Consider the following 56530-nt stretch of genomic DNA (forward strand, 5'->3'; position numbering starts at 1 on the left):
TTGCTCGAGCGCGCGCGCCGCTATGCCAATCATGTCGAGGTGCTCGGCTATGTCTGATCTCTGGCTCTCGGAACTCGCCGATGCGATTCGCGACACCATCGTCATGGTCGGCGTATCCGCCTTCGTCGCGGCGTTGATCGGTATTCCGCTCGCGCTGGTGCTGGTTACCACCACGCGAGGCGGTATCTTTGAAAAACGTGTGGTGAACAGCACGCTCGGCGCGCTCGTCAATGCGTTTCGCTCCACGCCGTTTATCATTCTGCTGGTTGCGCTGCTGCCGCTCACGCGTTTGCTGATCGGCACGACGATCGGTGTATGGGCCGCGATTGTGCCGCTCAGTATCGCGGCGATTCCTTTTTTTGCACGCGTGGCCGAAGTGAGCTTGCGCGAAGTGGATCGCGGCTTGATCGAAGCCGCGCAGGCAATGGGTGCGCAGCGCCGGCATATCATCTGGCATGTGCTGCTGCCTGAAGCGCTGCCGGGCATTCTCGGCGGCTTTACGATCACGGTGGTCGCCATGATCGGTTCGTCGGCGATGGCGGGCGCGGTGGGCGCCGGCGGCCTGGGGGATCTGGCGATTCGCTACGGCTATCAGCGTTTCGATACTACCGTGATGGTGACAGTGATTGTGCTGCTGATCGTGATTGTGACGGCGGTGCAGTTTGTCGGCGACCGCTTTGTACGGCGGCTTGCACAGCGTGCATGATGGCAGCGTGCAGACTCTCGCGAAGCTGATGGAACGCGAGCCGGCCGCGTGGATAACTCATGCGCCGCTCGCCCAATTTTTTCACGTGGACAACGAATGAACCAACCTCGTCATCCCGAGGCGCTGCATCCCCTGTCAACCGACGCCGCGCCCGTGGTGCGCGATCTCGCCGGCTTGCTCGACGCGTTGCGTGCCAGCGCGGCCCAGCGCGATCGCGACGGCGGTCACGCCGCGCGGGAGAAACAATGGATCGCCGACGCGGGTTTGCTCACGCTCGCCGTGCCGCGTGAGTTCGGTGGTCTCGGCGCGCGCTGGCCGGAGATCTACGAGACGATCCGTCAGATCGCGCGAGTCGACAGTGCGCTCGCGCATCTGCTGGGCTTCACCTGTCTGCAGGTGGTCAGCGTCAATGTCTGGGGCAATGCCGAACAACGGGCCCGCTATCTGAGCGGCACGGTTGAAGGGCGCTGGTGGTGGGGCAATGCTGTCAATCCGCTTGACACGCGACTCGTTGCCAGCCCAACCAGTGGCGGTGGCTATCGTCTCGATGGGCAGAAAGGTTTTTGTTCCGGCACGCGCGGTTCGCACATGATGACGGTTTCCGCGCTCGATCCGGCCACCGGCAAAGCGGTATTCGCCGCGGTCCCAACCACGCGCGAGGGCATTACGGTTCATGAAGACTGGAACCCGATCGGCCAGCGGCAAACCGACAGCGGCAGCGTCTCCTTTGCACAGGTCCTGATCGAGCCGCATGAGGTACTGGAGCGGGCCGACACAGCTTATGCGAGCCTGCGCACGCTGATTTCGCAGCAGGTGCTGACCAATCTGTTCGTCGGCATCGCGCAGGGTGCGCTCGAAGAGGCGCGCGCGTACGTCACGCAATACGGCAAGCCGTGGATCTCGTCCGGCGTTGAGAAAGCCACCGACGATCCTTACCTGATCCAGCGTTTCGGTGAGATGCGTCTGCAGACGGTGAGTGCTGAGGCGCTGGCAACACGTGCCGCCGATGCGCTCGAAGACGCATGGCAGCAGGGTGCGGCTTTGGACGCCGAAACGCGCGCGCACGTGGCGCTCGCCACCTCGGAGGCGAAGATCGTCGCGCACCGCGCCGCACTCGACGTCAGCGAAAAACTGTTCGACGCCTGTGGCGCGCGTGCCACGCACGCACCGCTCGCACTCGACCGTTTCTGGCGCAATGCTCGCGTTCATACGCTGCATGACCCGCTCGACTATCGCCTGCGCGACGTCGGCCGCTATGCGCTCAACGGGACATTGCCGGAGGTTTCTTTGTACACTTGAGGCGGTTCGCGGCGGCTTGCATGAGACGTCGTGCTTTATCCCCTTCAAGAGAGCTCCGGATTGCAGTTCAAATTACCGACCACCGCAACGGCGCCGTTTTGTCCATCCGAGGTGCAAGGCACTGTTGCCGTCTCGCAAGGCGCGCCGTTCTGGAAAAAAATCCTGCAGTTCGCCGGGCCCGGCCTGCTGATTTCGATCGGCTACATGGACCCCGGCAACTGGGCCACCGATATCGAAGCGGGTTCGCGTTACGGTTACAGCCTGCTGTTCGTCGTCATGCTGTCGAGTCTCGCGGCGATGGCGCTGCAATGCCTGAGCATGCGTCTGGGCATCGCCACCGGGCGGGATCTCGCGGAATTGTCGAGACTGCGTTATTCGCCGGGTGCCGCGCGCTTTCAGTGGCTGCTCGCCGAACTCTCGATCGTGGCCTGCGATCTGGCCGAAGTGCTCGGCGGCGCGTTGGCCTTCCATCTGCTCTTCAAATGCTCGCTAACCACGGGCGTGTTGCTGACCGCGTTCGACACGCTGATCGTGCTCGGCCTGAAGGGCAAGAATTTCCGCGATCTCGAAGCGATCATGCTCGGCCTGATTGCAACGATCGGGGTGGGTTACATCATCGAGTTGGCGCTGGTGAAGCCGCATTGGCCGTCGGTCGCGCAAGGACTGATTCCTTCATGGGAGGCGCTCAGCAGCCGTGAGCCGATGTATCTGGCGATCGGTATTCTCGGCGCGACCGTGATGCCGCACAACCTCTACCTGCATTCGTCGATCGTGCAGACGCGCGCCGTGAAGCGTGATCCGGCCAGTATCAGGTCGGCGATCGGCATGTCCCGCATCGATACGATCGCCTCGCTGGTGATCGCCTTGCTGATCAACATGGCGATCCTGATTCTCGCGGCCGCCGCGTTCCATGCCACCGGCCACAACCAGGTCACCGAAATCGAAGACGCGTACAAGCTGCTGGCGCCGATCGTCGGCACCGGTTTCGCAGCCGTGCTGTTCGCGATCACCTTGCTGGCGTCGGGGCAAAGTTCGACCTTCACCGGCACGGTGGCGGGGCAGGTCATCATGGAAGGTTTCCTTAAGCTGAAAATTCCATGCTGGCAACGGCGCTTCATTACGCGCGCGCTCGCCTTGATTCCGGCGCTGATCGGCGTGCAGATGATGGGCAACGGCGCCGTCGGCAAACTACTGGTTGCAAGCCAGGTTGTGTTGAGCCTGCAACTGCCGTTCGCGCTTTATCCGCTGATCCGCATGACTAACGATCGTTCGCTGATGGGTGAATTCGCCAACACACTGCCGACGCGGTTGCTTGCCTGGTCGCTGTTCGTGGTGATCAGTGCGGCGAACCTGTGGCTGGTGGTGCAGACGGTGGGGCTGGTGAGTTGATGCGATAGCGCGGGCGCGGGCAGGGGCGCATCGGGTGTCCCGCGTTCGGCGCCGGGGCGAACGCACGAGAAAAAAGGTCCGCGTGATGGCGGACCTTTTTTCTGGGTGCTTCGGCTCGAATCAGGCTGGACCGGCCCTCGTCGATTCAACCTGATTCAGGCAGCTTGCGCGATCTGCGCTGCTTCGAGCGCTTCCTGGCGAGCGGCAGCGGCCTTCTTGGTCTTGCCGGCACGCGACGGCGGCTGGCAGGCGCCACACACCACGTTGTGTTGCAGATCGTGCTTGTGCGCGACGAACTTGCCGGTGCAACGGCAGCATTTGGTCAACTGCAGGATGTCGGCGTCGAAGAAGCGCACCAGCGTCCACGCACGCGTCAGATCCAGCACCGGCTCGGTTTCGCTGTGCTGACAATGTTCCAGATACAGCCGATATCCTTTGGTCAGCGCATCCAGATGCGAGCAACGCGCTTCGTTCTTCAGGAACAGGTACGTGTTGTAGAACAGCGACGCGTGGATGTTCGCCAGCCACGTCATGTACCAGTCCGCCGAAAACGGCAGCATGCCCTTGGGTGGCGATACGCCTTTGACCTCGCGGTACAGGCGGATCATGCGGTCGCGCGAAAGCGTCAACTCGCTTTCGAGCACCTGCATGCGCGCGCCGAGTTCAATCAGCGCGATGGCGCGGAATACCTCTTGCGCGTCTTCCGTCAGGCTACGCTTGAGCATCGCGGTCACCTCGATTAAGCAAACTGCTCAGCAGGCTGGCCTGCAAGCAGGATCGCCGCGTGAGTCGGTGCAACTGCTGCATGCTTCGTGGTTTGCGTCAACGCCGACAACATGGAGTGGTCGTTGAAGCGGAAGAAGCACAAAAGCTGATCGGAAGCGGCCAGCTTGACGATCTGCGCGAGCGACAGCCCGGCAAGCAAATCAGCCAGTTCCGACGACAGTCCCAGCCGGAACATGCCGACCGGTTTGTCCTCACGCAACATACGTTGCGCGAGCATGATGTAAGACAAGTTGATCTCGCGGATTGAATCCAGCGTCTCGCTGCTACGGTCCATTTTCTGTGTTTCCGAAGCCCCGAATTACTATGTCGGCATTTTCTGCCGTTATGTCTTTTGTGCCTCGCCGGAAACGTTGTCCTCCGGCTACATGTCACCACCTGATACAGACAGCGACTGTTTGATACATCACGTTACATTTCGTAACAGCTTGGGACGAATTGTATGAAGGGCAAAACAAGAAATCAATCCCCTGTCGGAAAAATATCTCAAAAAAATGCATCAAATTTCGGTAACTCTTTCACGGCGCTGTAATAGAGGATGCATAGCAGATTTTTTGCGGCCTGTGAATTTTGTCTGATCCATGGAAACCCTTGTGTGGTGGGCTCCAGGCTTATTCATCTGAGCAATGGCGCGCATCCGGTCGAGAACCGGAAAATCAGGACTGAATCAGAAAGGAAGTAGAAAGCGAGATAAATTAAAAGTAATAAATACCGCTCATTGACACTGCTGTGGGGACAAATCAGAGGTGTAACAGGTTGGTGCGGCCCCAGTTACAAACGAGGCCGCATTTGTAACTTCTAGCAACCGTTTGCGCGAATCCGCTCGACTTCGAGGCCGAACGCCGGGCGCAGACGGGTGCCGAGTACGTTGCCGGCGAAGGCGGCGACCAGCCACAGCCAGCCGTGCAAGCTGCCAGACACGATGCCGCTGAAGTAGGCGCCGATGTTACAACCATAGGCCAGACGGGCCCCATAGCCGAGCATCAGGCCGCCGGCCACCGCCGCGATCAGCGAGCGGGCCGGCACTTTCCAGACCGGCGCGTAACGGCCGGCGAGCGCCGCTGCCGTCATGGCGCCGAGGATGATACCGATGTCCATCACCGTGGTGACGTCATGTGTAACAGGGGCGGCCAATGCACCGGCGTTGGCATGAGCGGCCCAATACGGCCAACTGGCCACGTCGATGCCCAGTGCGGCAAATAGTTTGGCGCCCCACAGCGCGAACGCCGATGTCACACCCCATGGGCGGCCGGACAATGCCAGCGTCGCGAAGTTGAGCAGGACCAGCGCGATTGCGCCGACGAACAACGGCCACGGACCGTGCAACCATGGCGACGCATGTGGTGCGCGCTGCGGCTCGTTGACCAGCTGGCCGTGGCGGCGCCGCTCGACCGCTACGGTGAGCGCCGCGATCACAGCGAAAATGACCAGATTCAGTGCGATGGCCCAGCCCGCACCGAACGAGGTCACCATCGAAAACGGTTTGAGAGACGGCAGCGCGGTCCAGAACGGCATGTGCGCGGTCGCGACAACCGAACCGATGACGAATGCCGCCAGCGTGACGATCATGCGTGTGCTGCCGCCACCGACGGTGTATAGCGTGCCGGACGCGCAACCGCCGCCCAGCTGCATGCCGACCCCGAACATGAAGGCACCGACCAGCACGGACGTGCCTGCCGGCGCCACCAGGCCGACCACGGGCCGGCCGAACAGCGTGCCCGCGGCGAGCACCGGAAAGAACAACAGGACGCCGAGCGCCAGCATCAGCATTTGCGCGCGCAGACCGGCGCCGCGGCCGTCGGCGATGAAGACCCGCCATGCGGAAGTAAAGCCGAACGCCGCGTGATACAGCGACATGCCCAGCAGGGCGCCGACGATGTAGAGCGCGGCCTGACGGCCGCTAACGGTTTGCGCCAGATAGACAGCGCCCAGCGCGATTAGTACGAGCGCGGCGCCTAGCGGTTTCGGATTGATGTCGAAGCGGCGTGGTACGCGCGGAAGTGGAGTGGAGAGATCGGACATGATGTTTGATTGACGGGCGGCAGATGATTGTTGCATGAAGCGTGATTACATGAAGCGCGCCATCAGATCGGCATCGTGAAACACCCCGTTGACGTTCAGCGCATCGATCTCGCAGCCATATTTGCGAAAACCCAGCGACTCATAAAGCTTGCGTGCCGTCTCATTCCGGCTGCCCACCATCAACTGAATTTGCCTTAGACCTTCTACTTGCGCCGCGCGCGCCAGCAACTCATCGAGCAAGGCGCGCCCGACGCCCTGGCCAGCGGCTTCCGGCGCGACATACATGCCGATGACGGCCGCTTTGTGCTGTTCCTTGTCGCGCTGATTGCGCAGCAATCCGACGACGCCGATCAACGGTGCATTGGCAGATGCCGCGTTGGCCGATGCACCGCTGGCAGATGCACCGCCGGCAGACGCATAAGCGCCCAGCAAAAAGTCCCCTTCGGCTGCGCGCGCGCCTTGCAACATCGCGTCATGTTGCGCGGCGCCTTTGGCCAATGCTTCTTCATAGCTTTGACCGAACGACTCCGGATGGGCCTTCAGGCCGCGCAGGCGAAGCTGGAAGTAGGCGTCGCGGTCGGCCGGACCGAGTTGGCGGATCAGCGGGGCGTTGTTGATCAAATGCGTCTCTCCATGTGATTTGAATGGCCTGGTAAGCGATGACAAGCGATAACAAGTGATATCAACGCCGGGTTCGAAGATCCGCCGGTGTTCACGCTCTACGATGCTTTCGCGGCTTCGGCCTTTTCCCCCTCAGTGCGTTGCTTCGCGGCAAACTCGAGCAACGCCGCTGCGGTTTGCTGGTCGGCAGGAAAGAATGCCTCGATGGCAAGTTCCGACAGGGTGACATCTACCGGTGTGCCGAACACCGTGGTCGTGCTGAAGAACGATAGCTCGCCGATCGGGGTGCGCAGTCGCAGTGGCACGGCGACCTGATGATTCGCGGCGTCGTCGTGGTCCGCCACTCCCGCGCCGGGGGGAGCAGGGTAGGCCGCCAGTTCCTCACGCAGCGCGCTCAGCGTCTCGTCACCACTCACGTCGATTTGCCGCTGGAGTCGGGACAGCGCATGCGCGCGCCAGGCATGCCAATTGATGATCGACGCTGCGATACCTTCTGGATGCAAACTCAGCCGCATTGCATTGACCGGCGGTTTCAGCAGTTCCGGGCTCGCGCCTGCAAGCAATGGCGCAAGCGCATTGTTTGCGGCCACGATGGTCCAGTGACGGTCGATCGCGAGTGCCGGATACGGCTCGTGACCTTTGAGCACCAACTCGACTGCCTCGCGCGCAGTGGCCAGTTGCGGGTCCGTTAGAGGACGTTCGCGAAATAGCGGCGCGTAACCCGCCGCGACCAGCAGCGCATTGCGCGCACGAAGCGGCACGTCGAGCCGCTCGGCGAGATGCATGACCATTTCCCGGCTGGGCACCGCCCGGCCTGACTCGACGAAGCTCAGATGCCGCGTGGAAATTTCAGCTTCAGCGGCGAGCAGCAACTGGCTCATTCTTCGCCGCTGCCGCCATTCGCGTAGCAGATCGCCGACCGTGCGGCTTGCCGTCGGACCGTTCGACGGGATGGTTTGCGCAAGAGAGAGTGTGTTCATGCTACCGATGATAGCTAAAGCTGGTTGGCGATCCATTACCTGGCAGGTAATGGAATACCGCGGAATACCGCGGAAAAACGCGAGATACCAGGAACTAGCAGGAATACGCAGGAAAGCCTAGGTGCGCCCACGAACACGCAGCACGTTCAGCGCCTTGCCCGAAGCAGCAATACGGCAAGCGTGCATCAGGCGTGCGCCATACTCACCGGCACGGCGTTGAGCTTGACGCCCAGTGCGCGCAGCAGTTTGAACACTGTATCCATGCGCGGTTTCGAGCCCGGCGCGAGTGTTTTGTAGAGGCTTTCGCGCCCAAGCCCGGCGTCGGCCGCGACTTTTGCGATGCCGCGTGCTTTCGCGATGTCGGCAATCGCGGCGAGCAGGACGTCGGCGTCGCTTTCTTCCAGTGCCGCGTTGAGATATTCAGCGATCATCTCTTCGCTATCGAGGTAGTGCGATGCGTCGAACCGTGCGGTTTTGACTTTGCTCATGACAGTTCCTTTCTGATTGCTGCCCACATTGATTTGGCGTGCTTGATGTCGGCCGGCTGTGTGGACTTATCGCCACCGCAGAGCAGCAGGTACATCATTCGCCCTTCACGCGCGAAGTAGACCCGATAGCCGGGACCCCAATCGACACGCATTTCGGACACACCGTCTTCCAGCAGCTTCACGTCGCCGAAATGACCTCGCTCCGCACGCCGGACTCGCACCAGAATTTTTGCCCTCGCTCTTAAGTCTGCGAGGCTGGCAAGCCAGTTGTCGAATTCTTCGGTGCGGTTGACCGTGTACACAGGCGGTGAACCGATTTGCTGACGAGTGTATCCCGTCGGATACGGCCTTGCAAGCGAAAAAATCATATTAAAAAAAGCGGTTTGTGTCCGCGCCCGTTCAGTTCGTCACATGCCGTGCGTCGATGCTGCGCGGCCCCCAATTGCGCCACGAGGTTAGCGGCTGACGCTGCTTCTGACGATTCGGCCGGATGGCTAATTCAGCGGAAAAAAACGCGGTTTCGCACCTTGGTGCGTCGAGATGCTTACCTCTCACGTAATCGACGCGCCGCGTTCGAGGCGCCAATCTTCACTCCGAGCCCGCCGCATACAACGTGTCTGCCGAGCGTAGTGCTCAGTCATGCCAAGCAAGGAGTCTGAGATGAATGCGCATACCGATCTGATCGACCGTTATTTCGACGTATGGAATGAAACGGATGCAGTGCGCCGCCGTGAGCTGATCGCCGCAACGTGGACGAGCGATGCCGACTATCGTGATCCGCTGCTGGCAGGCGCGGGCCATGACGGCATCGACGCGATGATCCGCGCGGTGCATGAACGCTTCCCGCATCACACGTTTCGTCGCACGACGGAGGTTGACGGCTTCGCGAACCGCCTGCGTTTTTCGTGGGCACTGACCACGCCGGCCGGCGAAGCGATCGTCAAAGGCTCCGACTTCGGCGTGCTCGATGCACATGGCCGTCTGCAGGCGGTGACGGGTTTCCTCGACCAGGTGCCTGCCGCTACCTGATAACGCATAGTTCTTAACGGAGACTATCATGCACGAGTCCGCCGCTACGGTTCCTGGTACGGTCTTTACGTTCGCGCGCCTGTCGGGCGCTGTCGACGCGCTTTCCAGCGCGATCGCCGGCTTCGCGCTGCTGGCCGGTGCGCGCGCGTTCACCTTCACTGCACTGCTGGCCTGGCGCGAGCCAGTGTTGGGCGGCGTGGCTCTCGTGCTGCTCGCACTGGTCGGATGGTTGCGGTGGACGGTGTCGGCAGACGGCCGCACACCGCATTGTGCGGAAAGGCCGATTGACGACGATCCGCCGGTGACGGACCGCGCCGCAAGGTCTTGCTACAATCGAGCGCGACGCGCTACCGGGTACGACGGGGCAACCCGTTCGACCCGGCAAACCACCAGTCAAACCTCAAGGAGACACCGTGCTGAAGAATCTGGACCCGCTGCTGAATGCCGACGTGCTGCATGCGCTACGCTCGATGGGACATGGCGACGAACTGGTCGTTTGCGACGCCAACTTTCCGGGCGCTTCCGTCGCGCAGGAGACGGTGTTGGGCAAGCTGCTGCGTCTCGACGGCGTGAACGCACCGCGTGCGATTCGCGCGATTCTGTCGGTGATGCCGCTGGATACTTTCATCGAACGTCCCGCTTCGCGGATGGAAGTGGTGGGCGAGCCGCACACGATTCCGGCCGTTCAGCGCGAGGCGCAGATCGAGATCAATGCAGCGGAAGGGCGTGAGGTGCCGTTTGCTTCGGTCGAACGTTTCGCATTCTACGAGCGGGCGCGCAAAGCCTATTGCGTGATCGCTACCGGCGAAGAGCGCGGTTACGGCTGCTTCGTTTTCACAAAAGGTGTCTTGCTCGCGCCGGATGCACCGCAGCAATAACGCCTCACCACGGCGGCGAAACTCATGAGCTTCTCGATAGACAGTCTCGATCATCTCGTTCTGAACGTCGCCGACGTGGAAGCCAGCGCGGCCTGGTACGCGCGAATGCTCGGCATGCGTCGCATCGGCTTCGAGTCGCGCACTGGCCCGCGTGTGGCGATGACATACGGCAACCAGAAGATCAATTTGCGGCCGGCCAATGCGGACACGCTCGCCTGGTTCACCGGACGTGAGCCGGTGCCGGGCAGCGCCGATCTGTGCTTTGTCACCACCGCGAGTCCCGCCGAGGTCAAAGCCCACTGGCTCGCTCAGGGTGTCACGATAGAGGCCGGCCCGGTTGAGCGCGACGGCGCGCTCGGCAAGATGACTTCGGTGTATTGCCGCGATCCGGATGGCAATCTGATCGAGGTCGCGACGTATCCTCGTGCATAAGTAAGCACCGCGGCGACACCGGCTGGATCCTTGCAAAATTGGGCGCGTGCCGCGCCCGGACACCTTTTGCCTTCCCTCGAGGCGGCGCGGATTGCGCCGTTCACGCTGTCCCGCGCTTGGAAAAGGCGGGCAATGCACATGTTACCGGATGCAAAATAGGGAACTGCGGCCGCCTGGCCGGGTCTGCTGCTTATTCATTTACAGGAGCCCCTCATGACGCGTCCCGTCGATTCCGGCGTGATCCTCATCGCGCGCATTGCCCTTGCCGTGCTGTTTTTGTGGGGCGGCGTGATGAAACTGCTGGGCTATGCGGGCTTTGTCGGCTATCTGCATTCGAAGGGCGTGCCGTTCGTGCCGGTTGCCGCGGGGATCGCAACCGCGGTCGAGGCGCTCGGCGGCCTGCTGCTGATCGTCGGCTTCAAGGCGCGCCCACTCGCGCTCATCATGGCTGTCTACACCGTGGCCACCGCGGTGCTGGGCCACGATTTCTGGAATGTCACGGATCCCGCATTGCAGCGCGACATGGTGATCCACTTCTGGAAGAACATTGGCATCGCCGGGGGTTTCCTGCTGCTGTTCGTGACCGGGGCTGGCCGTATCAGTATCGATGGGGCGCGCGCGCCTCGCAGGGGGCTGAATCTCTAATCACACGGTTGACGTCGTCTGGGCCGGTCGCGGCTGATTCTGGCTGTAAACAAGGGAGCAAATAATGATTCAAAGTTTTGAGCAAACCATTGGCGGCAAGGTCACGCAGTTGTGCGCAAGTCTCGGCGAAGGGCCCACGCCCCATCGCGTCATCATCAGCCTTGCCGATTCAGCGAAAACCTTGGTGGTTCTGGACGCATCGGGTTTCATCAGCACGATCAAAGCCGAAATAGAACAGCCGGAGAAGCTGATTGCCGATGCGATCGCCAAGGCGCAAAACGAAGGGCTGATCGAGCGCGCGATCGACACCGGCACGATTCAGGAAGCGCCGCTGTAAGTCACGCTATCAGTCAGGCTCCGGTCAGCGCGATTCAGAAGCGTGGCCGGAGGCGGTCTTATGGGGCTTGCTCGTCGACGCGTGCGGCTCTGGATGAACAAGGCAGCCCATTACGCCGCCCACCACCAGCAGGCCGACCGAGATGGCCGTCGCGGCTTGCATCCCCGTGACGATCTGCGTGGCGGCAGCGCCGCTCGCCAGCGCGCCGAAGGCGGCGACACCCACCGCGCCGCCCGCTTGCCGGGCAGTGTTGAGCACGGCCGACGCAGTGCCCGCGCGGCTCGCTTCTGCGGAGGCCAGCACGGCGGTGGTCATTGCCGGGACCGCGAGGCCCATCCCCGATGGAATCAGCAGGAACGGCAGCAGCAGGCCGACGAGCGGCGTGGACGCTTCGACGAAATGCAGCAGGCCATAGCCGAGCCCCGCAGTGATCGCGCCGGCGATCATCGGCACGCGTACGCCAAACCGCCCGACTACCCAACCGCTCGCCACGTTCGAGATCAGAAAGCCGCCGGTCAACGGCAGGAACGCGAGGCCCGCCTGCAGCGGGGTGTAGCCGCGCACGCGCTGCAAATACAGGCTCAGTACGAACACCATGCCGTAGTACGTCAGATTCACGCAGATGCCGAACAGCACCGCGGCATTGAAGGTGCGCTTGCTGAATAGCGAGAGCGGCAGCATCGGTGCCGCGACGCGCGATTCCACGGCGATGAAGGCCCCCGTGGCGATGAGCGCAAGCATGAAACCACCGGCCACCAACGGATGGCTCAACCCCAGTGGCCGCCATTCGATCACTGCGGCGACGAAGGCGGTGAGCGCGACAATCGCGAGGGCCTGGCCGCTCAGATCGATACCGCGGGGAGCAGCCGCGTTTGTCGTGCCGTCCTCGGGCGCCGCGCAGGCCGTAGCTGGCGCAGCAGCGTGAGCCGCAGCCGTCTGCGGCGTGCCGTTTTGCGCGGACTCGGGCCGGGGCACCCAGCGCAAAGTCGCCAGCCAACCGGCGGCGCAAATCGGCAGATTGACGAGAAAGATGCTGCGCCAGCCGAATGCCGCAATCAGCAGACCGCCGACCACAGGCCCGGCCGCGATCGCAATCGCGCCCGCTGCGGTCCACAGCCCGACGGCGCGCGCGCGCAGTTTCGGATCGTGGCCATATGAGCGGTTGAGCAGCGCCAGCGAGTTCGGCAGCATGGCAGCCGCGCCGATGCCTTGCACCGCGCGGGCGGCCACCAGCATGGTGGCATCGAGCGCCAACCCGCAGGCGAGCGACGCGAGCGCAAACAGCACGATGCCGGCCGCATACATGCGCCGGATGCCGAGCCGGTCGCCGAGTGCGCCCGCCGAGAGCATCAGTACGGCGAACGCGAGCGTGTACGCGTCGACGACCCACTGCAGCCCCGCGACATTCGCATGCAGGTCCGCACCGATCTTCGGCAGTGCGATGTTGACGATGGTCACGTCGAGTTGCGTGACGACGAAGCCGACGCTGACCGTCGCAAGAATGCGGCCGAGAGCGGGCGAGACGGGTGATGGGGATGAGTTCATGACACACATCGTAGGCCGATGCAGCGCACGATGTTTCCGCCCGGCGTGAAGTGTGGATGTCGCCGAAACTGCGAAAGTGCCCGGGAGGCGCGGCGGGGAGCCGATGGAACAACGGCGCACCACGCGGTGCGCCGTTACGCAAAAACGCTGCTTAGCGCGTTTGCGGCGCGTCTTTGATAAACAGCGTCGTCAAAGCCCCGAGAATACAGATTGCGCCGACGTAGAGCGGCGCGGCCATCGGATTCGACTTCATCATCAGCGAAACCGCGATCGGTGTCAGACCGCCGAACACCGCGTAGGCGACGTTATACGAGAACGAGATGCCCGAGAATCGCACGACGGGCGGGAACGCCTTGACCAGCACGAACGGAATCGCGCCAATCACGCCGACAAAAAGACCGGCTACGGCGTACAGCGGCACCAGGGCCGAAGTATCGACGGCGAGTTGCTGGAACATCACGTAGTACGTCACCGCCAGCGCGAGGCCGCCGATGAAAATCGTGCGCCCCGCGCCGATCCGCCCGGCGATCGAGCCTGCCATTACGCAACCGATCGTCAGGCACAAGGTCGCCACGCAGTTCGCCAGCAGCGCGGTGGCCGGCGCGATATGGAACTGCTTTTGCAGCAGCGTCGGCGTCATCAGAATGACCACGACGATCGCGGCCGAGAGCATCCACGTGAGCAGCATCGACACGATCACGGCGCGGCCGTGGTCGCGCAGGACGGCCTTGAGCGGCACTTCCGCGGCGATCGCCTTGCGTTGCTTGAGTTCGGCGAACACCGGCGTCTCATGCAGCCAGCGGCGCAGATAAACCGAGAACATGCCGAACACGCCGCCCACGAGGAACGGAATGCGCCATGCGTAAGCGGCAATTTCCGCCGGCGCGAAGTGGCGGTTTACCGCCGAAGCGATCAGCGAGCCGAGCAGGATGCCTGCCGTTAGGCCGGCCGTCAGCGTGCCGCATGCATAGCCGACGTGCCGCTGCGGCACGTGCTCGGAGACGAACACCCAGGCGCCCGGCACTTCGCCGCCGACCGCCGCGCCTTGCATCACGCGGAACAGCAGCAGCAAGACCGGCGCCAGCACGCCGATGCTGGCGTAGGTGGGCAGCAGGCCCATCATCAGCGTCGGCACCGACATCAACAGGACGCTCAGCGTGAACATGCGCTTGCGGCCGAACAGGTCGCCGAAGTGCGCCATGATGATGCCGCCAAGCGGCCGTGCCAGATAGCCTGCCGCGAAGATGCCGAAGGTCTGCACCTGGCGCAGCCAGTCCGGCATCGCGGCGGGGAAGAACAACTGGCCGATTGCCGGCGCAAAGAATACGAAGATGATGAAGTCGTAAAACTCCAGCGCCCCGCCGAGCGCGGCGAGGCCGAGCGTCTTGTAATCGCTTCGCCCAAGAGGGCGTGGGGTGACAGCCTGCGCTCCACCCAGATTTGTCGCTTGCATTGCTTGTGTCTTGTCTTGAATTGGGAGCCACACGTAGCGCGTGGAAATACGGCGGTCGTCGGGCGAGAAGTGTGACAAGCGCTGGGTAGAGCACGGGACACCGGCGCGCCGGCCCGGGTAGGGCCAGCGTGATGACGACTGGGACCAGGGCGGGGATTTTACAGGACGAAAGCTGTTCGCTTCGGGAAGTACTTAATTAGACTGGAAAAGGTTCCCCAAAACCTGCCTTCTCGGCAGTTTGCTGTGCCAAGAGGGCGGTGTGCCGTGCGAGCTCTCGCTTTCCGCGTAGGAACGCGGCACGCACCTGTCGGAACCGGGCGATTGATGCGCAAATTAGGAATGCTCCTATGGGATGACCTGGGCGTCCCTCTGAGAATCGCGTCCGAGCTATCAGTTGAGAGTCATCCCATGCGCATTGCCATCCTTCAGCGTGACCCCGTCCTGCGTCAATCGATCGAAAAAGTCCTCATGAGCGCCGGCCATACCTGTATGGCTTACGACGACGGTCTGAGCATGTCGAAAGCGCTCGCCCGTTCCACCGTGGATTTGCTGGTGCTTGACTGGCAAGGCGGCCGCCTGTCGGGCGCCGAGGTGCTGCGCTCGGTGCGCGCGGTCGGCGGCGACCGGCTGCCGGTCCTGTTCGCCTCGGCGGAGACATCCGAGGACAGCGCGGTGCGTGCCTTTGTCAGCGGGGCAGACGACTATGTCGTGCTGCCGTTGCGGCCGGGCGAGTTTCGCGAGCGCGTCAAGGCGTTACTGCGGCGCGCCTATCCGGAGCGTTTCAGCGCCGCGAGCTTCGACGTCGGTCCCTACCATTTCGACACGCATCGCCAGCTCGTCATGCTGCGCGGCCAGCCGGTGCCGTTGTCGGGTACGCAATACCGGCTGGCGTCGCTGTTCTTTTCCAATATTGGCCGTGTGCTGTCGCGCGACCATATCTTCGCGATGGTGTGGGGCCGCGAGTTTCGCGAATTCACCCGCACCATCGACAGCCACGTGTCGCGCCTGCGTTTGCTGCTCGAGATCGAGCCGCAGAACGATTTCCGGCTGCAGCCCGTTTACAAGAGCGGCTATCGGCTGCTGCACCTGCGGCAAGACGAAGCGGGGGAGCAGAAGCAGGCGGCCTGAGCCTGCCGCAACTCAAACCTGCGGCAGCACCGGCCGGGTCTCGATCGCCCGGCGGATCAACGCTTCAACGGCCTTGCGTTCATCGCCGGCCAAGGGCAGGCGCGGCGGCCGGACCGGCTCCGTGCCAAGCCCGACGATCGTCTCGGCCAGCTTGATGTTTTGCACCAGCTTCGCCGAGACGTCGAGCGCGAGCAGGGGCGCGAACCAGCGATAGATCGCGCGCGCTTCTTCAAGACGGCCCGCCTTCAGCAACCTGTAAATCACGACCGTCTCGCGCGGAAACGCGCATACCAGACCGGCTACCCAGCCATGCGCGCCCATCAATATGGCTTCCATCGCGAGATTGTCGACTCCGCACAGAATCGCGAAGCGATCACCGACCACATTGATCAGATCGGTTACGCGGCGCACGTCGCCGCATGATTCCTTGATCGCGACGATCTTCTTTTCGTCGGCGATTTCCGCGAACATCTCGGGCGTCATGTCGACGCCATAGGCCAGCGGATTGTTGTAGATCATCAGGGGCAGCGCACTCGCGTCGGCGACGCTGCGAAAGTGATGCAGCGTTTCACGCCGGTCCGACAGATAACGCAGCCCGGGCAGCACCATGAAACCCGCCGCGCCATGTCCGCTACCGGCTTCGGCCTGGCGGCAGGCGTCGAGCGTGCTGTTCTCGGCGATCGTCAGCAATACCGGGACGCGTCCGCGTGAGGCTTCGACCGCGACGTCGAGCACTTCCAGCTTCTCGTCCAGCGAAAGGGTCGACGCTTCGCCGAGCGATCCACACACGATGATGCCGTCAACTCCAGCGTCGATCTGCGCGTCGATATTCTTCGCGGTCCATTGGCGATCTATGCTGAAATCCGCGTGAAATTTGGTGGTTACCGCAGGCCATACGCCTTCCCAGATATGCGCCACGATTGCTCTCCCGAGTGAGTTGAATTGAAGCGCAGTGTAAGCAGGGAAAATGCCGCCGTCTTGCGTGATTCATGCGTGGCTGATGACGATTTCAGCATAGTGCTCGCGCGTGTGGGCCCAGCAAGATGAACCAGTTCAGCTATTTCAGGACAGTGCGCGAAATGCGTCGAGATCTTATGGGCGGGGCCTTGCGTGCGTTCTCGAATCCGTTCGGAAGGTGCTGTTCAGATACGGGATGTGTCCAGTTTTCAAAGAGTGGGCGGTGCGGGTGCGAGCGCAGTGATTATGCTGAAATCGTCACAATCCGCGATTAAGCACACCAAGACTGCGACGCCCGGCATTCCTACCATGTGCATCATGAAAACCCTCGATATCATCGACTCGCACACCGGCGGTGAACCGACCCGCCTGGTGGTGTCGGGTGGCCCGGCGCTTGGCGGCGGCACGCTGGCGCAGCGTCTGGACGTGTTTCGCACGCATTTCGACGACTGGCGCGCGGGCGTCGTCACGGAACCGCGCGGCTCGGACGTGGTGGTCGGTGCGCTGCTCTGCGAGCCGGACGACCCGGCATGCGCGGCCGGCGTGATCTTTTTCAACAACGTGGGCTATCTCGGCATGTGCGGACACGGCACGATCGGCCTCGTGGTCTCGCTCGCGCACATGGGGCGGATCGGGCCGGGGCGTCATCGGATCGAGACGCCGGTCGGCCTCGTCGAGGCGACGCTCAACGAGGACGGCAGCGTGGCCGTGCGCAACGTGCCGGCTTATCGCTACCGGCAAGGCGTTCAGGTGGACGTGCCGGGCTACGGCAAATTGACCGGCGACATCGGCTGGGGCGGCAATTGGTTCTTTCTCGTCGCCGACCACCGGCACGCGCTGGAGGCGGCCCGGATCGCCGAGCTGAGCGCATTCAGCGCGGCAATCCGCGATGCGCTGATCGCGCAGCGTATTACCGGTGCAGACGGCGCCCTGATCGATCACGTCGAACTTTTTGGACCCGGTTCGCGCGACGGCATCGACAGCCGCAGTTTCGTTCTCTGTCCCGGCAACGCATACGATCGCTCACCGTGCGGTACCGGCACGAGCGCGAAAATCGCCTGCCTGGCGGCGGACGGCAAGCTCGCTGAAGGCGCGGTGTGGCGGCAGGAGAGCATTATCGGCAGCGTATTCGAGGCGAGCTATCGTCACGCGGGCGATGGCGTCTCGGTGATTCCGACCATCACCGGCCACGCGCACATCATGGCCGAAGGGCGTTTGTGTTTCGACGAGCGTGATCCGTTCGCCTGGGGCATCCGCACGGCATGACGGCGGACGCGTTGATTGTCGGGGCCGGCATTGTCGGCGCGGCTTGCGCGGCTGAGCTGGCCGCGCTCGGCATGCAGGTCGAGGTACTCGACGCACAGGGCATCGGCGGCGGCGCGACGGCGGCGGGCATGGGCCATATCGTCGTGATGAACGACTCGCCCGCGGAATTCGCGTTGAGCCGCTATTCGCGCGACTTGTGGCTGGCGCTCGCGCCACAATTGCGCGCGCGCGACGGGTTCGCGCGCTGCGGCACGCTATGGGTCGCAGCCGACGACGAGGAGTGGCAAGCCGCCCGCACCATGCACGCCGCGTTCGAAGCACAGGGCGTGTCGGCACAGATGCTCGACGCTTCCGAGTTGCGAGCGTGCGAGCCGGCGCTGGCGCAGTCGATGGCCGGCGGCCTGCGGATCGAACACGACAGCATTGTGTATGCGCCCACCGTCGCCGAATGGCTGCTGACGCAATCCTCAGGAGTCGAGAATATCCAGGTGCGGCTCGGCGCGCGGGTTGCCGCCATCAGTAACAGCGGCGTGACGCTGGCCGACGGCGAGCGCATCGGCGCCGCCCATGTGATCGTGGCCAATGGCCTGGGCGCGCAGCAATTGCTGCGCTCGCTGCCGTTGCAGCCCAAGAAAGGTCACCTGCTGATCACCGACCGTTATCCCGAACTCATTCGTCATCAACTGCTCGAACTCGGCTACATCAAGAGCGCGCATCATGCAGCCGGCACCTCGGTGGCATTCAATGCGCAGCCGCGGCCTACCGGCCAGTTGCTGATCGGCTCGTCGCGCCAGTTCGATACAAGCGATCCCGCCGTCGACCTGCCGGTGCTCGCCCAGATGCTACAGCGCGCCGCGCACTACCTGCCGGTTCTGCCGACGCTCAATGGCATCCGCGCGTGGACCGGCTTTCGAGCGGCGTCGCCTGACGGATTGCCCTTGATCGGCCCGGCCGGCGACTTTGCACCCGGCGTGTGGCTCGCGGTAGGACACGAAGGTCTAGGCGTGACGACCTCGCTCGCGAGCGCAAAGTTGCTGGCCGCGCAAATCGTGGGGAACGTCGCGCCGATTCCCGTCGAACCCTACTTGCCGGGCCGTTTTGCGCAAGAGATGGCGACCCATGACTAACGCCAATGCAATTCACCTCCACCTGACGATCGACGGTAGGCGCGTCGCGGTCGAAGCGGGTACGACTGTGGCCGCGGCGCTTGTGATTGCGGGCGCGAGCGGCACGCGGACATCGGTTGGCGGCGAGGCGCGCGCGGCACTGTGCGGCATGGGTGTGTGCGAGGAGTGCCGCGTCACGATCGACGGCCGGGCGCACGCGGTGGCGTGCCAGACGCTTTGCCGTGACGGGCAAGTGGTTTGCACGACGGTCGAGACAAACGGCGAGGGCAACACGATCACAACTATCCACGCCACTGCCGCCGAGGGCACGGACACCGTCACAGGCTCACGATGAAGCAACACTTCGATGTCGTCGTGGTCGGCGCCGGGCCGGCCGGCTTGAACGCCGCGCAAGCCGCGGCACGCGCGGGCGCCACAGTTGCGTTGCTCGACGACAATCCGCGCGCCGGTGGTCAAATCTGGCGGCAGGGTCCTGGCCATCTGCCGCAAGCGCCGCTGCAAGACCTGCTCGCCAGCTTGAAGATGCAGACCAACGTCACCCTTTTGCCGTCGACTCGCGTGATCGCGCCTCTGGGCTCGCGCGGTTTGCTGCTCGAGTCCGCTGAGCATGGCGGCGTGTCCATCAGCTACGACCGGCTGATTCTCGCGACCGGCGCGCGTGAGCGGCTCCTGCCATTCGCGGGCTGGACGCTGCCGGGTGTGACCGGTGCGGGCGCGCTGCAGGCACTCATCAAGGGCGGCATGCCGGTGCGCGGCGAACGGATCGTGATTGCCGGCAGCGGGCCGCTGCTGATCGCCGCGCTCGCCACCGCGCGTGCTGCCGGGGCGCAGGTGGTGGCGGTGGTGGAGCAGGCGCCGGCGTTCGCGGTCGCCCGCTTCGGAGTCTCTTTGTTGGGCGAGCCGGCGAAGTTGCGGCAAGCCCTGACCATGACGCGTGGCTTCGCTGGCGTGCGCTACTGGACCGGCAGCGTCGTCAGGCAAGCGCTGGGTGACGGTCGGGTCGAGCGCGTGACGATTCAGCGCGGCTCGCGCCAACTCACACTGGATTGCGACCGCATCGCGTGCGGCTATGGACTCGTGCCGAATATCACGCTCGCGCAGGCGCTCGGCTGTGAGATCAACGAAGCGGGTGAGATCGTCGTCGACAGCGAGCAGCGGACGTCAGCGGATGGCGTGCTGGCGGCGGGTGAATGCACGGGCGTTGGCGGCGCGGAACTGGCGGGTGTGGAAGGCGAGATCGCCGGGCTTTCCGCGAGCGGCGCCCTGTCGGGGCAGCCCCCGGCAAACCGCGCCGCGCTGCATGCGCAACGAGCCCGATGGCGGCGTTTCGCCAGCCGTATCGAAGCGGCCTTTGCCTTGCAGAGCGCCGCACGCACCCCACCCGACGACGCCACGCTGCTTTGCCGTTGCGAAGACGTCAGCCTCGGCGCCGTGCGCGCCTATCCGGATTGGCGCGAGGCGAAGCTGCATACGCGCTGCGGAATGGGCGCATGCCAGGGACGAATCTGCGGCGCCGCGGCGGGGCTGTATTTCGGCTGGCAAGCCGCGGCGCCGCGCCCGCCGTTCAGTCCGGCGCAAATCGGCACCTTGATGGCGGCGAGCGTTGAGTCGCCGCCGGCCGAGTAAGCCCCGGCGTCCATGCGGCTCCTGGAGATTGTCCCGGCCGCGTGGTCCTATAATCGAGCGCAAGCGCGCGCCGGCAACGCACGGCCCACGCAAAACCGCACCGACCACGGAATCCGCATGATGAACACGCTGGCTCATCCGCTCGAACCGGACGACGCAACGCTGTCCGGCATGCTGTCGCATTTCACGTTGCTCGAACCCGTGTTCGACGCGATGCCGGACGTCGTGTTTTTCGTCAAGGACGCGCACGCGCGCTATGCGCTCGTCAATCGCACGCTGGCTTCGCGCTGTGGCTTCAAGGAAAAGGCCGCGCTGCTCGGCAAGACCGCCGAGGACGTCTTTCCGCGCCGCTTTGGCCGCATCTACACCGCGCAGGACAAAGCGATCATCAATGTCGGCAGCCAGATGATCGATCAGCTGGAATTGCACCTGTACCCCGGCCGCCAGCCGGGTTGGTGCCTGACCTGCAAGCAGCCGCTGCGCGATCCGGCGGGCAGGGTGGTCGGCCTGGCCGGCATCTCCCGTGATCTGAAAGCCGACGAAAGCAGTCACCCCGCTTACAGCCGGCTGGCCGCGGTGGTGCAGTCCATCCAGGAGAATTACGTACAGCCCTTGAATCTGAAGCAGCTCGCTGCCATGGCGGATATGTCGGTGGCGCAACTGGAGCGCTACTTCCACAAGGTGTTTCATCTGACACCGCGCCAGGTGTTGCTGAAAACCCGGCTGGACGCCGCCACCGCGCTGCTGGTTTCGCACGACAAGGTCACCGACGTCGCCGCGCTCTGCGGCTACACCGACCACAGCGCCTTTACGCGCCAATTCAAGGCGACCGTGGGCATCACGCCGACCGAATACCGGATGCTGCTGCACGGAACCTCGCGAAGCTGAACGCCGGCCCCATGGTTCGTCGCAAGCATCATTACTATGTCTACGTCATCGCGCTGGACGATACCGTCTGGAACGAGGCGCGCTTTCGGCGTGCGAATCCGGACTACCGGTTCGACAAGCCTTGCGTGTACGTGGGAATGACGGGACTGGACCCGGATCTGAGATTCGACCGGCACAAAGCCGGTATTCAGGCAAATCGCTATGTGCGCGATTACGGTCTGCGCCTCTTGCCGGAACTGTATGAAGTATTCAATCCGATGCCTTACCGCGGCGCACAGGATATGGAAGTAGAGTTGGCGATTGGACTGCGTGAGGCGGGGTACGGCGTATGGCAGGCCTGAGTGATCGTTTACCTTGAGCTTGCCTTGCCTTATTTCACGCCAAGTCCGCGCAGCACTGCGTTGCCTTCAGGCGTCAGACGGATTTGCGAAGCACCTGCGTCGCCGGCAACCGTTTCGATCAGGCCGGCTTCGTGAAGCTGCGGAATCTCGGGTTTCGCGGATGCGTCGATCGGCGCGTGCAGCAAGAGCAGGAGCGTTGCCAGTTCGTGATGGCTCAGCAGGCGGCGCAGAATAGTAGGCCGCTTTGCTGGTGCCGTTGTCTCGTTCGTGTTGTGATCGGGCTGATTCATGGGGCGCACCTTGTGCGGGATAGTGTCGGGTGGATCATGCGGATGAAGTCTTAAACGATTCTTAAGACACCATTGTGATGTAACACCGTGACACTATCATTGCGTCGGAACAAGTTACCGATCGTTACACTTGCCCGATTCTTACCCTGGCTTACCTTACGGCGCGCAGGTTTTACTCGCCGATTCAATCCACAGATTGTTCACGTGGCGCTTGCCCGCATAGAAGCGATAAGTCGTCGCGCCGTTGTCGCTGCGCACCTTGACGATATTGGAATCGCCGAAGTCGAGCATCTGGCCCTGCGGAATGCCGGTCGATTTGAACGCGGCGTTGTGACTGGTTGCCACTTGCGTCAGGCAGGCGACTACGTCATTGACCGAGCGCTGGGTGGTGGTGTCCGTGACGGGCTCGCCGGCATCCGGATTCTTCTGGAAGTACGCGCAAGCGCTGAGAAGCAGGGGAACTGACAGGACTACGGCAAACTTCTTCATATCTCTCCTGGCGTTTCATTCGGCGCGACGGTGCGCCCGCATCGGGCAAAGTGCGTGCGGCACCGGACCGCGGATCAGCCGCCATTATATCGGCGCGGCGCACCTGTTCGAGCGAGGCACGCATGGGCTGTGCCCGATCTGCCTGAATCCGCGGGCGGACGGCCACAATGCAAACTGCGTGCGAAGCCCGAAGCCCGAAGCCCGAAGCCCGAAGCCCGAAGCTCGAAGCCCGAAGCCCGAAGCCCGAAGCCGCCCAGCCTTGCCAGGCAGGAAAGCCTACTTACGGCGCTGGGCCTGCGCCGCGAGCCGCACGGCCGCGTTGAGGGCGCCATATCCGTCGTAGCCGCCGCGCCGTTCGACAATTTCGAGGAAAAACCGCTGATCGAGTTGTTCGGTGTAGGCGTGGAAGAACTCGCCCCCGCGCTCGTCGCGGTCGTACAGGATGTTGTGAGCGCGCAGCGCCTCGAGCGTGTCGTCCGGCAGCGCATAGCGGGCGGCGAGGTCGTCGTAGTAGTTGCGCGGGATGCGCAGCACCGGCAGGCCGTCGGCGACGAACCCGGGAATCGCGCTGAAAATGTCGCTGGTGCTGAACGCGACGTGGTTCAGGCCCGAGCCGTGGTAGGTGTGCAATGCCTCGGCCACCGCCGTGTGGTGGTCCACCGACGCGTTCAGGACGATGCGCACCGAACCGTCACCGCTGCGCAGCGCGCGGCTGCGCACCAGCCCGTACGGATCGGGCACCAGCACGCCCGGCTCAGCCTGAAAACCGAGCGCGGTCCGCAGAAACAGAACCCACGTATCCAGCGCAGGCGCCGGCACGGACAGACAGACATGGTCGATCCGCGTGAGCGGCCCCACTTCGGTCGGGCCGTTGATGTCGGTGAGGATGAAGTCCGCTTCGAACAGGGTGGGCTGGTCCGGCGTTTCGTCGACGAAATAGTTCAGGCTGCCGTCGGGCGCCTGCACGGCGGGCAGCACGCGTTCGTTCGGACCGATCTGGCCCGAGAACGGGGCGTAGCCGAAGCCGGCGGCGCGCTCGAACGCCTGATTGGCGTCGTCCACGCGAAACGCCGACGCGCACAGCGACAAACCATGCCGCTGGAAGAAAGCGTTGGCGAACGAATCCGGTTCGGCGTTCAGCACGATCGACGCCGCGCCGTGCTGAAACAGCGTCACATCCTTCGAGCGATGCCGGCCGGCCTCGCGAAAGCGCAGCGTGCCGAGCCAGTCGACGAGGTGCGCGCGCGTGGTGGGGTCGACCGCGAACTCGAGAAACTGATAGCCGACATGCGCGGGCGCGGCAGGCGATTGATAGAGCTCGCCGACCGGCTGCCGGGTTGACTCAAGCAGCGCGCGCGTCTGTTCCTCGAGAAACAGCAGGGAGCGATGACCGTCCGCCGCGGTGATGGCGGTCGGCGCGGCGCGAAAACCGTCGTTGAAGATTTCAAGCGAAAGCGGCCCGTTATAGCCGGTTTTTACGACCTGCGCGGTGAAACCCGCCAGATCGAAATCGCCCTGACCCGGGAAGCAACGGTAGTGACGGCTCCATTCGAGCACGTCCATGGCGAGCTTCGGCGCGTCCGCGATCTGGACGAAGGCGATGCGCTCGCCAGGGATCCCGGCGATCGCGTCCACCGTATCGTTGAGCGAGAGCGTGTGGAAGCTGTCCAGCACCAACCCGAGATTCGGATGATTCACCGCGTTGACGAGCTTCCAGGCGTGGCGGTAAGTCTTCACATGCTTGCCCCACGCGAGCGCTTCATAACCGGCGATCACACCGGCCGCTTCGGCCGCGCGGGCGAGAGCGCCGAGCTGGTCGGTCATCAGAGAATCGTCGCCGATGGTGTCGGGCGAGACGTTGCTGCACACCAGAATCCGGTCCGTACCCAGTTCATGCATCACGTCGAACTTGCGCTTCGCCCGATCCAGATTGCGCGCGAGGCGCTCCGGGCTCACCCCGTCGAAATCCCGGAACGGCTGGAACAGCATGATCTTCAGCCCCAGATCCTCGGCGATACGGCGCACGTCGGCGGGCGAGCCGTCGAAATACAGCAGGTCGTTCTCGAAGATTTCGACGCCTTCGAAGCCCGCCGCCCGGATGGCGGTCAGCTTTTCGACGAGGGTCCCGCTGATCGACACGGTGGCAATCGAACGTTGCATGAACGGCTCCTGCAAAAACAATGAAACGGCTGTTGGTACGGCACCTGGCGGCCACTGCGGCGCGTTCGCGTGCGCTGTAGGCCGTCATGCTGCAATGCGATAAATGGTCTAGCTGGTTACCGGTAATCGGATACCCGGTGGGACCAAACGCCCACAATAACGCAATTTTTCGACAGTTTATACAAACTAACTAGATGGTACAAATTCGTATAAACCCCGAATGACGGCTGCGGCCAATGCGCGCACACTGCGCTCACGTTGTAGAGCCGCGGCGCGTGCCGTGGCCCGCTTTATGCCTTACTTTGCAGGAGTATTCGTCATGAGTTTTGCATCAGTGCTGGTCCTCAACGGACCGAATCTCAACCTGCTCGGCACGCGTGAGCCGGCCATCTACGGCTCGGAAACGCTCGACGACGTCGCGAAGCTTTGCCGTGATGCGGGCGAGCGGCTGGATCTGTCGATCGACTTCTGCCAATCGAATGCCGAACATCAGCTCATCGACTGGCTGCATGCGGCGCGCACCAAAGTCGACGGCATCGTGATCAATCCCGCCGCTTATACGCATACCTCGGTGGCGATTGCCGACGCGCTCAGCGCGATCGAAAAGCCCGTCATCGAAGTGCATATTTCAAATGTGCATCGCCGCGAAACATTCCGGCACCACTCGTACGTGTCGGCGGTGGCCGAGGCGATCATCGTTGGCTGCGGCACGCAGGGCTATGTGCTCGCGCTGGAGCGGATGGCGGTCATCCTGAAGAACCGGGTGGCTAAATGAGCACTCAGGCAAACCCGCAAACGAACCCACAGGCGGGCCCGCAAGCGAACCCACAAGCGAACGCTCAGGCGAGCGAAAAATCGTTTCTCGTCGGTCTGATCGGATCGGGCATTGGCGGATCGCTCAGCCCCGCGATGCATGAGGAAGAGGGCAGCAAGCTCGGTCTGCACTATGTGTACCGGCGCATCGATCTGGAAGCCTTGAAGCTGGACATCACGGCGCTCTCCGATTTGCTCGTTGCCGCTGAACGCATGGGCTACAACGGGTTGAACATCACATACCCGTGCAAGCAGGCTGTGATTCCCTTGCTTGACGAACTATCCGACGACGCGCGTGCGCTCGGTGCGGTCAACACGGTTCTGTTCAGGGACGGCAAACGTATCGGCCACAACACCGATTGGTCCGGTTTCGCCCGCGCGTTTCAACGCGGTTTGCCGGACGCGTCGCTCGCACGCGTCGTGCAACTGGGGGCGGGCGGCGCGGGCGCGGCAGTCGCGCATGCCGCGCTGACGATGGGCGCGCAAACGCTCACGTTATTCGACGTGGACGCCGCGCGCGCCGCGTCGCTCGCCGGGGAATTGCAGAAGCGTTTTCCTGCTTCTACCGTCAGCGCCGGTAACTCGCTCACATCGCTCCATAAAGCGCTCATGAACGCTAGCGGCCTGATTCACGCCACGCCCACCGGCATGGCGAAATTGCCGGGCTTGCCGTTGCCAGTCGAATTGTTGCACCGCGATTTGTGGGTGGCGGACATCGTCTATTTCCCGATCCGCACCGAGCTGTTGCAGGCGGCGGAGGCGCTCGGCTGCCGCACGCTGAGCGGCGGCGGCATGGCGGTGTATCAGGCGGTCGACGCGATGCGTATTTTCACGGGCCTGGAACCCGACGCCGAGCGCGTGTACACCCATTTCCAGTCCTTGCTGCACCACGAGGCGAGTAGCACATAAGCCAAACATATTCGGTACCTAACCACACCGAGGAGACAGACACACCATGCCGCAACCACTTCCATCCACTCCCGCCGACGCGACACGCCAGACGCATGCCGCTGTGGGCAGCGTGCGCCGCTCGAAAGCCCGCTACCAGATTCTCTCGCTGCTGGCGATCGGCACGATGATCAATTATCTGGATCGCACGGTGCTCGGCATCGCGGCGCCGCAGTTGACCAAGGAGCTCGGTATCAACGCCGCGGTCATGGGCTTGCTGTTCTCCGTGTTCTCGTGGAGCTATGTGGCCTCGCAGATTCCGGGGGGCCTCTTTCTGGACCGCTTCGGCAGCAAGCTCACGTATTTTCTGTCGATGACGTTCTGGTCGCTGTGCACGCTGGCGCAAGGGCTCGTGCATGGCATCGGCGCGTTGTTCGCGCTCCGGCTCGGCCTGGGCGTCTCAGAAGCGCCGTGCTTTCCGACCAATAGCCGGGTGGTCGCGACATGGTTTCCGCAAAGCGAACGCGCGATGGCGACCGGCACTTACACGGTCGGCGAATATATCGGCCTGGCGTTTTTCAGCCCGTTCCTGTTCATGCTGATGGGCGCGTTCGGCTGGCGTTCGCTGTTTTACGTGGTGGGCGCCGTGGGCATCGTGTTCGGCTTGATCTGGTGGAAGTTTTATCGCGAGCCGCACGAGCATCCGTGGATCAATCAGGCGGAGCTCGACTATATCGAAGCAGGCGGCGGTCTGACCCACGCAAAGAAGGACGCCGGTTCTTCCGGCGCACCAGCAGCAACGTCGGCAGCTGCCGCCGGCAAAAGCGGCTTCGAATGGCGCACCATCGGGCGTCTGCTCAAGCATCGTCAATTGGCCGGCATTTGCCTCGGTCAGTTCGCCGGTAACTCGACGCTGGTGTTCTTCCTCACCTGGTTCCCCACGTATCTGGCTACCGAGCGCCACATGGGATGGCTGAAGATCGGCTTCTTCGCCATCATGCCGTTCATTGCCGCATCGATCGGCGTGATGTTCGGCGGCATTTTCTCCGACTGGCTGCTGCGGCGCGGCAAGTCGGCAAACGTGGCGCGCAAGCTGCCGATCATTGCTGGCCTGCTGCTTGCGTCGACGATCATTCTCGCCAACTATGTCGAAAGCAATGTGGTGGTGATCGCGATTCTGTCGGTGGCGTTTTTCGCGCAGGGGATGGCGGCGCTGGGCTGGACCCTGGTATCGGACATTGCGCCGGAAGGCCTGCTCGGCGTGACGGGCGGTATCTTCAACTTTGCCGCCAATCTGGCCGGCATCATCACGCCGCTGGTGGTGGGCTTCATCGTCGCGGCAACCGGCTCGTTTGTCGGCGCGCTGGTGTTCATCGGCGCGGTTGCCTTGATCGGCGCGCTGTCGTACATCTTTGTCGTCGGCGATATCAAGCGGATCGTGCTGGTGGATTGAACCGCGTGCCTGATGGAATAGAAAAGGGGGAGGTGGCCGTGCCACCTCCCCCTTCTTTCGTTTCAGGCGTGCTTCAGTCTTCCTTGCGCACAAAACGCAGCACGGCGTCGACGATCATGGCGCGATGACGCGCACGCAGGCGCGGATGCGACGGATCGCGGCCAAACGCCGTGCCGAAGGTGTGGCGATTGCCGACGCGGTGAAAGCACAGCGAGCTGATCATCAGATGCAGGTCGATCGCGTCGACGTCGCTGCGGAACAGTCCCGCGGCGATGCCGCGCGAGAGCAGATCTTCGATCGTATGGATGACGGTGACGTTGCGGCCTTTGAAGCTCTTCACCTGCTCGACGTACTTCGCGCCGTGAATGTTCTCGATCGTCACGAGACGGACGAAGTCGCGCTGGCGGTCGTGATAGTCGAACGTAAACTCGACCAGCGCGCGCATGCCCTCGATCGGATCGAGTTCGCTGACGTGCAGATCCTGTTCGAGCGCGCGAATGTCGCCGTACACCTTTTCCAGCACCGCCTGGTACAACCCTTCCTTGCTGCCGAAGTAGTAGTACAGCATGCGCTTGGTGGTGTTCGTGCGCTCCGCGATCGCGTCGACGCGCGCACCGGTCAGTCCCATCGCGGAGAACTCCTGGGTCGCGACGTCGAGGATGTTGCGCTTCGTCTGTTCGGGATCGTACTTGCGTCGGGCGTCGGCGCGCGGGGCGCTGGACGCGATGCCGTTGGTATCAGGCTCGGCGGCCTTGCTTCCCTTTTTCATTGTGTATTCGAGCGGCAGTGACGGCGCATTCTAGCATGGCGAAATCCGCCTCTGGAGCGGGTCCCGGGGGTAAGCGGCGGCGTACCGCGTTGCGTGTCGAGTTGGGTATGGCGCGGCGTCACGGCGTCGAGCGTGGCGGACGCGTCGAGGGGCGCGGGGAGGCGAGCGCGTCGCGTGCCTGCATGGCGGTGTAAGTGAGTTGGGCGGCCGCGAGACCGAGCGCGCCGTAAGCGTGCGTCAGGCCGAAGGCGGCGAACGCGTCGGGCACCGGCCGCTCGCCGGAAATGGCCGCCGCCAGCAATTCGCCGGAGACGGTGGTCGGCGCCATGCCGTGCCCGCCGAAGCCGACGGCGTACCAGACGCCGTCCGCACTGCGGCCGATCTGCGGCATCTTGTGGCGCGCGTAGCTCATCAGGCCGCCCCAGGCATACTCGATACGCACGTCGTGCAATTGCGGATAGACCTTGAGCAGATCGTGGCGCAGCAGCCGCGCGATGCTTTCGGGGTCGCGCTCGCGCACCGAGATGCGGCCACCCCACAGGATGCGGGTGTCGGGCAGCGGGCGGTAGTAGTCGAAGGCAAAGCGTGTGTCGTAGACGGCGGCGCGCGTGTCGATCGCGTCTTTCAGGCGTGCGCCGAGCGGTTCGGTGGCGATCACGTAGGTGGCGATCGGCAGCACCGCGCGCTCGACCCGCGCATAGACGTTGCGCGCATAGCCGCCGCCGGCCATGACCACGTGGCGGGCTTCAAGCACGCCGTGCGGTGTATGCACGAGGAAGCCGGCGCCGTCGCGTTCCAGACGCACGACCGGTGACTTCTCGTGAATCCGCACGCCCGCATTGGCCGCGGCGTCAGCCACCCCGAGCACATATTTCAGCGGATGAAAGTGGAATGCGTTGCGCTCGAACAGGCCGCCGTGATAGCGGCTCGTCTTCAGTTGTGAGGCGAGCGCCGCGGCCGCCACGGGCTCCCACTCGACGCCGAACGAATCCCGCATCAGGCGACGCTGCGTGTCGAGCCTGGCCGGTTCATCGAACCAGTTGGCGAGGATCACGCCGGCATCGGTCACGTCGCAATCGATGTGGTAGCGCTGGATACGCTTTCTCATCAGATCGACGGCGTCGGTGGTCAGCGTATAGAGTTCGCGCGCGCGGGCCGGCCCGAGGGTTTTCAGCAGATCCGCGCAATCGAGGCTGTAGCCGCCGAACACAAAGCCGCCGTTGCGGCCCGAGGCGCCGAAACCGACCTGCTCGGCTTCGAGCACGGCAACGTCGGCGACGCCCCGCTCGGCAAGCCCCAGCGCCGTGGACAAACCCGCGAGGCCGCCGCCCATGATGCAGACGTCGACGCTGCGCCGCCCGGTTAGCGGCGCGTAAGCTGAGGCGCGCCCGGCAGAGCGGGCGACGCTGGCTTCATAAAAGCTTTGCATAGGATCAAAGGCTAACTCAGGACACTGGCAGCAGCTTGCCGCTGAATACCACCGGACCGGTAGGCGCATTGTGATCGGGCGAGCCGCCCGGCGCTTCGATCGAGACCGCCAGCGCCGCGTAGCGCTCCGGTTTCTGCTGACCGGCCGTGACCTTGCCGTTGGCGCTGTCCGGCAACATGCCGAGCGACACCGGGTGGCCATTGGCCGGAATCCCCCACAACTCCATCGCCCGGCCGGCCGGCAAGTCGACCTTGCCGAGCGGATGCAGCGTCATGGTGGCATGGGCTTCGTCCCACGCGACCAGCATGACCGGATGCGTGTCTTTGTCGTTGAGCACCGCGACGTGCGAAACGGCCGTTTCCGGCTGCTGCGCGACGATCGGGGCAGTGGACGTGGTCGCACCGGACGGCAGCAGCGAGCGTATCGCGACCACGGCGGCGATCGCGGCGAACCCTGTCACGCCGATCGCCCAGCCGCGCCAGAACGCGAGGTTCTCGAAGATGCTGCCGGACGGGCGCGCGGGTTTTTCGGCCACGGTACGCGGGCGTGCCGCCTCCCGTGCCGAACTCAGATCGAGACGCCGTTCGATGGCTTGCCACACGGCGGCCGACGGCATGCGCGGCTCCGCGAGTTCGGCCAACGGCGAGATTCGCCGCAGCCATTCGTCGATCGCCTGACGGATCACCGCGTCGTGGTCGGCGTAGTACTGGAAGCGGCGCCGGGCGCCGCCGCGCAGCGTGCCGAGCACATATTCGGCGGCCAGCATGTCGACCTGCTGAGGATAGCGATGGAGATTCATCACTGACCTCCCAGGCAGGTTTTCAGCTTGGCAAGGCCACGCCGGATCCAGGATTTGACGGTGCCGAGCGGCACCGTCAGCACCTCGGCAATCTCGCTATGGCTCTGATCGCGCAGGTAGGCCAGCGCAACTGCCTGACGCTGCGCCGGTTCCAGCTGCTGCATGCAGCCGGCCAGCAGGCGTGCCTGCAGGCTGACCGCGCTCAGCGCTTCGGGATCCGGATCGCCGCTTGCCACAAGATCGTCCAACGCATCGCTCCATTCGGTTTCCTGCGTGTTGACCCGTCGCAGGTGATCGAGAGCACGGTTCCTGACGATCGCCGACATCCACGTCATCGGGGCGGACAGTGCCCGGCGGTAGTCGCCGGCAAAGCGCCAGATATTGACGAAGCTGTCCTGCAAGACCTCTTCGGCCCACTCGTGCTTGCTCAATATACGGAGCGCGAGGCCAAACAGTTTCGGGGCAGCGAGATCATATAGCTCGCGCAGCGCGGCGCCGTCCTGTCTGGCAATGCGCTCGAGCAACTCGGCGAGGGTTTCCGGCGTCAGTTCTCGAGGATTGGCGGTCATGGAAATTGGAGTGGTGGGCTTGCGGGCCTATGTTACTCAATTTCCTCCTGGTCTTATATGTGGTTTTCCCCCCGTGGACTGCATCCACCGGGCTGACGGCAGCGTATACGACTGCGCGGGCACCGGCGGTGCATGCGCAGTCGGATCTCAGGCGTTCCAGCGCAACACCAGTGGATCGAGCCGCCGCGCGACTTTCAGCAAGCCTGCGCGCGTGGCCGGATGCATGGGCGGCAAAGGATGGCGCACCGCGTCCGAGCGAATCACGCCGCCTTCTTTCATCAATGCCTTGCACGACGCGAGGCCGCCCTGGCGGTTTTCGTAGTTGATGAGCGGTAGCCACTGCTGATAATGCGCGGCGGCGGCTTCGGTGTCGCCGGCCGCGTAGGCGTCGACGATCAGGCGGATGCCGTCCGCATAGCCGCCGCCGGTCATCGAACCGGTTGCGCCCGCATCGAGATCGGCCATCAGCGTGATCGCTTCTTCGCCGTCCCACGGGCCCACCACGGCGTCGCCGCCCAGTTCGATCAGCTCGCGCAGCTTGTTCGCTGCCTGCGGCACCTCGATCTTGAAGTAAGACACGTTCTGCAGTTCGCGCGCCATGCGTGCGAGGAACGGCGCAGACAATGCCGTGCCGCTGACCGGCGCGTCCTGGATCATGATCGGAATCCCAATGGCATCGGACACCGTGCGATAGAACTCGTAGATGCCACGCTCGCCAATGCGAATCGTGGCGCCATGGTAAGGCGGCATGATCATCACCATCGCGGCGCCCGCGGCCTGCGCACCGCGGCTGCGTTCGGCGCACAGGTGCGAGCTGAAATGCGTGGTCGTGACGATCACCGGCACGCGGCCGGCGACATGTTCGAGCACCACGTGCATCAGCGTGTTGCGCTCTTCGTCGGACAGCGCGAACTGTTCGGAGAAGTTCGCCAGAATGCACAGGCCGTTTGAGCCCGCGTCGATCATGAAATCGATGCAGCGTTTCTGGCCTTCCAGGTCGAGACGGCCGGTCTCGTCGAAGATGGTGGGCGCGACGGGGAACACGCCGCGCAAAGTAGCCGGGTTGGGTGTCTGGGTCATGATGAGGGGCGTTGAGTTGAGCTGCTGACGTGGTCGGAGGTGGGGTTTTGAATGTCTGCGTTGCTGACCATACGGCTGACTATACGGCGCTGTGCGTGGCGGGTATATTGAATTGTTTCCATCTTGTGATCGCTTTTGCGACTCACCCCGCGACTCACCCCGCGGCTTCCAGGCACACCATGAAAGACACCCTGAACGTTCTGCTGTCGAGACTGCGCATGAAGCAGTTGCAATTGCTGATCGCGCTGGACGACCATAAGTCGCTGCACAAGGCGGCCGGTGCGATGTCGATGACGCAATCGGCCGCCAGCAAGGCGCTGCAGGAGCTGGAGTCGATGCTGGCGGCGCCGCTCTTCGAGCGCTCGAAGAGCGGCATGATTCCGAACCAGCTCGGCCACTGCGTGATCCGCTACGCGCGGCTTCTCGCGACGGACCTGACGGCGCTGTGCCAGGACGTAGCGGAGATCCGTTCGGGGCGCGGCGGGCGTCTTGCGATCGGCGCGATCATGGGGGCGATTCCCGAGTGCGTCGTGCCGGCGCTGAACGCGTTGCACGCCGGCCAGCCCGGCCTGTCGATCGAAGTGATGGAAGACACGAGCGCGCGCATGCTGTTGCAACTCGACGAAGGCCGGCTCGATCTGGTGATCGGGCGCGCAGCGGTTGCGGCCGATCCGTCGAAATATCACTATCGGCCGCTCGCGGACGAGCCGCTATCCGTGGTGGTGGGGTATGGTCATCCGCCGCTGCCGAGGAAGGAGGTCAAGCTGCGTGACCTGGCCGGCCACCGCTGGGTCATGTATCCGTCGCATATGCCGTTGCATGCCTTGCTCGAACGGGAGATGGATCTGGCTGGGCTCGACATGCCGGACAACCCGATCTCGACCGCCTCCACGTTCGTGACAGTCGCGTTACTGCAAAGCAGTGCGGATCTGGTTTCACTCCTGCCCACCGCGATTGCGGCGCTATTCGTGCAGCAGAAAATGTTGCGACTCGTGCCGGTCAAACTCAAATCGCCTTCGCAAACTTTTGGCATCGTAACGCGCAAGGGCGGCGTGCTATCGCCGCCGGCCGAGCAGTTCATCGAGTTACTGCGGGAGCGAACGGTAGGGCAGGTGGCGGCGCAGTTGGAAAATCAGGCACCGCAAAAGCAGAAAACCGCCTGAAAAAGCGGTTTTTCGAGTCGCGAAAGACTTTCAATATCTCACGCCTCGCGGCACTTCGCCATGCCTTGCGATGGGGTGTTGCTGCGGCGACACTCTCGGGTAAATCCGAACCGATTGCACGCTCATTTTCCGCGCTACACTTGATTGAAGGTGCGCCAGAATCAATAGCACGGCGCACGCTCGGGGAGAGCAGCCATGAATCGGCCACTGGTTCGGTTACCGCTTCGCGCGACAGGCACGGCGCCCGTCAGGAAGTGGCTCAAATGGGGGCTGGCAGCGGCGTTTTTGCTCGCACTGGCTTTGGCGGCGCGCTTTATCCAGGTCGAGATCGAAACGTCCCGGCTGCAGGCGCGCTATCTCTCCGAACTCACGCGCGACGTGGGTTTCTCCGTCGACAACGGTCCAAGTCATTCCATCCGGTTCCCTCAGGCCGATAAAGGCCCTTACGACAGCCGCCTTGGCTACGCGTTGCTGCCGTCGTTCCAGCAACGATTGCTGCAACGCGGGTTTGAAATCAGCGCGCAGGCGCGTGATTCCGAGCGGATGCTGTCGCTGGCCGACGACGGCCTGTTTATCCCTTACGCCGAAAAAGATCAGGCGGGACTGCAACTCTTCGACGGCACCGGTGCACCGCTCTTCGGTGCACAGTTTCCGGGCCGCGTTTATGACAGCTTCGATTCGATCCCGCCGGTTGTCGTTCGCTCGCTGCTGTTTATCGAGGACCGTTATCTGCTCGATCCGGATCAGCCGAACCGCAATCCCGCGATCGACTGGGGGCGCTTTAGCCGCGCACTCGTCGACCAGGGCGCGCGCGTGTTCAACCGGCATCAGTCGACGCCGGGCGGCAGCACGCTTGCCACGCAGATAGAGAAGTTTCGCCACTCGGCCGGCGGGCGCACGGCAACGCCGCCGGAGAAGTTGCGGCAAATCGCGTCGGCCTCGGTGCGCGCGTATCTGAATGGCCCGCAGACCATGCCCGCGCGGCAGCAGATCGTCGTCCACTATCTCAACTCGGTGCCGCTTGCCGCGCAACCGGGTATCGGCGAAATCAACGGGATCGGCGATGGTTTGGCCGCCTGGTACGGCAGCGATTTCAACGAGGTCAACCGCATTCTGAAAGCGCCGTCGAGCGAGGCGAATCTTGCGGAGCAGGGCATTGCCTTTCGCCAGGTACTTTCGCTGATGATCGCGCAGCGCGCGCCGTCGTATTTCCTGCGTCACGGTTATGCCGACCTCGAACGTCTGACGGATAGCTATATCCGCTTGCTGGCGAACGGCGGCGTCGTCACGCCCGCGCTGCGCGATGCCGCGCTGTCCGCGCAAGTGGCGCTGCGCCACGCACCGAATGCCGTGCAGAACGCGGACTCGTTCGTGTCGCGCAAGGCCGTCACGTCGATGCGCTCGCATCTGCTGGCGGCGCTCGGCATACCGAGCTTCTATGAACTCGACCGGCTCGACTTGCAGGCGACGGGCACGCTCAATAACGCCGTGCAACAGGCGGTGAGTGACCGCCTGGCCGCCGCCGCGACGCGCGACGGCGCGAAGGCCGCGGGAATCGTTGGTTTTGAAATGCTGCGCGCCGCCGACGACCCGTCGAAAATCGCCTATAGCTTCACGCTCTTCGAACGGCGCGACGGCGCGAACCTCGTGCGGGTGCAAACCGATAGCGTGAACCAGCCATTCGACATCAACTCCGGCGCCCGGCTCAATCTCGGTTCAACCGCGAAAATGCGTACCGTAGTCACATATTTGCAGATCGTCTCCGATCTGCATGCGCGTTATGCCCCATTGAGCGTAGCGGAGCTGAAAGCGGTGAAGCCCGATCCGAACGATCAGCTCACGCGCTGGGCCCTCGACTATCTGATGCATACCTCGGACCGCTCGCTGCAAGCCATGCTCGATGCGGCCGTGGAACGCAAATACTCGGCGAGTCCGGGCGAGACCTTCTATACGGGCGGCGGCGCGCAGACCTTCAACAACTTCGATTCCGACGACAACAGCCGCATTCTCACGGTGCACCGCGCCTTCCAGCATTCGGTGAATCTGGTGTTCGTGCGGCTGATGCGCGATATCGTCCACTACGAGATGGTGCAGACCACGGGGCCGTCGTCGCAATGGCTGGGCGATCCGGCGATCCGCAAGATGTATCTCACGCGTTTCGCCGATCAGGAGAGCCGTGTGTATATGGGTCGCTTCTACACGAAGTACCACGGCAAAACGCCGGATCAGCAGTTGGCCCTGCTGCTGCTCGGCGTGCGCAAATCGCCGCCCAAGGTGGCGACGGCGTTGCGCAGCGTGGCGCCGGACGAGTCGAACGGGTGGTTCAACGCGAAGATGCGCGCCGCGTTGAAGAACACACCGGCGGCCTCCGTGCTGGACGACGAGGATCTCGCGAATCTGTATGAAAAATATGCGATCGACCGCTTCAATCTGAACGATCGTGGCTACATTTCGAGCGTGCATCCGCTGGAACTGTGGACCCTCAATTATCTGCGCGCTCATCCCGACGCGACACTCGAGCAGATGGAAACCGCGAGCCGCGACGTGCGTCTGTCGACCTATTCGTGGCTCTTCAAAACCCGCTATCACGCCACCCAGGACCGCCGCATCAAGCGGATGGTCGAGTTGCGCGCCTACGATGCGATCGGCAAATCGTGGCAGGCGCTCGGCTATCCGTTCGCGACGCTCACGCCGTCGTACGCGGCGGCGATCGGCGCGTCCGGCGACCGGCCGGCTGCGCTCGCGCAACTGATTGGCGTGATTGCCAACGACGGCAGCAAGGTGCCGACAGAAAGCCTCACGCAACTCGATTTCGCGAAAAATACCCCGTACGAAACGCATTTCCAGCGCGCGGCGGTCGCGCCGCAGCAGCAGTTGTCGCCGGAGATCGCCGGGGTTGTCAGAGGGCTGTTGCGTGACGTCGTGTTAGGCGGCACCGCCAAGCGTCTCGCCCAGGGCATGACGTTCCCCAATGGCCAGACCCTGGAGATTTACGGTAAGACCGGCACCGGCGATCAGCGCTTCAATGTGTGGGCCAAAGGCGCGCGCCTGATCGAATCGCGCAAGGTGAACCGCAGCGCAACCTTCGTGTTCGTGATGGGGGACCGGTTCTACGGCACGCTGACTGCCTGGGTGCACGAACCGTATGCTGCCCACTATGACTTCACGAGTGCGCTCTCGGTGCAGTTGCTGAAATCTCTCGCACCGGTGTTGCAGCCGTTGCTGGACAATCCGCCCGTCAAAACCGCGTCGATAACGAAGGTGGCCGCGCAAGCGCAATGAGTGACGGCGTCTAATATCCCGCGTCCGTCGCCGGCTTCAGAAACAGTTCGTGCACGGGCGCGAAATGCGCGTACAAGGGCAGAATCGCGCCGCCCATGGCCCGCGCATCGGCGCCGATGGTGCCTTCCAGCAATTGCGGGCGCACCATGCCTTCCCATTCGAAACGATCGAGCACGCGCTCGGTCCGGCGGATGATTTCGCGGACCAGTTGCCGGTCGAGTTCGCCGTCGATCACCACGGCTTCCAGATCGAGCAGAGCCGCCGCATTGGTCAATGCATTGGCGATGGCCGGGCAAGCCGTGTCGAGCCATTGCTCGGTCTGCCGCCACAGGTCCGGCGACAACGCGCGATGGTCATGCGCCGCCGCGGGCGGCGCGCCCGCATCGCTCAATAGCCGCTCCAGAACAAAACCCGATGCGGCGTGCAGCAACTGCCGCGCGGGTTTGCGAGCGCTGCCGTCCCGCAGCGGTATCGAGCCGACTGCGCCGGCGTTGTCGTGTGGTCCGGCGTGCAAGCGTCCGTCGATCACCAGACCGCCGCCGATAAACGTCCCGACGAACAGGTACAGAAAATTGTGAATCCCACGGCCTTGGCCCATCACGAGTTCGGCTGCGCAGGCGGCGGTGGTGTCCTTGGCGAATTCGACGGGCAGGCCGGTCATCGTCGCGATGCGGCTGCGCAGATCGATCTCGTGCCACGCTTCCAGCGCGTCTTGCGGCGCGCCGAGAAAGTCGCGCCAGCCGCCGAGCCACAACGGCGCCGCCACGCCTACGCCGACCACTTTGTCCGCCTTCGCGCCAAGCGTCTGAGTGACACGCGCCAGTCTGCTTTCGAGCGCGGGGAAGAGCGTGCGCGGATCGGGATAGGCATAGTCGAAGACATCGCGGCACACGACGTGGCCCGCGAAATCCATCGCCAGGACGTCGAGGCTGCGGCGTCCCACCTTGATGCCGATGGTGTACGCGCCGTCGGCACGCAATGCGATCGGCACCGACGGTTGACCGATGCGGCCGCGCACACGCGCCTGCTTCTCGAGCAGGCCGTCGTCGATCAGACGGTCGACGATCATCGATACCGTCTGCATCGACAGACGCGTGAGACGGCCAACATCGGCTTTCGGCAACGGCCCATGCAAACGGATCGCCTGCAACACGATTCGTTCGTTGAATTGCCGCATGCCGACCTGATTCGAGCCGACCGTGCGTTCGAGCGGCGAGCGGGTGCCGGGTGTTTCCATCGTCGCGAGCCCCTCAGCGGGATGCAGCCATCATGCAATCGCCTTGACGTCCGCTTCCTTCGCGCCCGTCATGATTGCCACGGCCTCCGACATATGGATGTCCCGCGTATTCACGAGCGCCGCGCGCCGGCCGAGCCGCTGGATATGGATGCGGTCCGCGACTTCGAATACGTGCGGCATGTTATGGCTGATCAGGATCACCGGCAGACCACGATCGCGCACGCGACGGATCAACTCGAGCACCATGTTGCCTTCCTTCACGCCGAGCGCGGCGGTGGGTTCGTCGAGAATCACCACATGCCGCGCGAACGCCGCGCTGCGCGCGACGGCCACGCCCTGGCGCTGGCCGCCGGATAGGGTTTCGACCGCCTGGCGCATCGAGCGGATGCCGATTTGCAGATCCTTCATGTGCGCGGTGGCTTCCTCCAACATGCGGCGCTTGTCGATCATCTTGAAGATCGAACCGCGCCAGCCCGGTTTGACGAGCTCACGGGCGAGGAACAGGTTCTCCGCGATGCTCATGGCGGGCGCTACGGCGAGCTCCTGGTAGACGGTTTCGATGCCTTGAGCGCGGGCATCCAGCGGGCTGCGGAATTTGACCGGTTTGCCATCGAGCAGGATGTCGCCTTCGTCGGGCACGGTGGCGCCCGAAAGCGCCTTGATCAACGACGATTTGCCCGCGCCGTTATCGCCGATCACGGCGAGAATCTCGCCGGGCAGCACTTCGAAATCGCAGCCGTCGAGCGCGGTGACGTTGCCGTAGCGCTTGACGAGTCCGCGCGCCTGCAGAACGGGCATCGCGGTAGAAGCGGAAGTAGATGTCGACATGACAGACTCCAATTGAGTGCTCAACCGCGACGATGGGAAAGTTTATCCGCGGCAACCGCGAGAATCACCAGCATGCCGGTGATCAAAACCTGGTAGACCGAAGAGACGCCGATCAGTGTCAGGCCGTTGCGAAACACGCCGACAATCAGCGCGCCGAGCAGTGTGCCGGAAATCGAGCCACGCCCACCGAACAGACTCGTGCCGCCCAGCACCACGGCGGTAATGCTGTCGAGGTTCTCGGTTTGCCCCGCCTGCGGATCGCCGACGCCGGTGCGCGACACCGACAACAGCGCGGCGATGCCGTAGATCGCGCCGGCCAGCGAATACACCGTGAGCAGAATCTTCTGCGACGAGAGGCCCATCAGGCGCGCCGCTTCGGGGTTATTGCCGAGCGCATACAGATGCCGGCCGGGCACCGTGTCACGCAGCACGAACCACGTTGCCGCATACATCAGCAGCGTGAGTACCGTGCCGTAGGTGACTTCGGCGGGCCCGAGCCTGAAGGTGTTGCCGAGGAACATGATCGCGTCCGGCAGGTTCGAGACGCTCTCCGCGTTCGAATAGATCTGCGTGAGCGCGAATGCGATGTTCAACGTACCCAGTGTGACGATAAAGGCCGGCAACTTGATCTTCGTGATCAGCACGCCGTTGAGCGCACCGAACAGCGCGCTCGCGGCGATGCCGCACAGAATCGCGAGAACGGGCGGCACACCGAGCGTGACCGCGAACTTGGTCATGATGATCGAGCCGAACGCCATCACCATCCCGCACGACAGATCGATCCCACCCGTCAGCACGATCAGCGTCTGGCCGATGGCGATGACGGCAACCACCATCGTCTGCTGCAGGATCAGCGAGAGGTTCTGGAACGACAGGAACCGGTCGCTCTGTGAAATGAAGAAGCCGCAGGCCAGCAGCAGGGCGATCAGCGGCCCGATTTCAGCGAGCGACGGCAAGCGGTCGGTGAGCGGGCGCGGGTGGCCGGCTGGTGCGGAAGGAGTCGACATGATAGGGGTGTCCTCGATGCATGAACGCGGCAAGCGAGCTATGCGGTCCATGCGGTCAATACGCGGGCCGGCCTTCTGGGGCCCGCCCTCCAGCAGTCAGGCGGCCCGCCGCAGCGGGGCGCCTGTTCAATGCCCGTTACTTGTTGCCCCAGCAGTTGTCGAGGCCGAACTTCGTATCCTTGCTGTCGACGCCGGACATCGGTTTGTCGGTGATCAGCGTCACCCCCGTGTCCTGATAGCCGGAAACCTTCTTGCCGGTCTTCGCATAGTCGACGCCGGCCGTCACGCCGAGCCCGGCCATCTTCAAGGGGTACTGCTGCGAGGTCGCGGCAATCGCGCCGGCCTTCACATTGCGCACACCCTCGCAGCCGCCGTCGATGGAAACGATCATCACGCTCTTGTCCTTGCCCGCCGCTTTGAGCGCGCGATACGCGCCCGCCGCGGCAGGTTCGTTGATCGTGTAGACCACGTTGATGTCCGGCGATTTCTGCAGGCAGTTTTCCATCGCCGTCTGGCCCTTCGCCTGATCGCCGCGGGTGTCCTGGCTGCAAACGATCGACGGATCGCCTTCCTTCACGCCGAAGCCTTCCAGGAAGCCGTTATGACGCAGCACGCCGACCGATACGCCGGGCGCGAGGTCGAGTGTGGCGATTTTCGCGGGCTTGCCGTTCATGGCCGCTTTCGCGTATTTGCCGATCAGCACGCCGGCCTTGAAGTTGTCGGTGGCGAAGAGGGCGTCCGTGGCATCCTGCGGATCGGTCGGCGTGTCGAGCGCGATCACCATCACGCCGGCCGCGCGCGCCTTCCTGATGCTCGGCACGATCGCCTTGGTATCGCTCGGCGTGATCAGAATTGCTTTCGCGCCGGCTGTCATCATGTTTTCGATGGCGGTGACCTGGCTCGCATTGTCGCCGTCGAACTTGCCGGCAGCGGTGAGCAGCTTGGCGCCGTCTTTCGAGGCAGCCGCTTCGGCGCCCTGTTTCATCTTCACGAAGAACGGATTGGTGTCCGTCTTGGTGATCAGGCCGACGACAGGCTGGTCGGCTGCCTGGCTCGCGCTTGCACACCACAGCGCCGATGCCGCGACGCATATCGACACGATTTTCCTGGCGCCAGGATGCCTGCGGGAATTCAGATTCATGGGACGCTCCTCCGGTTATTGGCAACGACGTTGTGAACTGCGGGCGGTGGCGCACGCGAACGCTGCGCGCTTGCCATCTGTTTGCAATCTGCTTTGGGACCCGAAGCGATTCGCCACCGGTTCGAAATCGGGCGACTAAATCACTTGAGTTGATTTAGTAAAGCAGGCGCGAGGACGCCCGTCAAGAAAACGATCAGGAGGGGGAATCGGCGTGAAGTAACGCCCGCCGAGGCGGCGGGGCTTACGTGGCGGGGCTTTGCAGGAGTGATGCGATGCAGGATCAGACGCCAGGACTTCGGGAAAGTCCTGGCTCGCTTGTAAGCGAATTGAAGTCTTCGGCGATTTTTTGCGGCGGCGTGGCTGCCCTCAGGAAGGTGACCAGTGTGGCCCGGCGTAACGCGATGTACGCGATATCCGGTCCGTTCGGCCGGCTCACATTCTGATGACATCCATCACGGTCTTCTTGCTGTCCTTGAACTGGTAGATCGTGATCGCTGCGTCCCGCAGGTCGCCATGCGGGTCGAACGCGATGTGCCCGATCACGCCGTCATAGTTCGTGGCCGGCATCGCGGCGAGAATTTTCGACCGGTCGGTTGAATTGGCTCGCTTCATCGCGTCATAGATCACGTAGACGGCGTCATACGTGAACGGAGCGTAGGCGTCTATCGGTGTGTTGAAGCGTGCCACGTATCGCTTGTCAAAGTCTTGACCTTTTGGCATTTTTGACAGGGCAAGTCCGGCTTCTGAGCATGTCACGTTGCCGATTGCGCTGCCGGCCAGTTGCGTCATGTTCTCCGTGCAGGCACCGTCGCCTCCCAGCACCTTTGCGGTGATGCCAAGGTTAGCCGCCTGTTTCGCCAGCGGGCCGGCCGTTGCGTCCGAGCCGCCGTACATGATCGCGTCGGGTTTCAGGCCTTTGATTTTCGTCAGAATCGATCGGAAGTCGATGGCTTTATCCGTTGTGGCTTCGTGGGTCACGATAACGGCGCCCTGCGCTTTTGCCGCTTTTTCAAATTCTTGCGCGAGGCCCTGGCCGTATGCGGTGGAATCGTCCACGATTGCAATTCGCTTTGCGTGCATGGTGCCGACTGCGTAGCGAGCCAGTGCCGGCCCTTGCAATGCGTCGGTCGCGACGACGCGGTAGGTCGTTTTGAAGCCTTGCAATGTATAGGTGGGATTGGTCGAGCCTTGCGAGATCTGCACCATGCCGGCCTCGCTGTAGATCTTCGATGCGGGGATCGAAACCCCGGAGTTGATATCGCCGACCACGGCTACCACGCCATCGTCAACGAGCTTCTGGGCGACCTGAGTACCGGTGCGTGGGTCGGCAGCGTCGTCCTGAGCGTCGAGTTGCAGACGGACCGGCTTGCCGCCGATGACCGGATGCTGGCTGTTGATCTCGTCGATTGCCAGCCTCGCCGCATTTTCGCTGTCCTTGCCCATATGCGCGAGCTGCCCTGTCAAGGGCGCGGCATGGCCAATCAGGACCACGGCAGGCTCCGCCGCGAAGCTCGCGCTACCTGCGCCAAGCAGCAGCGCTGCAGCGTCCGATTCAATTGACTGAACGAGGGTGACATGGCGGCTCCTGAGTTTTCGGTTCAATGAGTGTTCGACCGCCAAATTTTTCCGTCCAACGACTTATTTTATTGACCGGCGATAGATAAATCTGATCGCCTCCCAGGGCTTTCCCGAAAGGCCGCCCCTTGCGCGTCGAGCCGCCATGGTCACAACAAAAAGTTGTTCCAGTCGGCCAGTTTTTGTTGTCACGAATCTGATCTTGCGGCGCTAAACTCTGCCAACGCACTGAAGCTGTCCGTTGAGCGGACGCAATACGTGGAGCACAAGGCGTCTGATGAATGTCCGTTTTCTAGAAACGTTTGTATGGCTTGCCAAGCTGCGCAATTTCCGGCTGACAGCGGAGCGCTTGCATGCGACACAGGCCGCAATTTCCAGTCGGATATCCGCGCTCGAGCAGGAGTTCGGCGTGCGTCTGTTCGACCGGGGGCCGCGCGATGTCAAGCTGACCCAGGAAGGGACCAAAGCGCTAGCGTTCGCCGAGCAGATTCTGAAACTCACCAACGACATGCTCGCAAGCGTAAGCGACCGCTCGCATGTGAGCGGGCTGTTGCGGGTCGGCGTGATGGAGTCCGTCGTGCATACGTGGCTGCCTGAATTACTACGGCGAGTGCGGGACGAATATCCGAACCTGACGATCGAGCTGACTTGCGACACCTCGACGAATCTGTCCGTGCAACTGGTGAACGGCAACGTGGATATCGCTTTTTTGAGCACGATGGTCACCGGTGCTGACGCGGAAAATGTTTCGCTCGGCGCATTGCCGATGCGATGGGTGGCGAGTCCGTCGCTGAATCTGTCGGCTGAAGCTCTATCGGAAGCTGAACTGGCGAGCTTCCCGATTGTGAGCTTTGCCCGTCATTCGTCGCCGCATGTGTTTGTCGCCGGCCTGTTTGCAGCCGCCGGCGAACCGCATGTGCAGATCAACTGCGTGTCTTCGGTCGCGGCGATTATCAGGCTCGTACTCGACGGTTTCGGCATTGCGGTTCTGCCGACGGCTTTCGTGACGCGCGAGCTGGAGTCCGGTCATCTGCAACTGCTGAAAGTGACGCATCGCGTCCCGGAACTGCCACTTTTTGCCTCCTTCCGGCGAAGTCCGGATAGCTTGCTATGCGAGTCGATCATGCATCTGGCGCAAAAGGTCATGCGGGAATTCAGCCTGGAGAACGGTCCGGATATCGCGCTCTTTCCAGACACCGACGAGGCGCTACCATCTCATTGAGTGGCACCCCTGATGTTTTTCCCTGATTATCAGAAAGGCCCGAACCGCGATGCCGACCGCCACGCCTCTGACCGTTCAACCGCTTACTGCCGGCGCTTTCGAAGCCTACGGATGGATGTTAGGCAAGCCGTTTCCAGGGGATAACGCGGCGTCTTCGTTCACAAGCCCGTCGTCCGATTTCTGGCGCGAACATCTGTTCGATGCCGGGCCGTCCGGAGATCCCGAAGTTCTGTGGGTCAGATACCGCGATCGCGAAGCCGAGGTGATGCAACTCGAGGCGCATTGGCTAACTCAGCAGGCCGTGGTGCCGCTGACCGGACCTCTCGTTCAGATTGTCGCGACGAGCACGCCGGATGGGCACCCAAACCTTGATTCATTAACGGCTTTCGAGGTGCCCGTAGGGGAGGGGATTTGCATGCGGCCGCGCTGCTGGCACGCGACGCGCGCACTGCAGAACGAAGTGACGTGCCTCATGCTGACGCGCCGCTCGACGACGCTCGACCTTGCAGCTCATCTGCTCACAGGCGCCCCCGTCGGCGAAAGCGCGATCCGGCAGATTCCGCCGTACCGGCTTGTCGGCGCGGCCGGCCTCATACAGGCTCCGACGCTTCAGCGAGGCGCCGAGCTTCAGTAATCCGCCTTGGAATCCGGCGCGCTTTCGAAGCGGCGGATGCTGACAAGGGCTTGTCCGCGAGAATTTACCTGCGCGGCGCGAGCGCCTGACGCTTCGTTTCAAGTTGAGTGACGACACGCTGCAAGGTTCGCTCAGCCCGTCCCGGCGTCTGCACGAACTTGCAGCCGATCACGAAACGCCGTTCGCCCTTCGGCGTGGTCAATTGCCGTGGCGCGACGATTTCCAGATCGAGCCGCAGCGTGCCGAAGCTGCCGAGTTGCAGCGTGACGTCGCGCAGCACGGTGCCGCTTTCGAGCGAGCCGAAGCGTTCATCGGCGGTTTTCAAGGCCACGCCGCCCAACGAGAGATCCTGCAATTCCAGCCGGAACGAATCGCCCTCCGCATAGGGCCCGCTAGCGGTATAAGGCTCCAGCACCGGCGTTTGCACGCGGAAAAATTCGCGGCGTTGAACGTAGCACAGGAACGCGGGGAAGGATGCCTCGAACGCCGGGCGCCCCTCGAACACGATCGGGTTTGCGTTAAGCGTGGTGAACTCCGTGCGAATGCCATCCGGCAAGCCGCGGAAGATCAACTGGCGCGCGGACGCCAGCGCGTAATTGTCGGCCTCGACGCTGCCGGCGTCGAAGATAAAGCGGGCATTGCGCGAATCGACATCGAGCACTTGCGTAACGATCTGGCGGCCGTTGAATTCCACCGTCACGAAGTCCTGTCCGGTCATCAGCTTGCGCAGGCAAACCGCGATTTGCAGGGGGTGGTGTTGTGCGAAGGGCGAGTCCGCGTCGGTGGTCTGTGCTGCGACGTCGGCGTCCAGAAGATCGGCGATCATTTTGAGTATCCATGCATGTTATGGCCTTGGCCTGGCCGGTTGGGGGAGCGCAGGCGGCATACGAGTCATGCCGGCGCTCAGCCCGTTCCCCTTTCTCCTGCCTGATTGCAGGGACCGTGCCAGCTGCATGGATGGACTGATTGAAACGCTGTTTTCGCCGCGAAGCCGCCTGGAACCGCTTGATACGGTCGTTCGCGGGCGGTGGCCCCAGAAGCGGCAACGGCTGCAGGCCGGGTTCGCTACGTAACGTCCCCGGCATTGTTACGGCCACGTTACGCCGAACGCGGCGCGCCTGTGGATGCGCGCACCACCAGTTTCGGCGCGGAGGAAATCCGCATTGGCACGTCTGGCGCGAGCGGGCGGCCCGCTTGCCCATACGACGATTCGATCAGCTCGCGCAGCAGCGATACCGCGAGACCGGCAACTTCCGCGGTCGGCACGGCGATCGTCGTCAGCGCGGGCCGCGATTCGCGCGCGAGTTGAATATCGGTAATGCCGATCACGGACAGATCGCGCGGCACGTTCAAGCCGAGATCGGCAGCGGCGTGCATCGCGCCGAGCGCCGGCAGATCGTTGGTCGCGAAGATCGCGGTGAGTTTCGGGTCGGCTTCCAGCAGGGCGCGCGCCGCGGCGTAGCCGCCTTGTATCGTATCGGGCGCATGCTTGACCCGGCTTTTCGGCGCGCCGGCGGCATGCAGCGCATCGACAAAACCTTCGTAGCGGGCCGCGTGAATCCCCGAGGCCTTGCTGCCGACAATCGCGCCGATTCGCCGATGACCAAGCGCCAGCAGATGCGATCCGGCCAGCTCGCCGGCGAGGCGAAAATCGACCGCGACGCACGGCAGTCCCGGCGGCTCGTTGGGCCGTTCCCACATGCACAACACCACGGGCGTGCCGCGCGATTCGGTCGTGTGCAGGTCCGTAAAATCCAGGTTCGCATTCGTCACGAGCACGCCCTCGGAAAGCGTGCCGGCAATCTGATCGAGATAGGCCCGCCCAATCAGCGGATCTTCGTTCGTATTGCAGATGATCACGAAGTGGCCGCTGCTGCGCGCCGCGTGTTCGACGGCGAGCGCGAACTCCGGATAGAACGGGTTGGCGATGCTCGATACCATCAACGCCAGCGTCGGAGCGCGGCCTTCGGCGAGCGCGCGGGCAGCCAGATGCGGGCGGTAGCCGAGCGCCTCGACGGCTTCCAGCACCCGTTGCCGGGTGGTCGCGCCGACCCGGCCGCGATTGCGCAGCACGTTCGATACCGTGGCAGGGGTGACGCCGGCACGGCGTGCAACTTCGCTGAGTGTGGGCATGGCTTTTCAATATATGGGATGACTGTTCGACATTTGCATCGCAGCCCAAGGCGCGGCACCATTTGCAGCACAGACAAAACGATATCGGAGACACGCAAGGCCCAGCGATCGCACGCGATCGATTTTTTTCGGCCCTGTTGATTAAGCGCTTAATCTTCGATGTCGAGCCGATTTAATCACGGAGTCGATGCAATGGCGAGCATTTCGTTGAGAGGCGTGCAGAAGGCGTATGGCGACGGCGCGCTGGTGATCCGCGACGTCGACCTGGAGATCGGCGAGAACGAGTTCTGCGTGTTTCTCGGTCCGTCCGGCTGCGGCAAGTCCACCTTGCTGCGCATGATCGCCGGCCTCGAAGATGTGACCGACGGCGACCTGTCGATTGCCGGGCGCCTCGTCAACGACGTGCCGGCGGCGCAGCGCGGCGTGGCAATGGTGTTTCAGAGCTACGCGCTGTTTCCGCATATGACCGTGTTCGAAAACATGGCATTCGGCCTCAAGCTCGCTAAAACCCCGAAAGACGAAATTGACCGCAAGGTGCGGGAAGCCGCGCGCATCCTGCAACTGGAGGCGCTGCTCGAGCGCCGCCCAAAGGCGCTGTCAGGCGGCCAGAGGCAGCGCGTGGCGATCGGGCGGGCCATCGTGCGCGAGCCGGGCGTGTTTCTGTTCGACGAGCCGCTCTCCAATCTCGACGCGACGCTGCGCGGCCAGACCCGCGTCGAAATCGCGCGCTTGCATAAGCAGTTCGCCAAAGCCAGCGTGGTGTACGTCACGCACGACCAGATCGAAGCGATGACGCTCGCCGACAAGATCGTGTTGCTGCACGCGGGCAAGGACACCGAGCGCTACGGCAGCATCGCGCAGATCGGCGCGCCGCTCGAGTTGTATCACCGTCCGAGGAGCCGTTTCGTCGCCGGCTTCATCGGTTCGCCGCGCATGAACTTTTTGCCGGGGCGAGTGGTGTCGGCGGATGCGAACGGTGTGACCGTCGTGCTCGATCACACCGCCGAAAACGTGCACGTGCCCGTCAGCGGCGATGGGCTCGCGGCTTCGCAGCCGGTCACGCTTGGCGTGCGCCCGGAACACATGGAATTCATCGATGCGGCAAGTGCGGAACAGCCGCGGGATGCCGTGCTGATCCGCACCGTGTCCCTCGTCGAACAGCTCGGCGAACACAGCTATGTCCACCTCGATCAGCCCGGCGGCGGCGCATTGATCGCCAAGGCGCCGGGCGACACACGCCTCGCGCCGGGTGACCGTGCGAGCCTGCGTGTTCCTCGCCGCGCTTGTCACTTGTTTACCGAAGACGGCTTTGCCGCCGCTTCGCTTGAATCCGCCGAACACTACGTATAGAGGACATTCGGATGCGCCTTGGAGTCTGTTATTACCCGGAACACTGGCCGGAGTCGATGTGGGAAGACGACGCCCGGCGGATGAAAGCCCTCGGCATCGAGCAGGTGCGAATCGCCGAATTTGCGTGGAGCCGGATGGAGCCGACGCCAGGCGAATATGACTGGAGCTGGCTGGATCGTGCGATCGACGTACTCGGTGCAGCTGGTTTGCAGGTGGTGATGTGTACGCCGACGGCGACGCCGCCCAAGTGGCTGATCGATCGTCATCCGGATATTCTGCCGATCGGCGCGGACGGCCGTCCGCGTGCTTTCGGTTCACGCCGTCATTACGATTTCTCATCGCCTTCGTATTTCGCCGCATCGCAGCGGATCTGCACGGCGCTTGCCGAGCGCTACGGCAAGCATCCGGCTGTTGCGTACTGGCAGACTGACAACGAATTCGGCTGCCATCACACGGTGGTCAGCTATTCGCCGGCAGCGGTCGAACGCTTTCGCGAGTGGCTCAAGGCGCGCTATCAAACCATCGACGCACTGAACCGCGCGTGGGGCACGGTGTTCTGGAGCATGGAATACCGCAGCTTCGACGAGATCGACGCGCCGGTGGCGACCGTTACCGAAGCGCATCCGTCGCACCGGCTCGATTACCGGCGCTTCGCTTCCGACGAAGTGGCGCGCTACAACCGCATGCAGGTCGAGATCATCCGCGCGCATTCGCCGGGACGGCCGGTCGCGCACAACTTCATGCAGCTCTTTACCGAGTTCGATCACTACAAGGTCGCGGCCGATCTCGATGTCGCGGCCTGGGACAGCTATCCGCTCGGCGCGCTCGAAGAACAGTGGTTTGCGCCGGACGTGAAGGCGCGCTGGCTGCGCAGCGGACATCCCGACTTCGCCTCGTTCAATCATGACGTGTACCGTGGCATGTCGAAGTTGCCGTTCTGGGTGATGGAGCAGCAGCCCGGCCCGGTGAACTGGGCGCAATGGAATCCGGCGCCGCTGCCGGGCATGGTGCGATTGTGGAGTTGGGAGGCGTTCGCGCACGGTGCGGGCTGCGTGTCGTATTTCCGCTGGCGTCAGGCGCCGTTTGCGCAGGAGCAGATGCACGCCGGCCTGAATACGCCCGATAACCGGCTCGACATTGGCGGCCATGAAGCTGCACGAGTGGCCGGCGAGATTCACGCGGTGCTGGCCGCGAACGCCGACGCCAATGCCGCGATTCGCTCAAAGGTCGCGCTCGTCTACGACTATGAAGCGAAGTGGCTCTTCGAGATTCATCCGCAGGGGGCGGACTTTCACTATCCGCGCTTCGCATTCGAGTACTACTCGGCGCTGCGCGCGCTCGGGCTGGATGTCGACATTGTGCCGGTCGATGCGCCGCTCGACGGTTATCGTCTGATCGTCGTGCCGCCATTGCCCGTTGTGCCCGGCGATTTTGCCGCACGCCTCGCGAGCTCGGGCGCGCAAATCGTGCTCGGTCCGCGTACCGGCTCGAAGACCCAGGACATGCAGATTCCGGCGAATCTGCCGCCGGGCGCACTGGCTTCGGTGTTGCCGCTGCGGGTGTGGCGCGTTGAATCGATGCGGCCGAATGTGACCGAAGCGGTGCGGCTCACGCATAGCGGCAACGCGGCAGTGGAGGACGGCGTGGCGCGTCACTGGCGCGATTTCATCGAAGGCGCAGGCGAGGGTGAAGGCACCAGCGGCGATGCGGCGGAAACGCTCGACGTGCGGGCCCGTTTTGCCGACGGCCATCCCGCCTACGTGAGAAGCGGCGCGTTTCATTACCTCGCGAGTCTGTTCGACGACGCGCTCACCGTCCGCCTGTTTGAGCGGATTGCAGGGGAAGCGGGCCTCGACCCGGTGCCGCTTGGCGACAGCGTGCGCTTCAGCCGTCGTGGCGCGCTGACCTACGTGTTCAACTACGGCGATCAGACGCACAAGCTGGCCAATGTCGCCGACGAGGCCTTCGTGATCGGTGCGCGTGCTGTGGAACCGCAGGGTGTGGCCGTCTATCGCTCGGGTCAATGATTTGAAGCGCTGAATGAAGGATTCCATGCAGTAACAACAACGACGCAAAATCACGGAATAAAGGAGACAGCAACATGGCACTGAAACCTCGCAAGATTCTGCTGGCACTCGCGCTGGCCGCGGCCGCCGCAGGCGTGTCCTTCGTCAGCACGGCACAGGCCGGCACGCTCGCGGTCAACATCGCGTTCAAGGGCGCAAGTCAACGCGCCGTCTGGCAGTCGATCATCGACGACTTCAAGAAAACGCATCCCGGCACCGACGTGAAGGTGTCGTTCATCGATGAGGAGGCGTACAAGGTCCAGTTGCCCGGTTGGCTCTCCACCGTCGCGCCCGATATCGTCAACTGGCATGACGGCGAACGCATGGCGTATTACGCGCAGCGCGGCCTGTTCGAAGATCTGAGCGGCGACTGGGCGAAGAACGGCTGGAACGACATGTATGCGTCGACCAAGGAAGCGTCCTCCTATAAGGGCAAGCAGTATGCCGCGCCGACCGTGTATTACTCGTGGGGCATGTTCTATCGCAAGGATCTGTTCCAGAAGGTCGGCATTAGCGGCGAACCGAAAACGTGGGACCAGTTTCTCGACGACTGCAAGAAGCTGAAAGCGGCGGGCATTACGCCGATTGCCGTGGCGGGCCGTGATTCATGGACGCTGGCCGGCTGGTTCGACTATCTCGACTTGCGCCTGAACGGCAACGCGTTCCATCAGAAGCTGATGGCGGGCGATATTGCGTACACCGATCCGCGGGTGAAGAAGGTCTACACGACGTGGAAGCAATTGATCGACGCCGGCTATTTCATCGACAACTCGCTTTCCTACGATCTGGATGCCGTGCAGCCGTTCCTGTTCCAGGGCAAGGCCGCGATGATGCTGATGGGCACTTTCATCACCGGTGGTTTCCCGCCGAACATCAAGCCGCAAATGGGTTACTTCCAGTTCCCGATCATCGACGCGAATGTGCCTACTGCCGAAGAGGGGCCGGTCGAATCGCTGAATATTCCGTCGAAGGCCAAGAACAAGGCAGATGCGCGTGCCTTCCTTGCATTCGTCCAGACGCCGGCAAATGGCGCGAAGCTGGCGGAGGGGCTCGGTTCGTTGTCGGCCAACAGCAAGTCGCCTGAACCCGACGATCCAATCTCGAAGATCGGCTTCCAGATTCTCGCGAACACGAAGGGCGGCATTGCGCAGTTCTATGATCGCGATATGACGAAGGAAATGGCCGATGAAGGTATGAAGGGGATGCAGCAATTCATCTCCGATCCGTCGAAGCTCGACGCCATACTCGCGCAACTCGAGCAGACGCGTCAGCGGATCTACAAGAAGTGAGCGGTGGCGGCCCGTTGGCGGATTAACGGGCCGCGCGTTTGAGCGTCAATTTGTTATGTTCGGTTGGGAGAATGATCGTGTCGCATTCCGTCACCCGCCACACTGTTGGTGGTCCTGCCGATTCTGGCTTGCCCGCGCCGGGTACGCCGGCATCGGGCGGCGCCTCGCGCGGCGGGCCGCCTCGCGTGGCGCGCCGGCGCAGGCCGTCGCCGACCGCGCGCCGGCAGCGGCGCGCTGCTTTTCTGTTCCTCGCTCCAGCCTGCGTGATGGTGGCGATTTATGTCGTGTGGCCGATCATCTCGACCGTGCGCCTCAGTTTCTTCAACTGGGATGGGATGACCGAGCCGTCTTTCATCGGTCTCGCCAACTATATCGAGTTGTTCCATACGCAGACCTTCTATACGGCACTGAAGAATAATCTCATCTGGCTGCTGCTGTTCCTGCTCGCGCCGCCCATGGGACTCGCCGTCGCGCTCTATCTGAACCAGGCCGTGGCCGGCATCCGCATCGTCAAATCGCTGTTCTTCGCGCCGTTCGTTTTGTCGGGCGTGGTGGTCGGCCTGATCTTCTCGTGGTTCTATGACCCGACCTTCGGCCTGCTCGCGGTGATTCTCGGCCACGGCGTGCCGGTACTCGGCGACCCGCGTTACGCAACTCTCGGGATCGTGTTCGCGGCGCTGTGGCCGCAAACCGCCTACTGCATGATTCTTTATCTGACTGGCCTGACCTCGTTGAACGCCGAACAGATCGAGGCCGCACGCATGGAAGGCGCGCGCGGCTGGTCGATGCTCTGGCATGTGATCCTGCCGCAATTGCGGCCCACCACGTTCATGGCGATCGTCGTCACGGTGATCGGCGCGCTGCGCAGCTTCGATCTGATTTCGGTGATGACCGGCGGCGGACCGTTCGAAAGCTCGACGGTGCTCGCGTATTACATGTACGACCAGGCGATCAAGTATTACCGCGTCGGCTATTCCGCGGCAGTGGCGGTGGTGCTGTTCGCGATCATGCTGGTGTACATCGTTTATCACCTGCGCCGTATGCTGCGCACCGAGCAATAAGGAGCCGGTCATGTTTCCGATCCCGATCGACAAATGGAAGCCGGCCACGCGCCGCGCGTACAAATTGACCTTGCCGCTCGCGCTGCTGATCTGGCTGCTGCCGATGATCGCGGTGCTCGTGACTTCAGTGCGTTCGACGGAGGAACTGAGCGAGGGTAACTATTGGGGCTGGCCGAAGCACTTCGCGATGTTCGATAACTATCGCGAGGCATTGACGACTTCGCCGATGCTGCATTACTTCTGGAACAGCGTGCTGATTACGGTGCCCGCCGTGGTGGGCTCGATTGCGCTTGCGGCAATGGCGGGATTCGCGCTGGCCATCTATCGGTTTCGGGGCAATTCCACGCTGTTTGCGACGTTCGTTGCGGGGAACTTCGTCCCGGTTCAGGTGTTGATGATTCCAGTGCGGGATCTGTCCTTGCAGCTCGGTCTGTTCAATACGGTGAGCGCGTTGATTCTGTTTCATGTGTCGTTTCAGACTGGATTTTGCGCGCTGTTCCTGCGCAATTTCATCAAGCAGTTGCCATTCGAACTGGTTGAGGCGGCGCGGATCGAAGGCGCGAATGAATGGACGGTGTTCTTCAGGATCGTGTTGCCCTTGATCCGTCCCGCGCTCGCGGCGCTGGCGATTCTCGTCTTCACGTTCGTGTGGAATGACTACTTCTGGGCGCTGTGTCTGACGCAAGGCGACGATGCCGCGCCGATCACGGTCGGTGTCGCGGCGTTGAAAGGGCAGTGGACCACCGCGTGGAATCTTGTATCCGCCGGGTCGATTCTGGCCGCATTGCCTTCGGTCGCGATGTTCTTTGCCATGCAGAAGCACTTCGTGGCCGGGTTGACGTTTGGCGCAACGAAGGGGTGAAGCGGGCGGATGACTGGGAATGCATTTGTGGAAGAGATGTCGGTGATTGTTCCGCAGAGCACTTGAAAATTCGGCGATTCCGAGTCACCAATTTCCGCGAAACCAGCCACGTAAACTGGATTGCTCTATCGCCGAATCTGTTGACCGTTCTTACCCGTCTCGCATCCAGCGTACCATCTGCCTCGCTCTGTCTACTACTTCGTTGCGGAATACATCCTCGTTCAAGCCGATAGTTCGGACACGATCGGAGATATTTGTTTTTTGTTGTTCGAGGCGTTCTTTCACTCGACTTACTAGGTCACTGGACAGTGGTCGGCCATTTTCGTCTCTTGCTGCCAGAGAAACAACTTCGTCAAAAGAGTCGTCTTGCCCAATCACATAATCGATATAGGTAATATTCGCTTTATTAGGTTTGTTGAAGCGTTTTGGACGGACTTCCAGAAGAACACGAAGCAGAACGCTTTCCTTCACGCCGTTCTCAATCTCTCGGCCAAACGACGTTTCGACTCTGGCATGCCCTGGCAGTCGACTTGCAGCCTCAATGAGGCGTTCGATAAGCGCGCGGTCGGAGGTCCCTTGCGCTCGATCTCTGTCGCAAACAATAATTGACCGATGAGCCACCTTTAAGACCTTGACGAGCCTGTTTGCTGCGTCGCCCTCGTCTTCGTTTTCACTCCGGTCCGTCTCCAGATCGAGGTGGGAGGAGGACGCACCTCCGTAAGACACAAATGCAAAGTCTCTACCCGCTACCATAGTCTTGTCGACTTCATGCAGTAGCGCTGTAACGTAGTGGATATCAGAAGGACCCTCCACCCATATAACCACCCGGGCAAGAAACATCTGTGATGGCCGTATACCAAGATCGCCAAGCAGAGCTAACTCGTCACTGGTTGTATCGAGAACCTCAAGCATCGTGCCGCCATGGTCAGCACGTCTTGCACGGAATGTTCGCCATGTTGGTGTGACGGCGTCGATAAGAGCGGTTGAGTGAGTTGTTATTAATAGCTGATGTTTTGGCAGATGCCCAGCGATAATCTGGATCAGCGATACGACCGCCGCCGGATGAAGGTGAGCCTCGGGTTCGTCGATCACTACAAGAAGTGGGCGAGTGGGGCAGAGGCGTAGGTAGGCAAGTACCATGACCATTTCGGACACACCTGCACCCAGATCAGGAAGAGCGCACCTGAAACGTCCGTCGCCTCGTCGGACATCAATCCAGAATCCACTCTCATTTATTTCTATTCGAACGTCATTTTCACCAAGTAGGATTGCGAACCATGATTCGAGGTCAGTTTTGCATTTAGTCCAAAAAAATTGATTATTTTTGTCAGCTTGTTTGGTTGCTAGGGTTTCGATAATATCGCCACCATCTGTACTTGCCGAGTTTTTGTGTTCTGCTTGGCGTGACGGATCTCGTAATGGTTTTATTTCGATAATTGATTGCGCCAAAACGCCGCATGCAGCAAGCGCCAACCCTCGATGTGAATGACTAGGTATTCCAAGAACTTGATCTGTATAGTTGCCGTTCTGGAGAAGGAGCTTGTGGGTTGATCCTATTTTCGCGATTACCGCCTGATCATTCGCCGAAATAGGGACGACCGATAGTGTGCCGATGCCTCCCTTCCTTTCGATGGAGATCTTGAATCGGACCGCGCCGTTATTTGATAACCACGATGGAATTGGTACAGGAGCTTCAAGTGCGTCCGCAGCGATGTCGATTTCCGCATCAATGCGTACTTCTTCCCGGAGCCAATGATCGATCTCTTCCGCTTCAAAGCGGTACGCTAGCGGCTGGTAGTATATGCTTGATTCCTTCCAGGCCGCGTTTACCGAGCATCCTTGTTGAGCAAGAATGTCGCGCACGCGCACTAGAAATCGGCCCAAATTCGATTTGCCAACATTGTTCGGGCCGATAATCAGGTTAACCAGCCCAAGTTTTGTGATCTCTGCAGCGTGTTCAGGTCTAAATGAACGCCATCCTTCGACGCGAATTCGGTTTGCTAGCATGTAGTCAATCTCTTTTCTGATTTAGCCATCGATGAATAACGCCCGCCACCGAATAATTCGGAGGTGGCCCATCCGTCCATGCCCGATGGAATCGGACGTCTGAACTGCCGGGTGGTGGTTCAGGCATCGAGAAGAGAACACGACCGGGAAGCGTGACACCATCACCAGATACGACCGCCTCTCCGTCACGAAGCGAGCCAAGAAGGCTACCTTGGTCACCGAGAGTATCGGGAAGGAGTCTTAGCACCCGGGTCTGATCAATGTCAGAAGTGAGGCGTAGCGCGACGAACGTACCGCATTGAGAGAGTATGGTTTGTGACACATTCGCGGGGCGCTGGGAAACAACAACCAGGCTCAAACCGTATTTTCGCCCCTCTTTTGCAATTCTCTCGACAGCTTCAACTGCAACTGTATACCGAGAATCAGACTCTGCGGGAATATAAGAATGTGCTTCTTCGAGAACTAAGGCTACAGGCAGGTGTTCCGCATTCGTGTCCCAGTACCGATAGTCGAAAAATAGTCGACAGAGAACGCCAATTGCCGTTGCCCGCACTTCTGCGGGTAGTCCGGATAAATCTAAAACCGTGACGTGTATGTCGGTTTTCCCAGTTCCAAAGAGGCTGTCAAAGAAACTAGCTAGGGAGTCGCTTGATGATTCCCCGTCGAAGAGAAATGCATAACGCGGGTCTCGCTGTTTCGCCTTCATTTTCTCAATCATCTTCACAGCCCCTTCCTTCTCCGTTTTGGTCAGAGGGGCGACATGTGCATCTAGGTTGCCAATAAGAACATCCCATTCGTAGGCAATAGGGGTGTCGACACTAAGGTTGACGTCATCGGGACCAAGTACATTTGCTGGAGACAAACGGCGAGCTTCCCGGATTTTGTCGGCGAGAACGGCCTGCTGATTGCTCCCTAGGCTTCCACCGCAGAAGACATCGGCAAACTCTTCGAAGGTCAGCATCCAAAAGGGAAGTCGAAAATCGGACCATGCGAT

At 62.5% G+C, this 56530-nt stretch carries 54 protein-coding genes and 1 pseudogene (2 of these 55 only partly in view); 28 read left to right on the forward strand and 27 right to left on the reverse strand.

What is annotated here, in order from left to right; genetic code table 11:
* The 4 genes from BCY88_RS14260 to BCY88_RS14275 form a co-directional block, all read left to right on the forward strand.
* Positions 1-57, forward strand: partial view of a methionine ABC transporter ATP-binding protein gene (locus tag BCY88_RS14260; RefSeq protein WP_120344861.1) — the end only. The gene continues 1101 nt to the left of window position 1, outside the view; only the last 57 of its 1158 coding nucleotides appear in the window; its start codon lies off the left edge, out of view; its stop codon occupies positions 55-57.
* Complete coding sequence (locus BCY88_RS14265) at positions 50-706, forward strand: methionine ABC transporter permease (protein ID WP_120344862.1); 657 nt, start codon at positions 50-52, stop codon at positions 704-706. The genes BCY88_RS14260 and BCY88_RS14265 overlap by 8 nt, the downstream gene beginning before the upstream one ends.
* 96 nt (positions 707-802) lie before the next feature.
* On the forward strand, positions 803-2005 hold the full coding sequence (locus BCY88_RS14270; RefSeq protein ID WP_120344863.1) for an acyl-CoA dehydrogenase family protein: 1203 nt from the start codon (positions 803-805) through the stop codon (positions 2003-2005).
* 60 nt (positions 2006-2065) lie between these two features.
* On the forward strand, positions 2066-3394 hold the full coding sequence (locus BCY88_RS14275) for an Nramp family divalent metal transporter (RefSeq protein ID WP_120344864.1): 1329 nt from the start codon (positions 2066-2068) through the stop codon (positions 3392-3394).
* Positions 3395-3549: 155 nt separating this feature from the next.
* Here BCY88_RS14275 and flhC read toward each other — a convergent pair whose 3' ends face one another.
* From flhC to BCY88_RS14310, 7 genes are all read right to left on the reverse strand, one after another.
* Entirely contained in the window at positions 3550-4119 is a 570-nt protein-coding gene (flhC, locus tag BCY88_RS14280; protein WP_007177883.1) for a flagellar transcriptional regulator FlhC, read from the reverse strand.
* Between the two features lie 14 nt (positions 4120-4133).
* The gene (gene flhD, locus BCY88_RS14285; protein WP_028194930.1) at positions 4134-4454 is read right to left on the reverse strand and encodes a flagellar transcriptional regulator FlhD; all 321 of its coding nucleotides are present in this window, start codon (positions 4452-4454) and stop codon (positions 4134-4136) included.
* Positions 4455-4975: 521 nt separating this feature from the next.
* Positions 4976-6199 (reverse strand): YeeE/YedE family protein, encoded by a 1224-nt coding sequence (locus BCY88_RS14290; protein WP_120344865.1) that lies wholly within the window; start codon positions 6197-6199, stop codon positions 4976-4978.
* A gap of 45 nt (positions 6200-6244) precedes the next feature.
* A complete protein-coding gene (locus BCY88_RS14295; protein ID WP_120344866.1) occupies positions 6245-6820 on the reverse strand; it encodes a GNAT family N-acetyltransferase in 576 nt (191 codons plus the stop codon).
* A gap of 98 nt (positions 6821-6918) precedes the next feature.
* Entirely contained in the window at positions 6919-7800 is an 882-nt protein-coding gene (locus BCY88_RS14300) for a helix-turn-helix domain-containing protein (protein ID WP_473087147.1), read from the reverse strand.
* 185 nt (positions 7801-7985) lie between these two features.
* Positions 7986-8288: an addiction module antidote protein gene (locus BCY88_RS14305; protein WP_120344868.1), complete on the reverse strand. Its 303-nt coding sequence runs from the start codon at positions 8286-8288 to the stop codon at positions 7986-7988.
* Positions 8285-8656 (reverse strand): type II toxin-antitoxin system RelE/ParE family toxin, encoded by a 372-nt coding sequence (locus tag BCY88_RS14310; protein WP_120344869.1) that lies wholly within the window; start codon positions 8654-8656, stop codon positions 8285-8287. The genes BCY88_RS14305 and BCY88_RS14310 overlap by 4 nt, the downstream gene beginning before the upstream one ends.
* A gap of 292 nt (positions 8657-8948) precedes the next feature.
* On the opposite strand from BCY88_RS14310, the gene BCY88_RS14315 reads away from it, so the two are divergent.
* The 5 genes from BCY88_RS14315 (at position 8949) to BCY88_RS14340 (ending at position 11609) form a co-directional block, all read left to right on the forward strand.
* On the forward strand, positions 8949-9317 hold the full coding sequence (locus BCY88_RS14315; RefSeq protein ID WP_120344870.1) for a nuclear transport factor 2 family protein: 369 nt from the start codon (positions 8949-8951) through the stop codon (positions 9315-9317).
* Between the two features lie 413 nt (positions 9318-9730).
* On the forward strand, positions 9731-10195 hold the full coding sequence (locus tag BCY88_RS14325) for an RbsD/FucU family protein (protein WP_120344871.1): 465 nt from the start codon (positions 9731-9733) through the stop codon (positions 10193-10195).
* A 24-nt stretch (positions 10196-10219) separates the two neighbouring features.
* Positions 10220-10627, forward strand: coding sequence for a VOC family protein (locus tag BCY88_RS14330; RefSeq protein ID WP_120344872.1), 408 nt, complete (start codon positions 10220-10222; stop codon positions 10625-10627).
* A gap of 213 nt (positions 10628-10840) precedes the next feature.
* Positions 10841-11272, forward strand: coding sequence for a DoxX family protein (locus BCY88_RS14335; RefSeq protein ID WP_120344873.1), 432 nt, complete (start codon positions 10841-10843; stop codon positions 11270-11272).
* 64 nt (positions 11273-11336) lie between these two features.
* Entirely contained in the window at positions 11337-11609 is a 273-nt protein-coding gene (locus BCY88_RS14340) for a hypothetical protein (RefSeq protein WP_054039060.1), read from the forward strand.
* Positions 11610-11633: 24 nt separating this feature from the next.
* Here BCY88_RS14340 and BCY88_RS14345 read toward each other — a convergent pair whose 3' ends face one another.
* Together BCY88_RS14345 and BCY88_RS14350 are read right to left on the reverse strand one after the other, a co-directional pair.
* On the reverse strand, positions 11634-13154 hold the full coding sequence (locus tag BCY88_RS14345; RefSeq protein WP_404935692.1) for an MFS transporter: 1521 nt from the start codon (positions 13152-13154) through the stop codon (positions 11634-11636).
* Positions 13155-13305: 151 nt separating this feature from the next.
* A complete protein-coding gene (locus BCY88_RS14350; RefSeq protein ID WP_120344875.1) occupies positions 13306-14607 on the reverse strand; it encodes an MFS transporter in 1302 nt (433 codons plus the stop codon).
* A 408-nt stretch (positions 14608-15015) separates the two neighbouring features.
* On the opposite strand from BCY88_RS14350, the gene BCY88_RS14355 reads away from it, so the two are divergent.
* The gene (locus BCY88_RS14355; protein WP_120344876.1) at positions 15016-15735 is read left to right on the forward strand and encodes a response regulator transcription factor; all 720 of its coding nucleotides are present in this window, start codon (positions 15016-15018) and stop codon (positions 15733-15735) included.
* A gap of 12 nt (positions 15736-15747) precedes the next feature.
* Here the strand turns inward: BCY88_RS14355 and BCY88_RS14360 are convergent, their stop codons facing one another.
* On the reverse strand, positions 15748-16653 hold the full coding sequence (locus BCY88_RS14360; RefSeq protein ID WP_120344877.1) for a dihydrodipicolinate synthase family protein: 906 nt from the start codon (positions 16651-16653) through the stop codon (positions 15748-15750).
* A 348-nt stretch (positions 16654-17001) separates the two neighbouring features.
* Between BCY88_RS14360 and BCY88_RS14365 the strand changes: the two genes are divergently transcribed.
* The 6 genes and pseudogenes from BCY88_RS14365 (at position 17002) to BCY88_RS14390 (ending at position 21940) form a co-directional block, all read left to right on the forward strand.
* A complete protein-coding gene (locus BCY88_RS14365; RefSeq protein WP_120345024.1) occupies positions 17002-17958 on the forward strand; it encodes a 4-hydroxyproline epimerase in 957 nt (318 codons plus the stop codon).
* Positions 17955-19085, forward strand: coding sequence for an NAD(P)/FAD-dependent oxidoreductase (locus BCY88_RS14370; protein WP_120344878.1), 1131 nt, complete (start codon positions 17955-17957; stop codon positions 19083-19085). The genes BCY88_RS14365 and BCY88_RS14370 overlap by 4 nt, the downstream gene beginning before the upstream one ends.
* Positions 19078-19329, forward strand: a pseudogene (locus BCY88_RS14375) ((2Fe-2S)-binding protein); the annotation flags it as partial. The gene BCY88_RS14370 and the pseudogene BCY88_RS14375, both read left to right, overlap by 8 nt.
* 86 nt (positions 19330-19415) lie before the next feature.
* Entirely contained in the window at positions 19416-20711 is a 1296-nt protein-coding gene (locus BCY88_RS14380) for an FAD-dependent oxidoreductase (protein WP_120344880.1), read from the forward strand.
* A 120-nt stretch (positions 20712-20831) separates the two neighbouring features.
* Positions 20832-21599 carry an AraC family transcriptional regulator gene (locus BCY88_RS14385; RefSeq protein ID WP_120345025.1) on the forward strand — a complete coding sequence of 256 codons (768 nt, stop codon included), beginning with the start codon at positions 20832-20834 and terminating at the stop codon, positions 21597-21599.
* Between the two features lie 11 nt (positions 21600-21610).
* Positions 21611-21940, forward strand: a complete 330-nt coding sequence (locus tag BCY88_RS14390) for a hypothetical protein (RefSeq protein WP_120344881.1) — start codon at positions 21611-21613, stop codon at positions 21938-21940.
* Between the two features lie 29 nt (positions 21941-21969).
* Here the strand turns inward: BCY88_RS14390 and BCY88_RS14395 are convergent, their stop codons facing one another.
* The 3 genes from BCY88_RS14395 to BCY88_RS14405 form a co-directional block, all read right to left on the reverse strand.
* Positions 21970-22230, reverse strand: a complete 261-nt coding sequence (locus tag BCY88_RS14395; protein WP_120344882.1) for a hypothetical protein — start codon at positions 22228-22230, stop codon at positions 21970-21972.
* 156 nt (positions 22231-22386) lie between these two features.
* Entirely contained in the window at positions 22387-22719 is a 333-nt protein-coding gene (locus tag BCY88_RS14400; protein WP_063499824.1) for a hypothetical protein, read from the reverse strand.
* A gap of 276 nt (positions 22720-22995) precedes the next feature.
* On the reverse strand, positions 22996-24879 hold the full coding sequence (locus tag BCY88_RS14405) for a bifunctional sugar phosphate isomerase/epimerase/4-hydroxyphenylpyruvate dioxygenase family protein (protein WP_120344883.1): 1884 nt from the start codon (positions 24877-24879) through the stop codon (positions 22996-22998).
* Positions 24880-25198: 319 nt separating this feature from the next.
* On the opposite strand from BCY88_RS14405, the gene aroQ reads away from it, so the two are divergent.
* From aroQ to BCY88_RS14420, 3 genes are read left to right on the forward strand one after another with little or no spacing between them, the layout of a single operon-like run.
* Positions 25199-25654, forward strand: a complete 456-nt coding sequence (gene aroQ / locus BCY88_RS14410) for a type II 3-dehydroquinate dehydratase (protein ID WP_120344884.1) — start codon at positions 25199-25201, stop codon at positions 25652-25654.
* Positions 25651-26601: a shikimate dehydrogenase gene (locus BCY88_RS14415; RefSeq protein WP_120344885.1), complete on the forward strand. Its 951-nt coding sequence runs from the start codon at positions 25651-25653 to the stop codon at positions 26599-26601. Before aroQ ends, BCY88_RS14415 begins: the two co-directional genes overlap by 4 nt.
* 46 nt (positions 26602-26647) lie before the next feature.
* Positions 26648-28033 (forward strand): MFS transporter, encoded by a 1386-nt coding sequence (locus tag BCY88_RS14420; protein WP_120344886.1) that lies wholly within the window; start codon positions 26648-26650, stop codon positions 28031-28033.
* A 73-nt stretch (positions 28034-28106) separates the two neighbouring features.
* On the opposite strand, the gene BCY88_RS14425 is transcribed toward BCY88_RS14420, so the two are convergent.
* The 5 genes from BCY88_RS14425 to BCY88_RS14445 form a co-directional block, all read right to left on the reverse strand.
* Complete coding sequence (locus BCY88_RS14425) at positions 28107-28802, reverse strand: TetR/AcrR family transcriptional regulator (RefSeq protein ID WP_120344887.1); 696 nt, start codon at positions 28800-28802, stop codon at positions 28107-28109.
* Between the two features lie 118 nt (positions 28803-28920).
* Complete coding sequence (locus BCY88_RS14430) at positions 28921-30231, reverse strand: NAD(P)/FAD-dependent oxidoreductase (RefSeq protein WP_120344888.1); 1311 nt, start codon at positions 30229-30231, stop codon at positions 28921-28923.
* Positions 30232-30247: 16 nt separating this feature from the next.
* Entirely contained in the window at positions 30248-31030 is a 783-nt protein-coding gene (locus BCY88_RS14435) for an anti-sigma factor (protein ID WP_120344889.1), read from the reverse strand.
* Positions 31030-31599 carry an RNA polymerase sigma factor gene (locus tag BCY88_RS14440; RefSeq protein ID WP_120344890.1) on the reverse strand — a complete coding sequence of 190 codons (570 nt, stop codon included), beginning with the start codon at positions 31597-31599 and terminating at the stop codon, positions 31030-31032. The genes BCY88_RS14435 and BCY88_RS14440 overlap by 1 nt, the downstream gene beginning before the upstream one ends.
* A 147-nt stretch (positions 31600-31746) precedes the next feature.
* On the reverse strand, positions 31747-32679 hold the full coding sequence (locus BCY88_RS14445; protein WP_120344891.1) for a dihydrodipicolinate synthase family protein: 933 nt from the start codon (positions 32677-32679) through the stop codon (positions 31747-31749).
* 179 nt (positions 32680-32858) lie between these two features.
* Here BCY88_RS14445 and BCY88_RS14450 point away from each other — a divergent pair, with 179 nt between their 5' ends.
* The gene (locus BCY88_RS14450; RefSeq protein ID WP_120344892.1) at positions 32859-33842 is read left to right on the forward strand and encodes a LysR family transcriptional regulator; all 984 of its coding nucleotides are present in this window, start codon (positions 32859-32861) and stop codon (positions 33840-33842) included.
* A gap of 195 nt (positions 33843-34037) precedes the next feature.
* Positions 34038-37124 carry a transglycosylase domain-containing protein gene (locus BCY88_RS14455; RefSeq protein WP_120344893.1) on the forward strand — a complete coding sequence of 1029 codons (3087 nt, stop codon included), beginning with the start codon at positions 34038-34040 and terminating at the stop codon, positions 37122-37124.
* Between the two features lie 10 nt (positions 37125-37134).
* On the opposite strand, the gene BCY88_RS14460 is transcribed toward BCY88_RS14455, so the two are convergent.
* The 5 genes from BCY88_RS14460 to BCY88_RS14480 form a co-directional block, all read right to left on the reverse strand.
* Positions 37135-38361: an ROK family transcriptional regulator gene (locus BCY88_RS14460; protein ID WP_120344894.1), complete on the reverse strand. Its 1227-nt coding sequence runs from the start codon at positions 38359-38361 to the stop codon at positions 37135-37137.
* A 30-nt stretch (positions 38362-38391) separates the two neighbouring features.
* Positions 38392-39189, reverse strand: coding sequence for an ATP-binding cassette domain-containing protein (locus tag BCY88_RS14465; RefSeq protein WP_120344895.1), 798 nt, complete (start codon positions 39187-39189; stop codon positions 38392-38394).
* Between the two features lie 20 nt (positions 39190-39209).
* On the reverse strand, positions 39210-40196 hold the full coding sequence (locus BCY88_RS14470; protein ID WP_120344896.1) for an ABC transporter permease: 987 nt from the start codon (positions 40194-40196) through the stop codon (positions 39210-39212).
* Positions 40197-40332: 136 nt separating this feature from the next.
* Positions 40333-41337, reverse strand: a complete 1005-nt coding sequence (locus tag BCY88_RS14475) for a sugar ABC transporter substrate-binding protein (protein WP_120344897.1) — start codon at positions 41335-41337, stop codon at positions 40333-40335.
* Between the two features lie 432 nt (positions 41338-41769).
* A complete protein-coding gene (locus tag BCY88_RS14480; protein ID WP_259461404.1) occupies positions 41770-42873 on the reverse strand; it encodes a branched-chain amino acid ABC transporter substrate-binding protein in 1104 nt (367 codons plus the stop codon).
* Positions 42874-43189: 316 nt separating this feature from the next.
* Here BCY88_RS14480 and BCY88_RS14485 point away from each other — a divergent pair, with 316 nt between their 5' ends.
* A complete protein-coding gene (locus BCY88_RS14485; RefSeq protein WP_120344899.1) occupies positions 43190-44134 on the forward strand; it encodes a LysR family transcriptional regulator in 945 nt (314 codons plus the stop codon).
* A gap of 49 nt (positions 44135-44183) precedes the next feature.
* A complete protein-coding gene (locus tag BCY88_RS14490; protein ID WP_120344900.1) occupies positions 44184-44768 on the forward strand; it encodes an ureidoglycolate lyase in 585 nt (194 codons plus the stop codon).
* Between the two features lie 64 nt (positions 44769-44832).
* On the opposite strand, the gene BCY88_RS14495 is transcribed toward BCY88_RS14490, so the two are convergent.
* Together BCY88_RS14495 and BCY88_RS14500 are read right to left on the reverse strand one after the other, a co-directional pair.
* Positions 44833-45594 carry a flagellar brake protein gene (locus BCY88_RS14495; RefSeq protein WP_120344901.1) on the reverse strand — a complete coding sequence of 254 codons (762 nt, stop codon included), beginning with the start codon at positions 45592-45594 and terminating at the stop codon, positions 44833-44835.
* Between the two features lie 272 nt (positions 45595-45866).
* Positions 45867-46901, reverse strand: coding sequence for a LacI family DNA-binding transcriptional regulator (locus BCY88_RS14500; protein ID WP_120344902.1), 1035 nt, complete (start codon positions 46899-46901; stop codon positions 45867-45869).
* 192 nt (positions 46902-47093) lie between these two features.
* Between BCY88_RS14500 and BCY88_RS14505 the strand changes: the two genes are divergently transcribed.
* From BCY88_RS14505 to BCY88_RS14525, 5 genes are all read left to right on the forward strand, one after another.
* Positions 47094-48251, forward strand: a complete 1158-nt coding sequence (locus BCY88_RS14505) for an ABC transporter ATP-binding protein (RefSeq protein ID WP_120344903.1) — start codon at positions 47094-47096, stop codon at positions 48249-48251.
* Between the two features lie 11 nt (positions 48252-48262).
* A complete protein-coding gene (locus BCY88_RS14510) occupies positions 48263-50278 on the forward strand; it encodes a beta-galactosidase (protein ID WP_120344904.1) in 2016 nt (671 codons plus the stop codon).
* 74 nt (positions 50279-50352) lie between these two features.
* Positions 50353-51606 carry an ABC transporter substrate-binding protein gene (locus BCY88_RS14515; protein WP_120344905.1) on the forward strand — a complete coding sequence of 418 codons (1254 nt, stop codon included), beginning with the start codon at positions 50353-50355 and terminating at the stop codon, positions 51604-51606.
* A 71-nt stretch (positions 51607-51677) separates the two neighbouring features.
* Positions 51678-52667 carry a carbohydrate ABC transporter permease gene (locus BCY88_RS14520; RefSeq protein WP_120344906.1) on the forward strand — a complete coding sequence of 330 codons (990 nt, stop codon included), beginning with the start codon at positions 51678-51680 and terminating at the stop codon, positions 52665-52667.
* Between the two features lie 10 nt (positions 52668-52677).
* Entirely contained in the window at positions 52678-53529 is an 852-nt protein-coding gene (locus tag BCY88_RS14525) for a carbohydrate ABC transporter permease (protein WP_120344907.1), read from the forward strand.
* A gap of 150 nt (positions 53530-53679) precedes the next feature.
* Here BCY88_RS14525 and BCY88_RS14530 read toward each other — a convergent pair whose 3' ends face one another.
* Both BCY88_RS14530 and BCY88_RS14535 read right to left on the reverse strand, forming a co-directional pair.
* The gene (locus tag BCY88_RS14530; RefSeq protein WP_120344908.1) at positions 53680-55536 is read right to left on the reverse strand and encodes an AAA family ATPase; all 1857 of its coding nucleotides are present in this window, start codon (positions 55534-55536) and stop codon (positions 53680-53682) included.
* A gap of 4 nt (positions 55537-55540) precedes the next feature.
* Positions 55541-56530, reverse strand: partial view of an ATP-binding protein gene (locus tag BCY88_RS14535; protein ID WP_120344909.1) — the 3' portion only. It continues 645 nt past the right edge of the window; the window shows 990 of its 1635 coding nt (coding positions 646-1635); the start codon falls outside the window, past its right edge; it ends in the stop codon at positions 55541-55543.

Source organism: Paraburkholderia fungorum (assembly GCF_003610895.1).
In the GTDB taxonomy this organism is placed as follows: Bacteria; Pseudomonadota; Gammaproteobacteria; order Burkholderiales; family Burkholderiaceae; genus Paraburkholderia; species Paraburkholderia fungorum_B.

Coding starts and splice junctions, on each gene's coding strand:
- BCY88_RS14435 (WP_120344889.1), bottom strand. CDS start 31,030: ATGAATCTCCATCGCTATCCTCAGCAGGTCGACATGCTGGCCGCCGAA.
- BCY88_RS14465 (WP_120344895.1), bottom strand. CDS start 39,189: ATGTCGACATCTACTTCCGCTTCTACCGCGATGCCCGTTCTGCAGGCG.
- BCY88_RS14350 (WP_120344875.1), bottom strand. CDS start 14,607: ATGCAAGCGACAAATCTGGGTGGAGCGCAGGCTGTCACCCCACGCCCT.
- BCY88_RS14415 (WP_120344885.1), top strand. CDS start 25,651: ATGAGCACTCAGGCAAACCCGCAAACGAACCCACAGGCGGGCCCGCAA.
- BCY88_RS14390 (WP_120344881.1), top strand. CDS start 21,611: ATGGTTCGTCGCAAGCATCATTACTATGTCTACGTCATCGCGCTGGAC.
- BCY88_RS14290 (WP_120344865.1), bottom strand. CDS start 6,199: ATGTCCGATCTCTCCACTCCACTTCCGCGCGTACCACGCCGCTTCGAC.
- BCY88_RS14425 (WP_120344887.1), bottom strand. CDS start 28,802: ATGAAAAAGGGAAGCAAGGCCGCCGAGCCTGATACCAACGGCATCGCG.
- BCY88_RS14315 (WP_120344870.1), top strand. CDS start 8,949: ATGAATGCGCATACCGATCTGATCGACCGTTATTTCGACGTATGGAAT.
- BCY88_RS14440 (WP_120344890.1), bottom strand. CDS start 31,599: ATGACCGCCAATCCTCGAGAACTGACGCCGGAAACCCTCGCCGAGTTG.
- BCY88_RS14420 (WP_120344886.1), top strand. CDS start 26,648: ATGCCGCAACCACTTCCATCCACTCCCGCCGACGCGACACGCCAGACG.
- BCY88_RS14385 (WP_120345025.1), top strand. CDS start 20,832: ATGAACACGCTGGCTCATCCGCTCGAACCGGACGACGCAACGCTGTCC.
- BCY88_RS14365 (WP_120345024.1), top strand. CDS start 17,002: ATGTGCATCATGAAAACCCTCGATATCATCGACTCGCACACCGGCGGT.
- BCY88_RS14505 (WP_120344903.1), top strand. CDS start 47,094: ATGGCGAGCATTTCGTTGAGAGGCGTGCAGAAGGCGTATGGCGACGGC.
- BCY88_RS14510 (WP_120344904.1), top strand. CDS start 48,263: ATGCGCCTTGGAGTCTGTTATTACCCGGAACACTGGCCGGAGTCGATG.
- BCY88_RS14470 (WP_120344896.1), bottom strand. CDS start 40,196: ATGTCGACTCCTTCCGCACCAGCCGGCCACCCGCGCCCGCTCACCGAC.
- BCY88_RS14525 (WP_120344907.1), top strand. CDS start 52,678: ATGTTTCCGATCCCGATCGACAAATGGAAGCCGGCCACGCGCCGCGCG.
- BCY88_RS14405 (WP_120344883.1), bottom strand. CDS start 24,879: ATGCAACGTTCGATTGCCACCGTGTCGATCAGCGGGACCCTCGTCGAA.
- BCY88_RS14370 (WP_120344878.1), top strand. CDS start 17,955: ATGACGGCGGACGCGTTGATTGTCGGGGCCGGCATTGTCGGCGCGGCT.
- BCY88_RS14270 (WP_120344863.1), top strand. CDS start 803: ATGAACCAACCTCGTCATCCCGAGGCGCTGCATCCCCTGTCAACCGAC.
- BCY88_RS14310 (WP_120344869.1), bottom strand. CDS start 8,656: ATGATTTTTTCGCTTGCAAGGCCGTATCCGACGGGATACACTCGTCAG.
- BCY88_RS14460 (WP_120344894.1), bottom strand. CDS start 38,361: ATGGAAACACCCGGCACCCGCTCGCCGCTCGAACGCACGGTCGGCTCG.
- BCY88_RS14475 (WP_120344897.1), bottom strand. CDS start 41,337: ATGAATCTGAATTCCCGCAGGCATCCTGGCGCCAGGAAAATCGTGTCG.
- flhC (WP_007177883.1), bottom strand. CDS start 4,119: ATGCTCAAGCGTAGCCTGACGGAAGACGCGCAAGAGGTATTCCGCGCC.
- BCY88_RS14265 (WP_120344862.1), top strand. CDS start 50: ATGTCTGATCTCTGGCTCTCGGAACTCGCCGATGCGATTCGCGACACC.
- BCY88_RS14330 (WP_120344872.1), top strand. CDS start 10,220: ATGAGCTTCTCGATAGACAGTCTCGATCATCTCGTTCTGAACGTCGCC.
- BCY88_RS14455 (WP_120344893.1), top strand. CDS start 34,038: ATGAATCGGCCACTGGTTCGGTTACCGCTTCGCGCGACAGGCACGGCG.
- BCY88_RS14490 (WP_120344900.1), top strand. CDS start 44,184: ATGCCGACCGCCACGCCTCTGACCGTTCAACCGCTTACTGCCGGCGCT.
- BCY88_RS14300 (WP_473087147.1), bottom strand. CDS start 7,800: ATGAACACACTCTCTCTTGCGCAAACCATCCCGTCGAACGGTCCGACG.
- BCY88_RS14430 (WP_120344888.1), bottom strand. CDS start 30,231: ATGCAAAGCTTTTATGAAGCCAGCGTCGCCCGCTCTGCCGGGCGCGCC.
- BCY88_RS14485 (WP_120344899.1), top strand. CDS start 43,190: ATGAATGTCCGTTTTCTAGAAACGTTTGTATGGCTTGCCAAGCTGCGC.
- BCY88_RS14380 (WP_120344880.1), top strand. CDS start 19,416: ATGAAGCAACACTTCGATGTCGTCGTGGTCGGCGCCGGGCCGGCCGGC.
- BCY88_RS14305 (WP_120344868.1), bottom strand. CDS start 8,288: ATGAGCAAAGTCAAAACCGCACGGTTCGACGCATCGCACTACCTCGAT.
- BCY88_RS14515 (WP_120344905.1), top strand. CDS start 50,353: ATGGCACTGAAACCTCGCAAGATTCTGCTGGCACTCGCGCTGGCCGCG.
- BCY88_RS14495 (WP_120344901.1), bottom strand. CDS start 45,594: ATGATCGCCGATCTTCTGGACGCCGACGTCGCAGCACAGACCACCGAC.
- BCY88_RS14340 (WP_054039060.1), top strand. CDS start 11,337: ATGATTCAAAGTTTTGAGCAAACCATTGGCGGCAAGGTCACGCAGTTG.
- BCY88_RS14400 (WP_063499824.1), bottom strand. CDS start 22,719: ATGAAGAAGTTTGCCGTAGTCCTGTCAGTTCCCCTGCTTCTCAGCGCT.
- BCY88_RS14395 (WP_120344882.1), bottom strand. CDS start 22,230: ATGAATCAGCCCGATCACAACACGAACGAGACAACGGCACCAGCAAAG.
- BCY88_RS14530 (WP_120344908.1), bottom strand. CDS start 55,536: ATGCTAGCAAACCGAATTCGCGTCGAAGGATGGCGTTCATTTAGACCT.
- BCY88_RS14450 (WP_120344892.1), top strand. CDS start 32,859: ATGAAAGACACCCTGAACGTTCTGCTGTCGAGACTGCGCATGAAGCAG.
- BCY88_RS14520 (WP_120344906.1), top strand. CDS start 51,678: ATGATCGTGTCGCATTCCGTCACCCGCCACACTGTTGGTGGTCCTGCC.
- BCY88_RS14335 (WP_120344873.1), top strand. CDS start 10,841: ATGACGCGTCCCGTCGATTCCGGCGTGATCCTCATCGCGCGCATTGCC.
- BCY88_RS14500 (WP_120344902.1), bottom strand. CDS start 46,901: ATGCCCACACTCAGCGAAGTTGCACGCCGTGCCGGCGTCACCCCTGCC.
- BCY88_RS14355 (WP_120344876.1), top strand. CDS start 15,016: ATGCGCATTGCCATCCTTCAGCGTGACCCCGTCCTGCGTCAATCGATC.
- BCY88_RS14345 (WP_404935692.1), bottom strand. CDS start 13,154: ATGAACTCATCCCCATCACCCGTCTCGCCCGCTCTCGGCCGCATTCTT.
- BCY88_RS14445 (WP_120344891.1), bottom strand. CDS start 32,679: ATGACCCAGACACCCAACCCGGCTACTTTGCGCGGCGTGTTCCCCGTC.
- aroQ (WP_120344884.1), top strand. CDS start 25,199: ATGAGTTTTGCATCAGTGCTGGTCCTCAACGGACCGAATCTCAACCTG.
- flhD (WP_028194930.1), bottom strand. CDS start 4,454: ATGGACCGTAGCAGCGAGACGCTGGATTCAATCCGCGAGATCAACTTG.